At 73.2% G+C, this 57233-nt stretch carries 48 protein-coding genes (1 of these 48 cut by a window edge); 26 read left to right on the plus strand and 22 right to left on the minus strand.

Annotated features, from left to right (window positions below):
- Positions 1–574: 574 nt before the first annotated feature.
- From ACZ4U4_RS05375 to ACZ4U4_RS05390, 4 genes are all read left to right on the plus strand, one after another.
- Positions 575–1636, plus strand: coding sequence for a type III polyketide synthase (locus tag ACZ4U4_RS05375; RefSeq protein WP_467869150.1), 1062 nt, complete (start codon positions 575–577; stop codon positions 1634–1636).
- 383 nt (positions 1637–2019) lie between these two features.
- Complete coding sequence (locus ACZ4U4_RS05380; RefSeq protein WP_467869152.1) at positions 2020–3267, plus strand: MFS transporter; 1248 nt, start codon at positions 2020–2022, stop codon at positions 3265–3267.
- Between the two features lie 70 nt (positions 3268–3337).
- Positions 3338–3985, plus strand: coding sequence for a TetR/AcrR family transcriptional regulator (locus ACZ4U4_RS05385; protein WP_467869154.1), 648 nt, complete (start codon positions 3338–3340; stop codon positions 3983–3985).
- Positions 3986–4237: 252 nt separating this feature from the next.
- Positions 4238–5461, plus strand: a complete 1224-nt coding sequence (locus tag ACZ4U4_RS05390) for a cytochrome P450 (RefSeq protein ID WP_467869156.1) — start codon at positions 4238–4240, stop codon at positions 5459–5461.
- Between the two features lie 186 nt (positions 5462–5647).
- Here ACZ4U4_RS05390 and ACZ4U4_RS05395 read toward each other — a convergent pair whose 3' ends face one another.
- Positions 5648–7309 carry an ABC-F family ATP-binding cassette domain-containing protein gene (locus ACZ4U4_RS05395; protein WP_467869158.1) on the minus strand — a complete coding sequence of 554 codons (1662 nt, stop codon included), beginning with the start codon at positions 7307–7309 and terminating at the stop codon, positions 5648–5650.
- 442 nt (positions 7310–7751) lie between these two features.
- On the opposite strand from ACZ4U4_RS05395, the gene ACZ4U4_RS05400 reads away from it, so the two are divergent.
- Positions 7752–8264, plus strand: a complete 513-nt coding sequence (locus tag ACZ4U4_RS05400) for a DinB family protein (protein ID WP_467869160.1) — start codon at positions 7752–7754, stop codon at positions 8262–8264.
- Positions 8265–8384: 120 nt separating this feature from the next.
- Here ACZ4U4_RS05400 and ACZ4U4_RS05405 read toward each other — a convergent pair whose 3' ends face one another.
- Positions 8385–8603: a ferredoxin gene (locus tag ACZ4U4_RS05405; RefSeq protein ID WP_467869162.1), complete on the minus strand. Its 219-nt coding sequence runs from the start codon at positions 8601–8603 to the stop codon at positions 8385–8387.
- A 4-nt stretch (positions 8604–8607) separates the two neighbouring features.
- The gene (locus tag ACZ4U4_RS05410; RefSeq protein ID WP_467869164.1) at positions 8608–9798 is read right to left on the minus strand and encodes a cytochrome P450; all 1191 of its coding nucleotides are present in this window, start codon (positions 9796–9798) and stop codon (positions 8608–8610) included.
- Between the two features lie 111 nt (positions 9799–9909).
- Between ACZ4U4_RS05410 and ACZ4U4_RS05415 the strand changes: the two genes are divergently transcribed.
- The 3 genes from ACZ4U4_RS05415 to ACZ4U4_RS05425 all read left to right on the plus strand — a co-directional run bounded on the left by ACZ4U4_RS05415 (position 9910) and on the right by ACZ4U4_RS05425 (position 12707).
- On the plus strand, positions 9910–10536 hold the full coding sequence (locus tag ACZ4U4_RS05415; RefSeq protein ID WP_467869166.1) for a TetR/AcrR family transcriptional regulator: 627 nt from the start codon (positions 9910–9912) through the stop codon (positions 10534–10536).
- Between the two features lie 166 nt (positions 10537–10702).
- The gene (locus ACZ4U4_RS05420) at positions 10703–12091 is read left to right on the plus strand and encodes a hypothetical protein (protein ID WP_467869168.1); all 1389 of its coding nucleotides are present in this window, start codon (positions 10703–10705) and stop codon (positions 12089–12091) included.
- 61 nt (positions 12092–12152) lie between these two features.
- Positions 12153–12707, plus strand: coding sequence for a GNAT family N-acetyltransferase (locus tag ACZ4U4_RS05425; RefSeq protein ID WP_467869170.1), 555 nt, complete (start codon positions 12153–12155; stop codon positions 12705–12707).
- 24 nt (positions 12708–12731) lie between these two features.
- Here ACZ4U4_RS05425 and ACZ4U4_RS05430 read toward each other — a convergent pair whose 3' ends face one another.
- Positions 12732–13268: a hypothetical protein gene (locus ACZ4U4_RS05430; RefSeq protein WP_467869172.1), complete on the minus strand. Its 537-nt coding sequence runs from the start codon at positions 13266–13268 to the stop codon at positions 12732–12734.
- A gap of 118 nt (positions 13269–13386) precedes the next feature.
- Between ACZ4U4_RS05430 and ACZ4U4_RS05435 the strand changes: the two genes are divergently transcribed.
- Complete coding sequence (locus ACZ4U4_RS05435) at positions 13387–13620, plus strand: DUF6296 family protein (protein ID WP_467869778.1); 234 nt, start codon at positions 13387–13389, stop codon at positions 13618–13620.
- Positions 13621–13690: 70 nt separating this feature from the next.
- On the opposite strand, the gene ACZ4U4_RS05440 is transcribed toward ACZ4U4_RS05435, so the two are convergent.
- Both ACZ4U4_RS05440 and ACZ4U4_RS05445 read right to left on the minus strand, forming a co-directional pair.
- Complete coding sequence (locus ACZ4U4_RS05440) at positions 13691–14014, minus strand: putative quinol monooxygenase (RefSeq protein WP_467869174.1); 324 nt, start codon at positions 14012–14014, stop codon at positions 13691–13693.
- 69 nt (positions 14015–14083) lie between these two features.
- Complete coding sequence (locus ACZ4U4_RS05445) at positions 14084–14854, minus strand: GNAT family N-acetyltransferase (protein WP_467869176.1); 771 nt, start codon at positions 14852–14854, stop codon at positions 14084–14086.
- Between the two features lie 439 nt (positions 14855–15293).
- On the opposite strand from ACZ4U4_RS05445, the gene ACZ4U4_RS05450 reads away from it, so the two are divergent.
- The 5 genes from ACZ4U4_RS05450 (at position 15294) to ACZ4U4_RS05470 (ending at position 22258) form a co-directional block, all read left to right on the plus strand.
- Entirely contained in the window at positions 15294–16148 is an 855-nt protein-coding gene (locus ACZ4U4_RS05450) for an alpha/beta fold hydrolase (protein ID WP_467869178.1), read from the plus strand.
- Positions 16149–16562: 414 nt separating this feature from the next.
- Positions 16563–17546 (plus strand): ABC transporter permease, encoded by a 984-nt coding sequence (locus ACZ4U4_RS05455; RefSeq protein ID WP_467869180.1) that lies wholly within the window; start codon positions 16563–16565, stop codon positions 17544–17546.
- A gap of 1 nt (position 17547) precedes the next feature.
- Positions 17548–18468, plus strand: coding sequence for an ABC transporter permease (locus ACZ4U4_RS05460; protein WP_467869182.1), 921 nt, complete (start codon positions 17548–17550; stop codon positions 18466–18468).
- Positions 18465–20546 carry a dipeptide ABC transporter ATP-binding protein gene (locus ACZ4U4_RS05465; RefSeq protein WP_467869184.1) on the plus strand — a complete coding sequence of 694 codons (2082 nt, stop codon included), beginning with the start codon at positions 18465–18467 and terminating at the stop codon, positions 20544–20546. The genes ACZ4U4_RS05460 and ACZ4U4_RS05465 overlap by 4 nt, the downstream gene beginning before the upstream one ends.
- A gap of 44 nt (positions 20547–20590) precedes the next feature.
- Positions 20591–22258, plus strand: coding sequence for an ABC transporter family substrate-binding protein (locus ACZ4U4_RS05470; RefSeq protein WP_467869186.1), 1668 nt, complete (start codon positions 20591–20593; stop codon positions 22256–22258).
- Positions 22259–22459: 201 nt separating this feature from the next.
- On the opposite strand, the gene nicT is transcribed toward ACZ4U4_RS05470, so the two are convergent.
- A complete protein-coding gene (nicT, locus tag ACZ4U4_RS05475; RefSeq protein WP_467869780.1) occupies positions 22460–23551 on the minus strand; it encodes a Nickel transporter NicT in 1092 nt (363 codons plus the stop codon).
- Positions 23552–24020: 469 nt separating this feature from the next.
- Here nicT and ACZ4U4_RS05480 point away from each other — a divergent pair, with 469 nt between their 5' ends.
- The 8 genes from ACZ4U4_RS05480 to ACZ4U4_RS05515 all read left to right on the plus strand — a co-directional run bounded on the left by ACZ4U4_RS05480 (position 24021) and on the right by ACZ4U4_RS05515 (position 33684).
- On the plus strand, positions 24021–24410 hold the full coding sequence (locus ACZ4U4_RS05480; protein ID WP_467869188.1) for a cell division protein SepF: 390 nt from the start codon (positions 24021–24023) through the stop codon (positions 24408–24410).
- A gap of 64 nt (positions 24411–24474) precedes the next feature.
- Positions 24475–25824 (plus strand): AAA family ATPase, encoded by a 1350-nt coding sequence (locus ACZ4U4_RS05485; protein WP_467869190.1) that lies wholly within the window; start codon positions 24475–24477, stop codon positions 25822–25824.
- The gene (locus tag ACZ4U4_RS05490; RefSeq protein ID WP_467869192.1) at positions 25821–26216 is read left to right on the plus strand and encodes a nucleotide pyrophosphohydrolase; all 396 of its coding nucleotides are present in this window, start codon (positions 25821–25823) and stop codon (positions 26214–26216) included. Before ACZ4U4_RS05485 ends, ACZ4U4_RS05490 begins: the two co-directional genes overlap by 4 nt.
- Positions 26217–26713: 497 nt before the next feature.
- The gene (locus tag ACZ4U4_RS05495; protein ID WP_467869782.1) at positions 26714–27169 is read left to right on the plus strand and encodes a DUF6099 family protein; all 456 of its coding nucleotides are present in this window, start codon (positions 26714–26716) and stop codon (positions 27167–27169) included.
- A 348-nt stretch (positions 27170–27517) separates the two neighbouring features.
- Entirely contained in the window at positions 27518–28441 is a 924-nt protein-coding gene (locus ACZ4U4_RS05500) for an LLM class F420-dependent oxidoreductase (RefSeq protein ID WP_467869194.1), read from the plus strand.
- A gap of 994 nt (positions 28442–29435) precedes the next feature.
- Entirely contained in the window at positions 29436–30671 is a 1236-nt protein-coding gene (locus ACZ4U4_RS05505; protein ID WP_467869196.1) for an arginine deiminase, read from the plus strand.
- A gap of 281 nt (positions 30672–30952) precedes the next feature.
- Positions 30953–31957 (plus strand): ornithine carbamoyltransferase, encoded by a 1005-nt coding sequence (gene argF / locus ACZ4U4_RS05510; RefSeq protein WP_467869198.1) that lies wholly within the window; start codon positions 30953–30955, stop codon positions 31955–31957.
- A 197-nt stretch (positions 31958–32154) separates the two neighbouring features.
- Positions 32155–33684, plus strand: coding sequence for an amino acid permease (locus ACZ4U4_RS05515; protein WP_467869200.1), 1530 nt, complete (start codon positions 32155–32157; stop codon positions 33682–33684).
- 40 nt (positions 33685–33724) lie between these two features.
- On the opposite strand, the gene ACZ4U4_RS05520 is transcribed toward ACZ4U4_RS05515, so the two are convergent.
- Together ACZ4U4_RS05520 and ACZ4U4_RS05525 are read right to left on the minus strand one after the other, a co-directional pair.
- Positions 33725–34321: a ScbR family autoregulator-binding transcription factor gene (locus ACZ4U4_RS05520; RefSeq protein ID WP_467869202.1), complete on the minus strand. Its 597-nt coding sequence runs from the start codon at positions 34319–34321 to the stop codon at positions 33725–33727.
- A gap of 595 nt (positions 34322–34916) precedes the next feature.
- The gene (locus tag ACZ4U4_RS05525) at positions 34917–35516 is read right to left on the minus strand and encodes a TetR family transcriptional regulator (RefSeq protein WP_467869204.1); all 600 of its coding nucleotides are present in this window, start codon (positions 35514–35516) and stop codon (positions 34917–34919) included.
- A 442-nt stretch (positions 35517–35958) separates the two neighbouring features.
- Here ACZ4U4_RS05525 and ACZ4U4_RS05530 point away from each other — a divergent pair, with 442 nt between their 5' ends.
- Entirely contained in the window at positions 35959–36729 is a 771-nt protein-coding gene (locus ACZ4U4_RS05530; RefSeq protein ID WP_051739206.1) for an HAD family hydrolase, read from the plus strand.
- 798 nt (positions 36730–37527) lie between these two features.
- Positions 37528–38355, plus strand: a complete 828-nt coding sequence (locus ACZ4U4_RS05535; protein WP_467869207.1) for a VOC family protein — start codon at positions 37528–37530, stop codon at positions 38353–38355.
- A 9-nt stretch (positions 38356–38364) separates the two neighbouring features.
- On the opposite strand, the gene ACZ4U4_RS05540 is transcribed toward ACZ4U4_RS05535, so the two are convergent.
- The 13 genes from ACZ4U4_RS05540 to ACZ4U4_RS05600 all read right to left on the minus strand — a co-directional run bounded on the left by ACZ4U4_RS05540 (position 38365) and on the right by ACZ4U4_RS05600 (position 56086).
- Entirely contained in the window at positions 38365–39132 is a 768-nt protein-coding gene (locus tag ACZ4U4_RS05540; protein WP_467869209.1) for an HpcH/HpaI aldolase family protein, read from the minus strand.
- Between the two features lies 1 nt (position 39133).
- On the minus strand, positions 39134–40354 hold the full coding sequence (locus tag ACZ4U4_RS05545) for a type III PLP-dependent enzyme (RefSeq protein WP_467869211.1): 1221 nt from the start codon (positions 40352–40354) through the stop codon (positions 39134–39136).
- Positions 40351–42114, minus strand: coding sequence for an IucA/IucC family protein (locus ACZ4U4_RS05550; protein ID WP_467869213.1), 1764 nt, complete (start codon positions 42112–42114; stop codon positions 40351–40353). The genes ACZ4U4_RS05545 and ACZ4U4_RS05550 overlap by 4 nt, the downstream gene beginning before the upstream one ends.
- Entirely contained in the window at positions 42114–43358 is a 1245-nt protein-coding gene (locus tag ACZ4U4_RS05555; RefSeq protein WP_467869215.1) for an MFS transporter, read from the minus strand. The genes ACZ4U4_RS05550 and ACZ4U4_RS05555 overlap by 1 nt, the downstream gene beginning before the upstream one ends.
- The gene (locus ACZ4U4_RS05560) at positions 43355–45157 is read right to left on the minus strand and encodes an IucA/IucC family protein (protein ID WP_467869217.1); all 1803 of its coding nucleotides are present in this window, start codon (positions 45155–45157) and stop codon (positions 43355–43357) included. The genes ACZ4U4_RS05555 and ACZ4U4_RS05560 overlap by 4 nt, the downstream gene beginning before the upstream one ends.
- Positions 45154–46344 (minus strand): ATP-grasp domain-containing protein, encoded by a 1191-nt coding sequence (locus ACZ4U4_RS05565; RefSeq protein ID WP_467869219.1) that lies wholly within the window; start codon positions 46342–46344, stop codon positions 45154–45156. The genes ACZ4U4_RS05560 and ACZ4U4_RS05565 overlap by 4 nt, the downstream gene beginning before the upstream one ends.
- A gap of 78 nt (positions 46345–46422) precedes the next feature.
- Entirely contained in the window at positions 46423–47430 is a 1008-nt protein-coding gene (locus tag ACZ4U4_RS05570) for an ABC transporter substrate-binding protein (protein WP_467869221.1), read from the minus strand.
- Positions 47431–47468: 38 nt separating this feature from the next.
- A complete protein-coding gene (locus ACZ4U4_RS05575) occupies positions 47469–48281 on the minus strand; it encodes an ABC transporter ATP-binding protein (RefSeq protein ID WP_467869223.1) in 813 nt (270 codons plus the stop codon).
- Positions 48278–49336 (minus strand): FecCD family ABC transporter permease, encoded by a 1059-nt coding sequence (locus ACZ4U4_RS05580; protein WP_467869225.1) that lies wholly within the window; start codon positions 49334–49336, stop codon positions 48278–48280. Before ACZ4U4_RS05580 ends, ACZ4U4_RS05575 begins: the two co-directional genes overlap by 4 nt.
- Positions 49333–50301 carry a FecCD family ABC transporter permease gene (locus tag ACZ4U4_RS05585; protein WP_467869783.1) on the minus strand — a complete coding sequence of 323 codons (969 nt, stop codon included), beginning with the start codon at positions 50299–50301 and terminating at the stop codon, positions 49333–49335. Before ACZ4U4_RS05585 ends, ACZ4U4_RS05580 begins: the two co-directional genes overlap by 4 nt.
- Before the next feature lie 279 nt (positions 50302–50580).
- Positions 50581–52200: an adenosine deaminase family protein gene (locus tag ACZ4U4_RS05590; protein WP_467869227.1), complete on the minus strand. Its 1620-nt coding sequence runs from the start codon at positions 52198–52200 to the stop codon at positions 50581–50583.
- Positions 52201–52328: 128 nt separating this feature from the next.
- On the minus strand, positions 52329–54287 hold the full coding sequence (locus ACZ4U4_RS05595; RefSeq protein ID WP_467869229.1) for a CASTOR/POLLUX-related putative ion channel: 1959 nt from the start codon (positions 54285–54287) through the stop codon (positions 52329–52331).
- Between the two features lie 269 nt (positions 54288–54556).
- The gene (locus ACZ4U4_RS05600; RefSeq protein WP_467869231.1) at positions 54557–56086 is read right to left on the minus strand and encodes a helix-turn-helix domain-containing protein; all 1530 of its coding nucleotides are present in this window, start codon (positions 56084–56086) and stop codon (positions 54557–54559) included.
- Between the two features lie 79 nt (positions 56087–56165).
- Here ACZ4U4_RS05600 and ACZ4U4_RS05605 point away from each other — a divergent pair, with 79 nt between their 5' ends.
- Positions 56166–57152 (plus strand): DUF1648 domain-containing protein, encoded by a 987-nt coding sequence (locus ACZ4U4_RS05605; protein WP_467869233.1) that lies wholly within the window; start codon positions 56166–56168, stop codon positions 57150–57152.
- A protein-coding gene (locus ACZ4U4_RS05610; protein ID WP_467869235.1) for a GntR family transcriptional regulator crosses the window boundary here: on the plus strand, positions 57153–57233 show its 5' end (the start). Its footprint extends 279 nt past the window's final position; 81 of the gene's 360 nt are visible here — the first part of the coding sequence; the start codon lies at positions 57153–57155; its stop codon lies off the right edge, out of view.

Genomic DNA, 57233 nt, shown 5'->3' on the forward strand with positions numbered 1-57233 from the left:
GGCGGGGGGGGGGGGGGGGGGGGGGGTTGTGTGTGGGGGGGGGGGGGCGGCGGGGGGGGGGGGGGGGCGGGCCTGACCCCCCCCCCCCCCCCCCCCCCCCCCCACCGCTGTGTGCACCCCAGGAGCCGCCGAACGGGAACCGGCCCCGGAACGCCGCCCCGCCGCGCCGCACCCGCTCCCGCACCCGGCGGAACAGCCCGCCGCCCCGCCTCCCGGGCGCCCCGGATGCCGCGTCAGGCCCCGCGGCGCGGCCAGGTGAACCGCCGTCCGCCCGTGCGGGACGGGCCCCGTCGGCCGACATGCGGGCATCACCTGGCTGCCGTAACGTAATGCCGAGGGCCAACCACGGTGTGGCGCACCACCAACTGCCCATACGGCGAGAATGCGGTCTTTCGGCGGTCGGCCCGTCCGCGCCCTTTCCGGGGACGCACGACGCGGCGCCGCGCAACGCCAGCGGCCCGCCGAGCGCCCTGCCGCGCATACGCTGCCGCAGCGCCGGCCATCGGCCGGCGAACACCCCGCGTCCCCCCGCTGGGCTCAGCCGTGTGGAGCACCGTCCGCTAGGAGGAGATCCATGGCGGTTCTCTGCAAACCGGCCATCGCAGTACCCGAGCATGTCATCACCAATGAGGAAACACTCGAACTCGCGGAACGGTTGCATGCCGACCATCCGCAACTCGGACTGGTCCTCCGGCTGATCGAGCACACCGGAGTACGCAAGCGGCACCTCATCCAGCCGATCGAGGAGACGCTCCGCCACCCGGGCATGGACGCCCGCAGCATCGTGTACGAGGAGCAGACCAAGGAACGGGTGCCCGCCGTGGTGCGGCGCGCGCTCGACGACGCCGAACTGGAGCCGCAGCAGATCGACTTGATCATCTACGTCTCCTGCACCGGCTTCATGATGCCGCCGGCCACCTCCTGGCTGATCAACGCCATGGGGTTCCGGCCGGAGACGCGGCAGCTGCCGATCGCCCAACTCGGGTGTGCCGCGGGCGGAGCGGCCGTCAACCGGGCCCACGACTTCTGCACGGCCTACCCCGACGCCAACGTCCTCATCGTCGCCTGCGAGTTCTGCTCGCTGTGCTACCAGCCGACCGACCTGGGCGTCGGATCGCTGCTGTCCAACGGGCTGTTCGGCGACGGCATCGCCGCGGCCGTCCTGCGGGGCCAGGGCGGTACCGGCATCCGCCTGGAGCGCAACAGCTCGTACATCATCCCCAACACCGAGGCGTGGATCTCGTACGCGGTCAAGTCCACCGGGTTCCACTTCCAGCTGGACAAGCGGGTGCCGGGCACGATGGAGCCGCTCGCTCCGGCGCTGTGCGCCGCCGCCGAGGAGAACGACTGGAACGCCGGGAAGATGGACTTCTACATCATCCACGCCGGCGGTCCGCGGATCCTCGACGACCTCAGCTACTTCCTCGACGTGCCGCCGGGGGCGTTCCGCTTCAGCCGGGCCACGCTCACCGAGTACGGCAACATCGCCAGCGCCGTGGTGCTGGACGCCATGGCCCGGCTGTTCGACGAGGGGTCCGCCCTCGACGGGGACCGCGGGCTGATGGCCGGGTTCGGGCCCGGCATCACCGCCGAGATCTCCCTCGGCACCTGGGTCTCGGAGTCCGACACGGCGTGAGGAACCGGGCGTTCGCGGACGGGCTCGTCCCGGTGGCCCGCGGGCCGGTGCGCCACTGCCTCGCACCGCCCCGCCCGGCTTCCGGCGGGCCCGCGCCGTGGGCGTACGGGCTCCGGGCACCCATGTTTCCCGCGCATCCGTCATGACGAGCGGTAATTTACGCTCGCCTTTCGCGCTCGGTAGGGTGAGGCGGGAAGCGGGTTCCGGAATTCGGGATGAGAGCGTTTGCGGGGAAGGCGGGTTCGCCCCTTTCCTTTTTCTTTCATGAGGGATTTCCACACGCCGCAATTCCCGTTCTTCCTGTTCTTCTCGTTCTTCCCATGATGTCTCCGGCAGGTGGTCGCCGGGGTCCGTACCCCTCCTCACCAGGCCAGGAGAGTGGCGTGAGCCGGACGACAGCAGTGCCCGCGCAGGACGATGCCGAGGCTTCCCGGCCCACCGGAATGGGGACGGCGGCGGGGGTGGCCCTCATCACCGTGCTCACCTCGATGCCGCTTTTCCTCGTCGGCGCCACCAGTACGTTGATCAATCGTGAACGGGGCTGGGATGCGGGCGATACGGGGCTGTTGCTGGCCGTCTACTGGTTCGCCTCGCTGCTCGGCGCGTTTCTGAGCCGTAAGGTCGAGGCGCCGGTGTCGGCGGAGACCACGGTGGGTGTGGCGAGTTGCGCGACGGCGGTGGGGCTGGCGCTCGGTGCCTGGGCGGGCGGCGCCGGGCTGGTGGCCGGGACGGCGGTCGGCGGCCTCGTCTACGGCTACAGCCAGCCGCACACCAACTCCCTGCTGATGCGGCACTGCGCGCGCCGCGTCCAGGGCTTCGCGTTCGGACTGAAGCAGGCCGCCGTGCCCATGGCGACCCTGCTGGGCAGTGTCGCCGTCCCGGCGCTGGCCGTGCCGTACGGCTGGCGCGCCGTGTTCGTGTCCGCCGCCGTGGTCTGCGTGCTGTACGGCGTCCTCGGGCTGTGCGTGCGGCGCGGTGGGCGGGGCGCGGCCCCGGCGCGTGCCGCCGCGCCGCCGCTGCGGCTGAATTCCCAGCTGCTGGGGCTGGCGGGAGCCGGTCTGTGCGGTGCCATGGTCGGGAACTCTCTGGGAGGGTTCCTGATCGCTTCCGGCACCCACGGAGGGCTGGCGCTCTCCACGGCCGGGTTTCTGGCCGCCGCCGGTTCCGTCGTGAACATCGCCGTCCGGCTCGCGGCGGGCGTCGTGGTGGACCGGGGGCGCTACGCCCCGCGCGCCCTGCTCTGGCAGCTGTACGCCGCCGGTGCGCTCGGGACGTCGCTGCTCGCCCTGGACGGCGGCGTCGCCGTCACCGTCGCCGGGGCGCTGCTCGCCTTCGGTGGCGGCTGGGGCTGGGCCGGGCTGCTGCACTACGTGGCGGGCGTCTCCTTCCCGGCCGCGGCGGCGCGGGCCACCGCCGTCACACAGATGGGTGTCTCACTGGGCGGGGCCTGCGGGCCGATGCTCTTCGGGTGGCTCGTCACCCGCGCGGGGTTCGGCCCGGCGTGGCTGGTGCTCACCGCCGTGGGCGTGGTGGCCGCGCTGCTCGTCCTCACCGTCGGGCGCCGTGCGGCACGCCCCGCCGAGGACGCGGCCTCCGGGACAACGGAGCGCGAATTTAAGTCAGTTGCTTGACTTGGGTGGTGCCGATCGGGTTGCCTGACCGGGCACGGAAGCAGGGCGTGATCGGTCGGGAGGGGACGGGATGCGTGGGGCGGCGCGGGCCGGTCAGGCGGAGGTGACACGGGCGCGGATCCTGTGCGCGGCGGAGCGGCTGTTCGCCGAGCGAGGGGTCTACGCGGTCTCCAACCGGCAGGTCAGCGAGGCCGCCGGCCAGGGCAACAACGCCGCGGTCGGCTACCACTTCGGCACCAAGACCGATCTGGTGCGCGCCCTCGCCCGGGAGCACATGGGCCGCATCGAGGAGGACCGGGCGCGCCGGGTGGACGCACTGGACGACACCGCGGACATCGGCGCCTGGGTCGGCTGTCTGGTGCGGCCCACCACGGCGCATCTGGCGTCCCTGGGCAGCCCGACCTGGTTCGCGCGGTGCTGCGCCCAGGTGATGACCGACCCGGCGCTCCAGGACGTCTTCGCCGAGGAGTCCCTCGGGTCACCGGCGCTGGTGCGCACCCTGGAGGGGCTGAACCGCTGCCTGCCCGACCTGCCGCCCGAGGTCCATGTCGAACGGGGCGCGATGGCTCGGCAGTTGATCGTGCACACCTGCGCCGAACGGGAGCGCGCCCTGGCCGACAACACCGCCACCGTGCGCAGCAGTTGGCACACCACGGCCACCGGACTGATCGACGCCATCGTCGGCCTGTGGACCGCACCGGTGACACCGAGCGGCTGACGTCCCCCGGGGCGTTCAGGAGACGGCGTCCCCCTGGGGCGGCCCGCCTGGCGTCGTCCCTGGGTGACCGGTCCGCCAGGTGCGCCCCAGGGCAGTCGGGCCAACCGACCGCTCTCCGGGGGCGTCCGCTCGCCGGGCCGGGGGCCGGCCCGCCCGCCCTCCGTGCACCCGACGCCCCACCACGCACCGCCGATACGTACCGCACCGGAGCCGACCGTCGGCCCGTCCGGGCGGGCAGACGAGGAGCGACACATGACCGGTACCGCAGCCCCGCACGGCACGACCCCGGGCCAGATCCCCGCGTTCCCGATGGACCGGGCGGCCGGGTGCCCCTTCGACCCGCCGCCCGGGCTGCGGGAGGCGCAGCGGCAAGGGCCGCTCACCCGGGTCCGGCTGTGGGACGGCAGCACGCCCTGGCTGGTGACCCGCCATGCCGACCAGCGCGCCCTGCTGGCCGACCCGCGGGTCAGCGCGGACATCATGCGGCCCGGCTACCCCGCCTCCGCGCCCGTCACCGGGAGCGCGCGGATGAGCTTCATCCTGATGGACGACCCCGAGCACAACCGGCTGCGGCGGATGGTGACGGCACCGTTCACGGTCCGCCGGATGGAGGCGATGCGGCCCACCATCCAGCGGATCGTGGACACCTTCCTCGACGAACTCCTCGCCGGGCCCGCCCCCGCCGACCTCGTCGCCCGCTTCGCGCTGCCGGTGCCCTCGCTCGTCATCTGCGAACTGCTCGGGGTGCCCTACGCCGACCACGATTTCTTTCAGGAAAACAGCCGGATACTTATCAGCCGCACCGTCGAACCGGAGCAGCGGACCGCCGCCCACGCCCACCTGACCGGCTACCTCGACGGGCTGCTCGCCCGGAAGACCGCGGGCCCCGCCGATCTGCTGTCCGGGCTGGTCGGACGGGTCGAGGCGGGGGAGCTGACCCGGGAACAGGCCGCCGAGACGGGCGTACTGCTGCTGCTCGCCGGGCACGAGACCACCGCCAACATGATCGCGCTGGGCACCCTCGCCCTGCTGGAGAACCCCGAGCAGCTCGCCCTGGTACGCGACACCGACGACCCGAAGGTCGTCGCCTCCGCCGTGGAGGAGCTGCTGCGGTACCTCACCATCACCCACAGCGGGCGCCGCCGCGCCGTCCTGGAGGACATCGAGATCGCCGGCCAGACCCTCCGGGCGGGCGAGGGCGTCGTCCTCGCCAACGACCTCGCCAACCGCGACCCGGACGTCTTCCCCGACCCCGACCGGCTCGACCTCGCCCGCGACTCCCGCCGCCACCTCGCCTTCGGCTTCGGCGTCCACCAGTGCCTCGGGCAGACCCTGGCCCGTATCGAGCTGCAGGTCGTCCACAGCACCCTCCACCGGCGCATCCCCACCCTGCGCCTGGCCGCCGACCGCGACGACCTCGCGTTCAAGCACGACGGGTCGGTGTACGGGGTGCACGCCCTGCCGGTCACCTGGTGAGGCGGGCGGCCCCGGCGCGGCGCGGTGCCCCGGGGCCGCCCAGGGGCGGTCGGGCAGCGGCCGCGCGGGAGGGGGCGTGCGGGGGAGAGGCGGGCGCCGAGCGGGCGAACGGCGCCGGAGGGGCGCACGCCCGCCGGGCCGCGCCCCCTCCGCCGAGCCGCCCGCGGCCCCGTGTCACCGGCACCCTCACACCGACTCCGCCGTCTCCAACAGGGCTTTTACCTCCTCCGCCGTGGTCTCCTCCAGGGTCTCGCCGACGAAGAGCCAGCGGGTGATGCCGAGGGACTCCAGGAACGGCAGATCGTGTCCGGCGATCATCAGCGCGCCCCGGTAGGACGCGAGGGCGGCGGTGAGCTGCCGTACCCCGGAAAGATCCAGGTTGTTGGTCGGCTCGTCCAGCATCAGCAGCTGCGGGGCGGGTGTGGCGAGCATCGTCGCGGCGAGCGCGGCCCGGAACCGCTCCCCGCCGGACAACGTGCCCACCAGCGCCTCCGCCCGGGCCCCCTTGAACAGGAACCGCGCCAGCTGCGACCGCAGCGCGTTGTCGGTGACACCGGGCGCCGTACGGGCCGCGTTCCGCGCCACGCTCAGGTCGTCGTCCAGGATGTCCAGGCGCTGCGGCAGGAAGCGCAGCGGGACGAACGTCCGGGCCTCACCGGACAGCGGTTCCACCTGCCCGGCCAGGGTGCGCAGCAGCGTCGTCTTCCCGGCGCCGTTCCGGCCGATCAGCGCGATGCGCTCCGGCCCGCGCACCTCCAGATCACCCTCCCGCAGCAGGCCGTGGCGCGGGCGCAGCGCCGTCAGACGCAGCACCGTACGGCCCGCGGGCACCGCCGTGTGCGGCAGGTCCACCCGGATCTCGGCGTCGTCCCGGATCGCGTCCGCGGCCTCCTCGCGCCGCTCCCGCGCCTCCTGGAGACGGTCCTCGTGGATGCCGCGGACCCGGTCGGCGGACTCCTGGGCGGAGCGCTTGCGCTCCCCGGCGACGATGCGCGGCGCACGCCGCTGGGCGTCCAGCTTGGCACTCTGCCGGCGGCGCCGGGCCGCCTTGACGCGGCTCTCCTCCAGCTCCCGCTGCTGCCTGCGCACATCCGCCTCGGCGGTGCGCAACGTCCGGGCCGCCGCGTCCTGTTGGGCGTCGACCGCCTCCCGGTAGGCGGACCAGCCGCCGCCGTACCAGGTCACGGCGGTGGAGCGAAGTTCGGCGATCTTGTCCATCCGCTCCAGCAGCTCCCGGTCGTGGCTGACCACGATCAGCGCGCCGGAACGCCAGGAGGCGACGGCCTCGTGGAGCCGCCGCCGCGCGAACACGTCGAGATTGTTGGTCGGCTCGTCCAGCAGCAGCACATCGGGGCGGTCGAGGAGCAGCGCGGCCAGCCGCAGCAGGACGGTCTCGCCGCCGGACATCTCGCCGACCGTACGGTCGAGATCGAGCGAGCCGAGGCCCAACGAGCCCAGCATCGCCAGGGCGCGTTCCTCGATGTCCCAGTCGTCGCCGAGCGTGGTGAAGTGCGCCTCGTCGGTGTCGCCGGACTCGATGGCGCGCAGCGCGGCGCGCCGGTCGGCGATACCGAGGGCGGCCTCGACCCGCAGACCGGTGTCGAGGGTGAGGTTCTGCGGGAGGTAGCCGAGGGTGCCGGCGACGCTCACCGTGCCCTCGGCGGGGCGCAGTTGCCCGGCCAGCAGCCGCAGCAGCGTGGACTTGCCGGTGCCGTTGTCGCCGACGAGACCGGTGCGGCCCCGGCCGATGACGAAGGAGAGCCGGTCGAGGACGGTACTGCCGTCGGGCCAGCGGAATGTCACGCCGGAGCAGGTCACCGAGGCTTGGGGAGCGGGGGGTCGGGACATGGTTTTCTCGCAGTCTGCACGCAGGAACGGGGGCGTCGTAGGCGAGCACCACGCGGCGACCGGCCGGGGAGGGAGGGGTGCGGTCCTGGCAAGGAAGGACGGTTCATGCACCGAGGTCGCATCCGCGCGAGGTCACGGGCGGCAGAGTGCCGGCACGGCGTGACAGGCGTACGGCAGGGCCGTACCGCGCGATGGTCGCAGACCTCAGATGCGCAACGTCCACCTCTATCGGAGACAACAGGACCCGTGAACGGTACCTCAGCCCGGAGCGGGCCGCATCGGGATTTACCGGCGGGCGGATGGTGAGGGGCCGAGCGGCGCGGGCGCGGTCGGCGATGGGGCCCAGGCTCCGCCGCGGCCCGTCCCGTCGGCCGCGTCGCCTCCCCGCCGCCGCTGTCCACAGCCCCCGCGCGCTGTCAGACCCCCGTGCCACGATGCGGGCATGAGCACTTCCGAACGCGTCACCCCTCCGATGGACGCCGACGAGCGGACGTCCCTGACCAGCTGGCTCGACTTCTACCGCGCCACCCTCGCCGGCAAGTGCGCGGGGCTCGACGAGGAGCAGCTGCGCACCGCCTCCGCGCCGCCCTCGCCGCTCACCCTCGTCGGCCTCGTCCGGCATCTGGCCGAGGTCGAGCGGCACTGGTTCCGCCGCGTCCTCGCCGGGGAGGACGTCCCCGACCTGTTCCCCGAGGACGCCGGTTCCGACGGCATGAGCGGCGGCTTCGGCGGCGCCGGGAAGGCGTCCTACGCGGTCGCGGTCGCGCTGTGGCAGGCCGAGGTCGAGCACGCCCGGCGCGTCTGCGCCACCCGTTCCCTGGACGACACCGGCTCCCTGGGCGAGGCCCGCGTCACCCTCCGCTGGATACACACCCACCTGATCGCGGAGTACGCCCGCCACTGCGGCCACGCCGACCTCATCCGCGAGCGCATCGACGGCCGGACGGGCATCTGACGGACGCCCGGCGCGGCGTCGCCACGGCATCCGGGAACGCGGCCGCCCGGCGCGCCCCCGAAGGCCGGAGGCGCACCGGGACCGCCGCCCCGGGGGCCGTGGCGCCCCGGGGCGGCCCGGTCAGTCGCGGGGCGCGATCGTGCGACCGTTCTCCCGGACGGTGATGGCCATCGCCGGGCACATGTCCGCGGCGTCCAGGACCAACTCGTCGTCCCCGTCGATCTCGTCGTGCACCGGCCGGGAGCGGGGCCCGTCGAGGACGAAGAGTTCGGGGGCGGTTCCGGCGCAGATGCCGGAGCCGATGCAGCGCAGCGGGTCCACCTCCACCTGTCGGCTCATCGGCTCACCACCCCACCGGCAGCACGCGCGGCCCGCGTACCAGCATCTCGGTCTTCCACTCCACATCGCCCGCGACATGCAGCCCCGGGAAGCGGGTGATCAACGCGCCCAGCGCCTCCTGGAGCTCCAGCCGGGCCAGCGGCGCGCCCAGGCAGTGGTGGACGCCGTGGCCGAAACCGAGGTGTTGGTTGCCGGTCCGGGTGAAGTCCAGGGTGCCGGGGGAGGAGAAGCGGAGCGCATCGCGGTTGGCGGCGCCCACCGCGACCAGCACCGGCGTACCGGCGCGCACCAGCGTGCCGCCGACCTCGATGTCCTCGGTGGCGTACCGCGGCTGGCCCGCGCCGCTGCCCAGCGGCACGAACCGCAGCAGCTCCTCCACCGCACCGGCCATCAGCTCCGGCTGCTCCCGCAGCCGGGCCAGCTCCTCGGGGTGTTCGAGCAGGGTGAGAACGAAATTGGGGATCTGCGTCGCGGTCGTCTCGTGTCCGGCGACGAGGATGCCGACACAGAGGTCGACCAGCTCCAGCTCGGAGAGGCGGTCCCCGGCGTCCCGCGCGTCGATGAGCGCCGTCATCAGGTCGTCCTGCGGATGCCTGCGGTGCTCGTCGATCAACTTCCCCATATAGGCGCGGAGTTCCTCGCGATTGGCCTCGAACTCCTCCGCCGTCAGCGAACTGGTCGACAGGGCCGCATCGCTCCAGGCGCGGAACTTCGGCCGGTCCTCGACGGGCACGCCCAGCATCCGGCAGATGACGGCGACCGGGATCGGCAGCGCATAGCGGTCCACCAGGTCGGCGGGCGGCCCGGCGTCCTCCAGTTCGTCGAGCAACTGGCCGGTCAACTCCTTGACCTGTGGCCGGAGTTTCTCCACCTGGCGGACGGTGAACGCCTTCGCCACCAGCGACCGCAGCCGGGTGTGCTCGGGCGGGTCCATGCTGAGGATGCCGCTGTTGCGGCTGCCCTCGGACTGCCGCGGCTCGTCGCGCTCGATCCCCAGCGCGCGGCTGAACCGCTGGTCACCGAGGACGAAGCGGGCTTCGGCGTACCGCGTCACCAGCCAGGCGGGCTCCCCGTAGGCCATGCGGACCTGCAACAGACCGGGGCGGTTGCGGGCCTCCTCGTACGCCTCGGACAGCGACAGGTTGTCAGCGGTGTTGAAGGGATAGGAGAGGGGTGCTGTGTCAGCTGTGGTCACGGTGACCTCCCTTGTGTAAGCACCTGCTTACAAACGTTAGGACGCCGGTCCGCGGACGGTCAACGACCGGTTACGGCCGTTATCCTGACGGGCCGTCCGGAAAGGAGCACCATGGCGAACTCCGCCGATGTACCGGCCGGTTCACCCCGGAGAAGAGACGCCCAGGCCACCCGCCGCAGACTGCTGGAGGCGGCCGCCGACCTGTTCGCCGAGCGCGGTTACGACGCCGCGACCGTGCGGGACATCGCGGACCGGGCCGGCGCCAACCAGGCGTTGCTGTTCCGGTATTTCGGCTCGAAAAGTGCCTTGCTGACGGAGGTGATGGCACACAACGGCCAGGAGCAGCTGCGGACCACACCCCCGGAGAAGCTGTTCGAGACGATGCTGCGCGGCATGCTCACCCACCACGACAAGGAGCCCCACGACCGTTCCCTCGCGGTCTATCTGCGCTCCCTCGGCAGCGCCGACGACGGCTCGGAGACGGTGAAGGCGCTGGGGGAGCAGTACGTGGACGTGCTGGCCACGCTCTCCGGCGCCGAGGACGCGGCGCTCCGCGCCGACCTCGCCATGGCGTGGCTGCTGGGCATCGGCATCATGCGCGTGGTCGTCGGCCGCGAGCCCCTGGCGAGCGCCGACCCGGACGCGGTCTGCGGGCTGGTCCTGGGCCTGCTCGGACAGCTGCTGGACGGAATGCCGCCGCCGGAGGGAGATCCGCGGCCGGATCCCGGGGGGCGTTGACGGCGGGGCGGGCGCCGCCCGGCGGCCCGCGCCTTGTGCGGCTTGCGCCACGGGGCCCGTCGCCCCGTACGCGCAACATCCGCGGCAGCGCGGGGCGTTCGTACGGTGGACTGTCACCGGTGCGCCCTAACCTGGAGGCGGATCGGCGGAGCATCAGGGGGCGGAGATGGGCGACGGAGGATCTTTCCGGGCCGAGGCGTGTGAGGGCGGGCGCGTCCATCAGGCGGGCCGGGACCTGCACATCACCTACGCCGCTCCGGCACCGGAGCCGGACGGCACGGTGGCGGCCGGGCCCCCGCCGGAGCCCGGGGAGCTGCTGGCCGGGTTCACCGAGGCGCCGCTGCCCGCGCACGCCCTGGACCCGCAGGCGCTGGCCGCCGTGCCGCTGCCGGATCCCGGCCCCGCGCCCGCGGCCGTGGCCGGGGCGGTCGCCGCGCTCGCCGTCGAGGACGTGCCCGCGGCCCCACCGACGGCGCCGCGGGGCACGGCGCACGGCCCGGTCCGCTGTCTGCTGCCGCCCGTCGCCCGGCCCGGCGGCCCGGCGCGGCCCGCGCTCGACGCCTGGGCCGCCGCGCTCCTGGACCGCGCCCTCCTGCGCAGCGCCGACGCCGCCGAACTCCCGCTGTTCGCACCGCACGTCCGCGCCCTCCTGTGGCGCTCCGGGGCCACACGGCCCGCACCGGTCGCGGCGGCCCGGCGCCTGCGGGACGGCTACGAGCGGTGCGGCGCGTACGAGGCGGCGCTGCCGTTCGCCGAGCGGATCGTGGTCTGCCCGGCGGGCGAGGGCCTCGCCGACGCCCTGGCCCTGGGCCGTCTCCGGGTGCGCTGCGGTGAGCACGCCGAGGCCGAGACGGTGCTGCGGCCGGTGCTGGCCCGCGCGGACGCGGCGGTGACCGCCCGCGGTCTGACCCTGGCCGGAAACACCGGTCCGTCCCTGGGCGAGCTGCTGCGGGAGAACGCCGAGGGGCCCTTCACCGGCAAGCTCTCCGTCGCCGACGGCGATGTGCTGGTGCAGGCCGCCGATGTGCTGACCGTGCTCGCCGAGGCGCTGCACGGGCAGCGCCGGTACGCGGAGAGTGAGCGGCTGCTGCACTCCGCCACCGGGCTGTACTGGCGGATTCTGGGCGCCGCCCACCCGGCGCGGATCCTCACCCAACTCCACCGCGCCCGCTCGCGCGCCCGCCAGCGCCTGTGGACCGAGGCGCTGTCCCTGCTCCACGACGCCCTGACCTTCCGCGACGCCGAGGCCCTGGCGCGCGACCACCCCCGCGCGGCAGCCCTCATCCGCCTCACCCACGCCGAACTGGCCGACGAGGCGATACGCGGCCTGGCCGAGGACGGCCCCGGCCGCACCCGCGCCGTGGGCATGTTCCCCGCCCCCGTCGTCCGCTTCCTCGACGCCACCGTCAGCAGACCCCCGAAGCCCACCCCCGCCGACGCCGACCGCCTGGCCACGGAGGCCGCCGCGGCCTGCGAGAACGCGTACGGCCCCTGGCACCCGCGGACCCACACGGCCCGGGAGCTGCTGGCGCGCCGGGAGGGGGCGGCCGGGTAGGGGCGCCCGGTCCGGCCGACGAAGGGCCGGCACCGTGCGCCGCGCCGTGGTCGGATACGGGATGACTTCCTTCTGGACCGGACAGCGGATACGGCTGCGCGCCATCGAGCCCGGCGACTGGCCGGCGTTCCGGCGCTTCGCCGCCGACGAGGAACGGGCGGGCGACGTACTGCGTCCGCCGCGCTCCGCCGAGAGCTTCCGTGCCGGGGCGCGGGAGCAGGCCACCGCGGCCGAGGGCGACTGCTTCCGGCTGGTGATCGAGGCCCTGGACACGGGGGAGACGGTCGGCGCCGTCGGCGCGTCGTACGCCGATCCGCACGCGGGACGGTTCGAGTACGGCGTCACGCTGGAGGCCGGTCACCGGCGCAAGGGGTATGCGCACGAGGCGGCGGTGCTGTTGCTGCGTTTCTTCTTCGCCGAGCGGCGCTACCACAAGTGCGAGGTACGGATCTTCGCGGACAACGCGGCGTCCCTGGCGCTCCACCGCAGGCTCGGCTTCGTCGAGGAAGGCCGCCTCCGGGACCACGTCTTCCTCGCCGGACGCCATCAGGATCTCGTCGTGATGGGCCTGCTGGCCGGTGAATTCGCCCGGCTGCACCCGGTGGACGTGGACTGATGCGCGCCGTCCGGCTGCGCCGGGTCACTCCCGCTGGTGCGCCGTTCGCGCCGCGTCCACGAAGTGTTCCAGGGACTGCCAGAAGGGGCTGTAGGCGGCGTCCAGGTGGTCGCGGCCGGTGGGGTCTCCGGCGAGTTCGGCGGTGACGCCGGTGTAGAAGGGGCCGGTCGCCTTCTGGAGGGCGAGGGCCGCGGCGGCGGCCTCGGGCGGGCCCTCCAGTTCGACGATGCGGGCGCAGCGGCGGATGCGGGCGTACTCCGCGATCTCGCGGTCGTGCAGTTCGCGGAGGGTTTCGAGGCGCTCGGGGGAGTCGGGGTGGCGCAGGAGGGCGGAGGTCTCCCAGTACAGCTCGCCCATGCGGTGGGCCTGCTCGATGAGGTCGAGATAGGCGGTGCGGCGGCTCTCGCGCAGCCGCTCGGCGCGCTGCGTACGGGCGGCGGTCTCCGCCTGGATGGCGGCGGCGCGGGCGCTGCCGCGGCCGGTCACCCAGCTCGCGAGCACCGCGGTGCCGCCCGTCACCACGGCGATGGCCAAGGTCCACAGTGTGCTGTTGTCCCCCATGGGGCGCCACGATACCGAGGCGGGAGCACGCGTCGGAGGCCCTCCCGCCGGGCGCCGCGGTCCGGGGTGCGAGACGATGGAAGACCAAGAAGCACCGCGCATCGCCGAAGAGGCAGCCATGGAGTACCCGGAAGCCTTTGAGCTGGTGTTCCAGTCGTCGGCGGTCGCCGACGACGTGGTGGTCGTCCGGCGCACCGCGGCCGCCGGGGCGGGCGGATTCCCGGTCTACGAGGACGAGACGGGCATCGTCCGCGCCGAGATCAGCGACCGCGGTGAGGTCCGGATGCTGGCCAGCGGCGGGCACCAGGAGATCGGCGTACCGCTCCTGGCCCGCGCCCTGAAGCCGTTCTGACCCGGACGCCGTACGGATTGCGGCCCGCCCAGCGGGGTCCCCCGTACGGCGGCCGCGACATGGACGGGTGTCAGTCGATGACCAGCTCGCCCATGGCGCTCCAGCCGTTGGCGCCCTCGATCGAGGTGCTCACGATCTCGGGGGTGTGCCGCAGCATCGGGCGCATGGTCTCCAGACCGGCGCGGAAGTGGTCGGAGTTGACGTGGGCCTCGGCGGCGTCGTCCTGGAACGCCTCGACGAGGGTGTAGGACAGCGGGTCCTCGACATTGCGGGACCACTCGAACCAGAGGTTGCCGGGCTCGGCGCGGGTCGCCTCGGTGAACGCGGCCACGTGCTGCGGCCACGCCTCGGCGTATTCGGGCTTCACCGGAAACTTCACAACAATAAAGATCATTCGGCGATTCTAGGTCATCTCCGGCGGGCGGGATCAGCGGGTCCGGCCCGCCGGAGATGCGTCGGCGGTTCAGGCAGCCAGTGGCGCCGCAGGCGCGATCCGTGCCGTGACGCAGGGGTCACCGGTGCGGTAGCCGAGACGGTCGTAGAGCCGTTCGGCGGGGGCGTTGCCGCCGAGCTGCCACAGGGTGCAGACGCCGTGGCTGCGGACCGCGTGCCGGGTCAGCCAGGAGGTGAGCGCGGCGCCCAGGCCCTCGCCGCGCCGGGCCGCGTCGGTGGCGACGGAGACCATGAGCGGTGCGCCGCTGTCCCGCAGCCGGCTCAGCGCCCCGCACGCCACCAGCTGCCCGGCGTCGTCGCGGATGCCGGCCCAGAGGCGGACGTCGCGGGAGCCGGGGCCGGTGGAGTGGGCGGGGCTGTGCTCGGCGAGGAAGGCGCGCAGCTCGTCGTGGTGGGTGGCGTCCAGCGCCTGGACCCGGTCCTCCGCGGCGTGCGGGGGCGGCTCCTGTTCCGTCCAGCGGAAGACCCACTCGACGGCGTCGGTCACCGGGAGGTGCCGGCCGACCAGCACGTCGGAGCCGCGCGGCACGGTGAACTCCCGCACCCGGTCGGGCAGCCCGTGCGCGGCGCGCAGGACGAGTCCGGCGGCGGCGTCCGGGTCCCCGACGCTCATCACCTGTGCGCGGTCGAGCCAGGCCGCGGCGCCGGTGCCGCTCCAGCTGATCCGGTCGGCCGGCCGCCGCCGCGCGACGCCGAAGCGCAGCAGAGCGGTACCGGCCTGCGACTCCAGACCCTGACCGAGCGGGTCCGTGGTGCGGGGAGCGGGTGTCGTTGCCTGCATAGCTCTCTCAGGTACGTGGGGAGGGCGCGCCCCCGGGCGCGCGCGGGCGCGACCGGAGCGGGCCGGATCTGGAAGTTGGGGGGTTCGTCGGGGGCAGCGCCTACGCGCGCCCGGCCGACGGGTCGTCCACTCTCGCACACCGACCCGGCCCCGGCGCAACTCCACGAGACCGCATGATCGCCTCGCCTTCGCAGGGCGGGCCGCACCGTGACCACGGAAGTACAGGCGGACAGTCGCGACGGCCATCGGACGGGGGCGCGGGGCCGCCGCCGCGGGGGTCGGCCCGGACCCGGTCCGGCGGCCGTCGGCGGTCCCGGCGGGAGGGCTCGGCAGTCGGGTCCGCACGGGGCCCGCACCCGGCCCGTCGCCCCCGCCACCGTGGCCGATTCGCGCCCCTCCCGCGCTTGTCGCGAAGATCGCATCCGGTGGACGCTGGGGCATGCCTACTCTTCCGACCTTCGTCCTCGTCCACGGGGCGTTCGCCAACTCCTTCTCCTTCGCGCCGCTCCAGGCCGAACTCGGCCTGCTCGGGCACCGGTCCGTCGCGGTCGACCTGCCGGGGCACGGCTTCGAGGCGACCTTCCCCGCCGCCTACCAGGTGCCGCAGGACCCCGACGCGCTCGCCTCGGCGCCGGGCGCCATCAGGGACGTCACCCTCGGCGACGCCGTCGCCCGCGTCATCGCCGTCCTGGAGCGGGCGAAGCGGAACGGCCCGACCGTGCTCGTCGGCCACAGCCGCGGCGGCATCACCCTCACCGCGGTCGCCAACGCCCGGCCCGACCTCGTCGACCGCCTCGTCTACGTCTCCGGGTGGTGCCCGGTGGACCTCGATGTCGCGGGGTACTACGCGGAGCCGGAGATGGCGGACGTCGATCCGCGCGCCATGGCGACCGCGCTGGTCGGCGATCCGGCGGAACTCGGGCTGCTCCGCTGCAATTTCCGTACCGCGGACCCCGAGGCGCTCGGCGCCCTGCGGCAGACTCTCGGCGTCGACCTCACCGACGACGAATTCCGCGCCTTCGTGAACACCTTCCAGCCCGACGACAATCTCGACGCCGGGACCACCGCCGACTGCGCACAGGAAGCGACCTGGGGCCGCATTCCCAAGACCTATGTGCGGCTGGCCGAGGACCTCGCCATTCCGATCGGTATGCAGGACCGGATGATCCGCGAAGGTGACGCCCTCACCCCCGGCAACCCCTTCGACGTCCACACGCTGCCGGGAAGTCATCTGCACTGGCTGGTCCACCCGCAGGCCGCCGCCGAAATCCTCGCGGGTCTTGTCGCGATCTGACGTTCCGCCCTGGTGACCGGCGGTGCGGATTTCTCCCGCGCCGCCGGTCAGCCGTGTCGCGTGAACCCGTCGGGTGCGTCCCGAGCAAATCCCTTCAGCCCCAACGGAGTTACTCCACAAGAGAAGGGGCTATTCGTCGAAGAATGGCGGGGCGGCGTACCTTCCTCGTCCCGCCGGTTTCCGTAAGAGATCCGCCGCGTAAGCATTTCCGGGAATGCGTCGATTGCTACAGCGGAATGTCGGTCTCATGGCGGCCCTATGGCATCTCTGGCGCCGGTGAAGAGGCGCGGACAAGACTGACGTTCGCACATTCGTGCACGTCGCTCATGTCCCGCCTTCCCGGAAAGCTCCACGGCTCATGCAGAAGTCCCGCAGACCCGGCGCCCCCGCGGCCCGCCCCAGGAGGTGGCGCGCGTGCTGCGCCATGTGACGCGCAAGGCCGCGGGCTGGCTGCTGATGATCGTGGTCGCCACCAACGCCACGTATTTCCTGGCGAGTTGGTTCCTCGACCCGCGCGCCAACTTCCGCGATCTGCGGCCGGTCCGCACCGAGGAGCAGATCGACCGGGCCCTCGCGCCCTACAACCTGGACCCGCAGGTGCCGCTGGTGCACCGGTGGTGGGAGTGGCTGACCTCCGTCGTCCTCCACTTCGACTGGGGGAGGTCCCCCACGGGCGTCGCCGTCAACGGCGAGATCGGCTACCGCTCGCTGGTCAGCGCCGAACTCGTCTTCCTCGCCACCGCGTTGTCCGTCCTGCTCGGCGTCGCGCTGGGGGTCCACACCGCATCGCGGCAGTACGGCTGGGCCGACCGGGTCTCCCAGGTGGTCTCCGTCCTGGTGCTGAACATCCCGACGTCCGTCGCCGCGCTCGCCGTGGTCTCCGTCGCCATCTGGCTCAACCAGCACGCCGGGCTGCACTTCCTCTACGTCGCGGGGGAGAACTCCCCGAACGTCGCGGGTCTGCTCCCCACGGTCGGCGACCGCCTGCTCCATCTGATCCTGCCGACCCTGACGCTGACCCTGATGGGATATGTCGGCTACCACCTGACCCAGCGGTCGCTGCTGCTCGACACGGTCCACGCCGACTACGTCCGCACCGCCCGCGCCACCGGGCTCACCCGCGCCCAGGCGATCCGCCGGCACGCGCTGCGCACCGCGCTGATCCCGACGGCGACCTCCGTGGCGTTCAGCATCCCGGCGCTCTTCACCGGCGCCGTCATCACCGAAACGATCTTCGGCTGGAACGGAATGGGCCGCTACTTCCTCCAGACCATCGCCAAGAACGATGTGCACGGCACCGTCGCCACCGCCGCCTTCGCCGCGGCCCTCACCGCGGTCGGCGCGATCCTCGCGGACATCGCCACCGTCTTCCTCGACCCGAGAGTCCGGGTGAGCTGAGATGGCCACCGCCACGGAAACCGCCACCGAAACCGGCGCCCCGGCCCCCGCGCCGCCCGCACACCGTCTCGGCCGCCTCTACCTGCGGCGCTTCCTGCGCAACCGGCTCGCCGTCACCGGCGTCGCGATCTTCGCCCTGCTGGTGCTGTTCAGCGTCTGCGGCGGCCTGCTCACCCCGTACACCTACGCCGACACCGACTTCGCCGCGCTCACCCAACCACCGAGCGCCACCCACTGGTTCGGCACCAACCAGGGCGGCAACGACGTCTACGCCTCCGCCGTGCACGGCCTCCAGCGGTCCCTGGTGATCGCCGTCAGCGTCTCCGTGCTGACGGTCGTCGTCGCCGCGGTCATCGGCTCCGGCGCCGCCTACTTCGGCGGCCGGATAGAGCGGCTGACGCTCGCCGTCATCCACTTCCTGCTGGTCGTCCCGTCCTTCCTCATCCTCGCGCTGGTCTCCCACCGGCTCGCCGGTGACTGGCGGGTGCTCGTCGTCGTGCTGACGGTCTTCGGCTGGATGTCCACCGCCCGCGTCATCTGGTCGGTCTCGACCTCGCTGCGCGAGCGGGACTACGTGACGGCGGCGGAGTTCATGGGTGTCAGCGCCCCGCGCATCATCTGGCGGCATCTGATCCCGAACCTCGGCTCGCTGCTGATCGTCAATCTGACGCTCGGCGTCGTCGCGACCGTGCTGAGCGAAACCGCCCTCTCCTTCCTCGGGTTCGGCGTCCAGACCCCGGACGTCTCCCTCGGCACGATGCTCGCCGACGGCGCGGGCACCGTCACGAGCGCCCCCTGGCTCTTCGCCTTCCCCGCGGGGCTGGTCGTTCTGCTCACCGTCTCGATGACCCTCACCGGCGACGGACTGCGCGACGCCCTCGACCCCACCTCCGTGACCGGCGCCGCTGGAGGCCGACGATGACCCGTACGACGACCCTGACCCGCCCGGCACCGCGGCCGGCCGCCACCACCCCCGTGCTGTCCGTACGGGACCTGCGGATCTCCTTCCCCTCCGAAGCCGGCACCGCCGAGGCGGTCCGCGGGGTCTCCTTCGATCTGCTGCCGGGCCGCACCCTCGGCATCGTCGGCGAATCCGGCTCCGGAAAATCGGCCACCGCGATGGGCGTCATGGGCCTGCTGCCGCCCACCGCCGACGTCACGGGGCAGGTGCTGCTGCACGGCCGTGACCTGGTCGGACTCGACGACAAGGCGCTCTCCGCGGTCCGCGGCGCCGACCTCGGCATGATCTTCCAGGACCCGCTGTCCGCCCTCACCCCGATCTTCTCCGTCGGCCGGCAGCTCTCCGACGCCCTGCGCGTCCACCAGAGCCTGACGAAACGGGCCGCCTGGGACCGCGCCGTCGAACTCCTCGACCTCGTCGGCATCCCCGACCCCCGCGAGCGCGCCCGCTCCTTCCCGCACGAGTTCTCCGGCGGGATGCGCCAGCGCGTCGTCATCGCCCTGGCCATCGCCAACCGGCCTGCCGTCCTCATCGCCGACGAACCCACCACCGCCCTCGACGTCACCGTCCAGGCGCAGATCCTCGACGTCCTGCGGGTGGCCCAGCGGGAGACCGGCGCCGGGCTCGTCCTGATCACCCACGATCTCGGCGTCGTCGCAGGTCACGCCGATGACATCGCCGTGATGTACGCGGGCCGGATCGTGGAGCGGGCGGGCGTGCGGGAACTGTTCGACCGGCCGGTGATGCCGTACACCGCCGGGCTGCTCGCCGCCGTCCCCACCGTGGACAGCGGGGAGCGCCGCCCGCTGATCCCCATCGGCGGCGAACCGCCCGCCCTCGTCGGCCCGCCGCCCGGCTGCGCCTTCGCGAGCCGCTGCCGCATCGCCGTCGACGCCTGCCGCACCACCGACCCCGCACTCCGCGACATCCCCGGCCACGGGCAGGCCGCCTGCCTCCGCGCCGACGAGGTGGCCGACGGGACGGTGGACCCCGCCGGACCCGCGCCGGAGGACGCGCCAGGGCCCGGCGCCGGATCCACCACGCCCGGCGAGGTGGTGCTCCGCGTCGAGGACCTGGTCAAGACCTTCCCCGTCACCAAGGGCACCGTCCTCAAGCGGCGGGTCGGCACGTTGCACGCCGTCCACCGCGTCGGCTTCGAACTGCGCGCCGGGGAGACCCTGGGCCTGGTCGGCGAGTCCGGCAGCGGCAAGACCACCACCCTGCTGGAGATCCTGCGGCTGAAGCGGCCCGAGGGCGGCCGCATCGAGATCGCCGGGAGGGATGTCGCGACCGCCGGGGCGGGCGTCCGGGAGCTGCGGCGGGACGTCCAGATCGTCCTCCAGGACCCGCTGGGCGCCCTCGATCCGCGGCTGCCGGTCCACCATCTGCTCGCCGAACCCCTCCAGGCCATCGGCGCCGACCGCGCGACGATCCGCGCCCGCGTCCCCGAACTGCTGCGCCTGGTCGGCCTGGACCCGGCGGTGAGCGACCGCTTCCCGGCCGCGCTCTCCGGCGGCCAGCGCCAACGCGTCGGCATCGCCCGGGCGCTGGCCACCGAGCCGAAGCTGCTCGTCCTCGACGAACCGCTCTCCGCCCTCGACGTCTCCGTACAGGCCGGGGTGATCAACCTTCTGGCGCGGCTGCGGCGGGAACTCTCCCTCGCCACCCTCGTCGTCGCCCACGACCTGGGCGTCGTCCGCTACCTCTCCGACCGCATCGCCGTGATGTACCTCGGCCACCTCGTCGAGACCGGCCCCACCGAAGCGCTCTTCGCCGACCCCCGGCACCCGTACACCCGGGCGCTGCTCTCCGCGATCCCGGTGCCCGACCCGGAGCGCGAACGCACCCGCGAGCGGCTGGTCCTGGAGGGCGAGCAGCCCAGCGCCACCCGGCTGCCCGAGGGCTGCGTCTTCGTGGACCGCTGCCCGCTCTACCGCCACGCCGGTGAGGAACTGCGCCGCCGCTGCCGCACCGAACCGCCGGCCCCCGCCGAGGCGGACGGCGCCCCCGGCCACCGCTACGCCTGCCACGCCGTCTGACCCGCACCCCACCTCTCCCCGGAACACGAAGGAACCCTGCCGTCATGCGCGCAAGACTGGTCCTGCCCACCGCCCTCGTCGCCGCCGTCTCCGTGGCCGCCACCGCCTGCCAGGCGCCCGCCGCGAAGGACACCGCCGACGGCCCCAGGACCGCGTCGGCCGCCGTCGACTACAACCCGCAGCCCTACGACAAGATCAAGGACGGCGGCACCTACACCACCGCCGGCACCTTCGACGACCAGGGCAACCCGTTCAACGTCAACGCCACCCTCACCGCCGCCCGCGTCTGGGCCTGGTACAACGCGGACGCGATCACCTACTCACCCGCGGGCGAGGTCCGGTACAACCCCGACTACTACAGCGACGTCGAGGTCACCGTCGACGGCGGCAACCAGAAGGTCGTCCTCACCCTCAACCCGAAGGCCGTCTTCAACGACGGCACGCCCATCGACTGGCGGGCGATCGAGGCCACCTGGAAGGCGAACAACGGCTCCGACAAGGAGTACGCCGCCGCCTCCACGGACGGCTACGACCGGATCACCGCCGTCGCACGCGGCAAGGACGCCAAACAGGCCGTCATCCGCTTCAAGGGCGTCAACCCCGCCTGGCCCGCGCTCTTCAGCACCTTCCTGCACCCCAAGGCCGCCACCGTCGGGAACTTCAACAAGGCGTATGTGAAGAAGGCCCACCCGGAGTGGGGCGCCGGTCCGTACACCGTCGGCAGCTGGGACACCCACTCCGGCAACATCACCTTCGTCCGCAACCCCACGTGGTGGGGGAAGAAGGGCAAGCTCGACAAGCGCGTCTACGTCAACCTGGAGTCGACGGCGGCGGTCAACGCCTTCAAGAACGGCCAGCTCGACTACGTCTCGGCCGTCGACGCGGAGAGCCTCAAGCAGCTCAAGGGCCTGGCGGGCACCGAGATCCGCAGCGGTGGCTCCCCGTTCGAGTACTCGCTGAACTTCAACACCAAGTCCCCCGTCCTCGCCGACAAGGCCGTCCGCAAAGCCGTCATCGCATCCGTCGACCGTGCGCAGATCGCCCGCATCCAGTTCCAGGGCCTCGACCACAAGGAACCGCTGCCCGGCTCGGCCGTCCTCTACAGCTTCCAGAAGGGGTACGAGGACAACGTCGCGGCCGTGCTGAAGTACGCGCCGGGCGACGCCCCGAAGACGCTGGCGGCGGCGGGCTGGAAGCCCGGCCCGGACGGCGTCCGCGTCAAGAACGGCAGGAAGCTGGAGATCGGCTACACCCTCCTCGGCGACGACCCGCTGGGCAAGGCCACCGCGGGCGCCCTCGCCGCGATGCTGAAGCCTGCCGGGATCCACCTCGTCGTCAAGAAGGGCGACGACGCGGACTTCGCCAAGATCCTCAACGAGCGCCGCTTCGACCTGATCCTCTCCGGCAACCGCTCCATGGACCCGTTCGGCACCCGCTACCTCTGCGACTTCTACTGCTCAGGCCGCGACTCCAACCTCACCGGCGCCGGCACCCCCGCCCTCGACAAGGAGATCCGCGCCACCGCCGACATCGCCGACCTCGGCAAGCAGGCGGCGGCGGTCAACAAGGTCGAGCGGAAGGCGCTGGCCCAGTACGCCTTCCTGCCGCTGTTCAGCGGCCCGTCGACGTACGGCGTGAAGAAGGGGCTCGCCAACGTCGGCGCGACGATTTTCCACAGCCCGCTGCCGGAGGCGGTCGGCTGGCAGAAGTGACGCCCCCGCCGGGCCGCGCGGACCGGGCCGCCCGCCCCGGCCCGGCCGCCCCGCCCCGCCCCGGCCCGGCCGCGCGCCCACGGCCGCCTGCCAAGGCCCGGTCACCGTACGGCGGCCGGGCGGCCCCGGCGGGCCGGTGGCGGGCCCACCGGAAGTGGAGGTGAGCCCTCCCGCGGTGATGCGGGCCGACGGCGGCGATGGCTAATCCGACGAGCTGAGCGCGCCCTCCTGCGCGGCGCCGGAGCGCAGCCCCGCGGTCCACTTCTCCTCGATCCGGCCGAACTTCCAGACGGCGAGCGCGACCACCCAGGTGGCGAAGAAGAGGCCCACGATGACGAAGCCGACGAGGTTGAGGTCGAGTCCGGCGATCCAGTCCCAGAAGAATCCGTGCAGATCGAGCTTGTCGGCGAGCAGGCCGAGGAGTTCGACGGTGCCGATGAGCAGCGCGACGGCGACGGAGAGTCCGGTGATGGTGAGGTTGTAGAAGACCTTGCGGACCGGCTTGGAGAACGCCCAGCCGTAGGCGAAGTTCATGAACGAACCGTCGATGGTGTCCAGCAGCGACATCCCCGCCGCGAACAGCACCGGCAGGCAGAGGATCGCGTACCAGGGCAGCCCGGAGGCGGCGCCGGACCCGGCCAGCACCAGCAGCGCGACCTCGGTCGCGGTGTCGAAGCCGAGCCCGAAGAGCAGGCCCAGCGGGTACATCTGCCAGGGCTTGGTGATCGACTTCATGACGCGGCCCAGGAGGCGGTTCATGAACCCGCGGTTGTTGAGCTGTTCCTCCAGCGCGTCCTCGTCGAACGACCCGGCCCGCATCCGCCGGAAGACCCGCCAGATGCCGACGAGGATGACGAGGTTGACCGCGGCGATGAGGTAGAGGAAGACGCCGGAGACGGTGGTGCCGATCAGCCCGGTGATGTCGTGCAGCCGGGAATTGTCCTCCTGCACCGGTCCGGCGAGCGTCTTCACGCCGAGGGAGAGCAGGAAGGCCAGCGCGAAGACGACGCTGGAGTGCCCCAGCGAGAACCAGAAGCCGACCGACAGCGGACGCTTCCCCTCACCCATGAGCTTGCGGGTGGTGTTGTCGATGGCGGCGATGTGGTCGGCGTCGAAGGCGTGGCGCATGCCGAGGGTGTACGCGGTGACCCCGATGCCGATCCCGAAGGTCTTGGTGCCCACGCTGTAGTGTTCCGGCGCCACGATGGCGACCAGCGTGAACCACCCGATGACGTGCAGGGCGACGATGAACGAGGCCATGCCCGCCATCCGGCCCCACTCGGCGCGGGTCATCGAGCGGGCGATGCGCTGCCGGCGGGTGAGCGCGGTGCCGGCCGCGGACGGGGACGGGGGCGTGGGCATGGACACTGCTTTCTTCCGAAGGGCGTACCTCCCCACATTCCTGCGGGTCGGTTTTACTTGCAACCAATGTGCAGTAAAGCTTCGGAGTGGCCCCCTCCGGCGAAAGCCCCCGCCGGGCGGCGCTGACCGGTGACGGATTTCCGCGCTCCGCCACCCATTTCGGGGTACGGACCCGCACGGAGCCCCTTCCGGAAAGGCGCGGCGCACGGGGTGAAGAGGCACACACAATCCCGACGCGGGAAACCGCCCGGGCTGTCGGTTCCGGCCGGTGTGGATGGTGCAGGATGGGCCGCGGATGTGGTGCGATGTGTACCGCACCCGGCGGTGTTTGTATGTTTATCCCTGGAATTGATCGATGTGGATATTGCGTCAGGCAGTGCCCCATGAATGAGGTGAAGCGGTGAACGGCCCCGATGCCACCGATGAGCAGTGGGAGGGTCTGGCCGAGGTCGTCCCGCTGCGTAGCGGCAGTGAATGGCCTTCCTGGCCGGATCACCGTGCGCTCCCCGACGACGATCCGGTCGAGGAGAGCCGCCGATTCGTCGTGATCCGGGTGCAGACTTTCGCGGACGCCCGCGAGGTCGCCGAGTACCTGATGGCGCAGATCCCCGTACTGCTGGATCTCAGCAGCGCCGATGCGGATGTCGCCAAGCGCATCCTGGATTTCTCCAGCGGCGTCGTCTTCGGGCTGGCCAGCGGAATGCACCGCGTCGACACCAATGTCTTCCTCCTCGCACCCCCGGGAACGGAGGTCGCGGAAGCGGCCGTCGGCGGCGTCCCTCATTCGTAGGAAGAGCCGATGGTGTAACGGTTCTCCGACGGGTGCCCCATGGGACCCTGCATAGCGTCGGGCTATGCATAGCGACAGCGCGCGTCCCGCGCTCACCGAGTTACGGCTCTCCGCCTTCCGCAACCACCGGGGCGTCAGCCTCCCGCTGAGCCCCGTCACCCTGCTGACCGGCCCGAGCGGCAGCGGCAAGACCGGGGCGCTCCAGGCGTACGGGATCCTCGCCCGGCTCGGCGCCGGGGAACGGCTCGCCGACGCGCTGGCGTCCGTCCCCGGCGGCGCCCCGGCGTGCGTACCGGCCTCCGCGCGCCCCGACGAGCAGGGCCGCCGGGGGTTCCGCATCGGCTGCACCGTCGACGGTCCGGCCGGGCCGGTCCGTCTCGATCTGGCTGTCCAGACCGAGCCCGACCTGCGGATCGCCGGGGAACGGCTGACCGGCGGCGGCGCCACCCTCCTCACCACCGCCCTGACGGACCCGGCCCGCCGCTCCGTCCAGGCCGCCTGGCACACCGCGGGCGCCGCGCCCGTCACCCGCGCGCCGCTGCCCGACGACCGCCTCGGCACCCCGCTGCTACCGCTCCGCGTCGCGGGCAAGACCGCAGGTCAGCGCCTGGTGCTGGCCGCCGCGGAACAGGTCGTGGTGGCGCTCAGGTCGGTGTTCCGGTGCGATCCGCGGCCGGAGGCGATCCGCGGCGAACGGCCCGCCACCGGGTGCGCCGCCGCCGACCGCCCCGGGGGAGCGCCGGAGGGCCGGACGCCACCGGGGCGACGCACCGCCGCCCGCCCGGACACTGCGAAGCGGACGGAGCCCCGCCCGGCCGGGGCCGAGGCGATGGACGAGGCGCGGTTGCGGCCCTCCTGCGACAACCTGGCGGTGGTCCTGGAACGGATGGCCCAGGAGCGCGCGCAGCGCCGTACCGGCCTGCTGACGGCGGTGCAGGCCGCCGGGACGGGACCGGCCGAGGAGCTGCACGCGGTGCCCCGGCAGCCGGACCGGCGGACGGCGGCCGACGGACGGAGCGAGGTGGAGGTGACACCGGGCCCGGTGGCGCTCCGGGAGGAGCCGGCCGGACCGGCAGGCATCCGGGCCGTACTCGACCGGGTGCGCCTGGGGGAGATGCCCCTGGACCGGCTCGGCGACGGCGAATTGCGCTACCTGGGGCTCGCCGTGGTGCTGCTCACCGGGCCCCGGGCGCTGGCGATGGACCCGGTGGCGGAGATCCCGGAGGCCCGCCAGCAGCTGACGGTGGTCGCGGACGGCGCGGACCGCTGCCTGGACGCCCGGCAGGCCGCCGAACTGATGGCACTGGCCGCGCGGCTGGCGGACCGCGGCCGGGTGCGGCTCCTGGGGACGGTGCGGGATCCGGCGGCCGCCGACGGACTGCCCGGGGTGCGGGTGCTACACCTGGGGGCATGAGTGAAGATCTCCACACCCTCCAGCGGCGACTTGCCGCATTCGCCGCCGCCCGGGACTGGCAGCAGTACCACAACCCCAAGAACCTGGCGGCGGCGCTCAGCGTCGAGGCGTCCGAACTGGTCGAGATCTTCCAGTGGCTGACTCCTGAGCAGTCGGCCGCGGTGATGTCCGAACCGTCCTCCGCACGCCGGGTGGAGGACGAGGTCGCGGACGTCCTCGCGTATCTGCTCCAGTTCTGCGAGGCCCTGGGGATCGACGCCCTGACGGCCCTGGCCGCGAAGATCGAACGGAACGAATCCCGCTTCCCCGCGGTGCGCGACGCCCGCCCGGACCGCGACCGCACCGCGGACGGGGCGCCGGACGGGCCCGGCGGGGCGGATTCCGCCTCCTGAGCTTCGTCCGGTGGTTCCCCGCCGTTCCCCGGAGGCGTCCGCCGACCGGGCAGGAACGGGGAGAGGGCCGACGGCGACCCGGTTGCGAGAGGAGTGCTGACGGCCGGCCCCGCCGGGGACCGGCCGTCAGCACTGCCGGGGGTGGCCGGTTCGGGCACATGCGCGGGGCGCTTTCGGGCGTTCCACCGGCGCCGGACCGGCACCTCTCCTGCGCAACACGACGCCTGCCGGGACGGAATGGAACACCGTGCCGCCCGGGACCAGGGTGACGGCCACCCTCTGACGGTGCGCCGGAGTGTGCGGGGGGAGACCGTGACGAAAGGGAGTGGAGAGACTCGGGCGCGCCATAAGTCACTCTCCGGAGTCATCGGTCTCTCCGTACCGCCTTGGTTGTCCACAGATTTGCGAATTCCCCTGGCGTTTTTGGGTGTTCACCCTCACTCTGGGTAGTGGAAGAGTGTGAGGTGAGACGGATGACGACGAAGGGAGGAACGCGCATGGACGCGGTGCGGATCATCGCGGCCAGTCGGCGCGGTCTGGCAGAGGCGAGCACGGTGCGCGAAGTGGTCGTCGAGGCATGGCAGGCGCAAGCCCTGGCCGAGGCGGTCGGGAGCCATCTCGCGATATTCGGTCCGTATGAAGTGCGGTCCCGGGCACGGGGTTTGGGCGATGCGGGCGGGCGGTTCAGCGGGGGACTGCTGTGCCCGGTGGCGGGAGGGGGCGCCCTGCGGGCGGCCCGGTTGACCGAAGTGAAGGACGTCAGAGGCGCGTTGACGGGCCTGAGCGGACTGCTGCGGGAGGTCTGTGAGGTGCTGGTCGGCATCGTGTGCACGGCGGACGAGGAGGGCATGTACTGGACCTGCGTCGAGGTGATGGACTCGGCGGACGAATCACGTGACCGGATAGCCGGAATACTCGAAAAGCTGGAGGTACGCGACCGCGACCTCGCCTGAGACGCGGCATCCCGGACCGGCTGGGCTCTTCCCGGCCCTCCGCAGACCTGATGTCGGCGGCTGTGCGGTGCGGCCTTCCGCAGGCCCGACGCCCTCAGCCGTTCGCCCCGGCCTTCTGCCGGCCTTCCCCTGGCATTCCGCCGGCCTTCCCTCGGCCCGGTCCCGTCGGGCCCCTACCGGCGGCGCCGGACCCGCGCTCCCCGACGCGACCCCTGCCCCGGCGGATCAGCGCCCCGGGGACGCACCCGCGGCCTCGCCGATGGCTCCTTCCGTTCGCCGGACGCTCCGATCCGGGGCGCGCGGTCCGCGGCGACGGTTCCGCGGGGGCTGAGCGTGCAGGATGGAGGCATGGATCTGCGTATTTTCACGGAGCCTCAGCAGGGGGCTTCCTACGACACCCTTCTCACCGTCGCCAAGGCCACCGAAGACCTCGGCTTCGACGCCTTCTTCCGCTCCGACCACTACCTGGCGATGGGCAACTCCGACGGTCTGCCCGGCCCGACGGACGCCTGGATCACGCTGGCCGGTCTCGCCCGTGAGACGCGGCGCATCCGCCTCGGCACCCTGATGACCGCCGGCACCTTCCGGCTGCCCGGTGTGCTGGCGATCCAGGTCGCCCAGGTCGACCAGATGTCCGGCGGACGCGTCGAACTGGGCCTGGGCGCGGGCTGGTTCGAGGAGGAGCACAGGGCGTACGGCATCCCCTTCCCCAAGGAGAAGTTCGCCAGGCTGGAGGAGCAGCTCGCGATCGTCACCGGCCTGTGGGGCACCGCGGCGGGCGAGGAGTTCTCCTACGACGGCACGCACTACCAACTGACCAAGTCGCCCGCGCTGCCCAAGCCCGCCCAGCACAAGGTCCCGGTGCTGATCGGCGGCCACGGGGCGACGCGCACACCGCGGCTCGCCGCGCAGTACGCCGACGAGTTCAACATCCCGTTCGCCTCGCTCCAGGACAGCGAGCGCCAGTTCGGCCGGGTGCGGGCGGCGGCGGAGGCGGCCGGGCGCAAGGGTGACGACCTGGTGTACTCCGCCGCCCTCGTCGCCTGCGTCGGCAAGGACGACGCCGAGGTGGCGCGCCGCGCGGCCGCCATCGGGCGGGAGGTGGACGAGCTGAAGGCCAACGGACTGGCCGGTTCGCCCGCCGAGGTCGTCGACAAGATCGGGCGGTACGCCGAGATCGGCGCCTCCCGCGTCTACCTCCAGATCCTCGACCTGGACGACCTCGACCACCTGGAGCTGATCTCCGCCCAGGTGCAGTCGCAGCTCGGCTGAGCCCCGCGGTCGCCGCACCGGGCCGCGATCCCGGGTGCGGCGACCGCACGAGGCAGCGAGGGCCGTCGGGCCGGTGGGTGACCGCCGGGTCGGCGGCCCTTGTGCTGTTGCCGTTCTTTCCGGGGGCCGGGTGGCCGGGCGTGCCCTCAGCTGTCGGGGGGCGGTCGGCCGCTGAGGTCCGGGCCTGGGGAGCGCGGCCGGGGGCGGCCGTTCACCGGGTGACGGTGAGCAGCGCGGGGCTGCCGGACCACGCGGGCGTTTCGTCGCGGCCGTCCATATGACGCTTTGCCGTAATCGTCGTCAACTTGACGCCTCTCCGAGCGGGTTTTCCCGGCACCCTGAGGCGCCATGTTGACGGCGGCTCGGCGGAGGGCGGCGTCCCGTCGGTGGGCTCGACCGCCGTACCGGAATCCCCTCGGGCGGCGCGGCGGAGCCCGGCGGGGACGTTCCGGACCCCGTGCGGGAGGGGTGCGGGCGGGAAACCTGAGACGAACGGAACCGGCCACGGGGGAGTCCGCGGGCGGCCCGCGAACGGGGTGGGCCGGGCGGTCGTACATGCCCTGGAGGCGCCTCGCGCACCCCGTCTGCGGCCGCCGCGCGAGCCGGATCTGCTGCCTTTTCGGGGCGGCGCCCGGGCGGTGTTCGCGGCGTCGCCACTGAAAAGATCCCGTTCTCCGCCGCACCGCACCGGCGCGCCGGTCGGGCGGACGCAGACGCCGGAGAGAGGGGTTGGCACCGATCGGCGGCGCGGGGCGTACGGGCAGGGCGCTGCCCCGTGCTCACGCGGTGCACGGCGCGAGGCGCGGAGCGAAGCGTGAACACCCGGCGCGCGGAGTCTGCGGTGCGCCCCCTGCGGAACGTCCGGGCACAGGCCCGGCGGTGCCCCTCCCCGGATCAGGGAACACCCCGAAGCACCCCCGAGCCGTACCCCCACTTCTCCCCCGAATTGCGCCCGCGGCGTTCCCCGCGGGGCGGGAGCGGCCAAGATGGAGAGATGGGATTCCAAGTCGACTCCGAGGCCGGGCGGCTGCGCCGCGTCATCCTGCACCGCCCCGATCTGGAGCTGAAGCGGCTGACGCCGAGCAACAAGGACGCGCTCCTCTTCGACGATGTGCTGTGGGTGCGCCGCGCGCGGGCGGAGCACGACGGATTCGCCGATGTGCTGCGTGATCGCGGGGTGGCGGTGCATCTCTTCGGCGATCTGCTGGCCGAGACGCTCGCTTTGCCCACCGCGCGCGAGCTGGTTCTGGACCGTGTCTTCGACGAGAAGGAGTACGGCCCGCTCGCCACCGATCATCTGCGGGCCGCGTTCGACGCGCTGCCGGTCGAGGAGCTGGTCGAGGCGCTGGTCGGCGGCATGACGAAGCGGGAGTTCCTGGAGCGGCACCCGGAGCCCACCTCCGTCCGCTTCCATGTGATGGAGCTGGACGACTTCCTGCTGGGCCCGCTGCCCAACCACCTCTTCACCCGTGACACCTCCGCCTGGGTCTACGACGGGGTGTCGATCAACGCCATGCGCTGGCCGGCCCGGCAGCGCGAGACGGTGCACTACGAGGCGATCTACGCCCACCATCCGCTCTTCCGCGACGAGGACTTCCGCGTCTGGTCGCAGGGCCAGGTGGACTACCCCTCCACCATCGAGGGTGGTGACGTGCTGGTGCTCGGCAACGGCGCGGTGCTCATCGGGATGAGCGAGCGGACCACGCCGCAGGCCGTCGAGATGCTGGCCAGAGGGCTGTTCGCCGCGGGATCGGCCCGCACCATCGTGGCGCTGGACATGCCCAAGAGCCGCGCCTTCATGCACCTCGACACGGTCATGACCATGATCGACGGCGATACCTTCACGCAGTACGCGGGGCTCGGCATGCTCCGCTCGTACACCATCGAGCCGGGCGGCGGCGAGGGTGATCTCAAGGTCACCGACCATCCGCCGGAGCACATGCACCGCGCGATGGCGGCGGCGCTCGGGCTGAGCGACATCCGGGTGCTCACCGCCACCCAGGACGTCCACGCCGCCGAGCGGGAGCAGTGGGACGACGGCTGCAACGTCCTCGCGGTGGAGCCGGGCGTGGTGGTCGCCTACGAGAGAAACGTCACGACCAACACCTTCCTGCGCAAGCGCGGCATCGAGGTCATCACCATCCCGGGCAGCGAACTGGGCCGCGGCCGGGGCGGCCCGCGCTGTATGAGCTGTCCGGTGGAGCGCGACGCCATACCGGGCACGGTCTGAGGCGGTCCGGACGGAGGGCGCCGCCCGGCTACGACGGGGTGGCGCCCGATGAGGGGCCGTGCCTGTCCGAGCGGGCTTCCGCTCCTGTCGCGGTCCGGTTCGGCCCGTGTCCCGGACCGCTCAGGCCCCGTCCGCAGGCATTCGGACCGGCCGTCGTACGGTGCGCCGAGGTGGCTCCGACATCCCGCCCCTGAATAGTGATACGGGTGCTCGTATACAATTCCAGAGTCCGTTGTCCGAAACACCCCCTCGTGCCCCGATGCCGTGAACCAGGAGTCACCATGGCGATAGATCTCACCGGCCGCCACTTCCTCAAGGAGCTGGACTTCACCGCCGAGGAATTCCGCGGGCTGGTCGACCTGGCGGCCGAGCTGAAGGCTGCCAAGCGCGCCGGGACCGAGGTCCAGCGGCTGCGCGGCCGCAACATCGCCCTCATCTTCGAGAAGACCTCGACCCGCACCCGCTGCGCCTTCGAGGTCGCCGCCGCTGATCAGGGCGCCTCGACCACCTACCTCGACCCGTCCGCGTCCCAGATGGGCCACAAGGAGTCCGTCCGCGACACCGCGCGGGTGCTCGGCCGGATGTTCGACGGTATCGAGTTCCGCGGCAGCGCCCAGGCGGACGCCGAGGAGCTGGCCGCGCACGCCGGTGTCCCGGTGTTCAACGGTCTGACCGACGACTGGCACCCCACCCAGATGCTCGCCGACATCCTCACCGTCGTCGAGCACGGCGGCGGCCGCCCGCTGACCGGCACCGCCTTCGCCTACCTCGGCGACGCCCGCTACAACATGGGCAACTCCTACCTCGTCACCGGCGCCCTGCTCGGCATGGACATCCGGATCGTCGCACCGCGCCTGCTCTGGCCGTCCGACGAGATCGTGGCCCAGGCCCACGCCCTCGCCGCGGCCAGCGGTGCCCGCATCACGCTCACCGAGGACGTCGCCGAGGGCGTGCGCGGCGCCGACTTCGTGACCACCGACGTCTGGGTCTCCATGGGTGAGCCCAAGGAGGTCTGGGACGAGCGGATCGAGCTCCTCGCCCCGTACGCCGTGACCATGGACGTGCTGCGGGCCACCGGCAAGCCGGAGGTGAAGTTCCTGCACTGCCTGCCCGCCTTCCACGACCTGGGCACGGCGGTCGGCCGGGAGATCCACGCCCGCCACGGCCTGACCTCGCTGGAGGTCACCGACGAGGTCTTCGAGTCCCCGCACTCCGTCGTCTTCGACGAGGCGGAGAACCGCATGCACACCATCAAGGCCGTCCTCGTCGCCACCCTCGGCCGCTGACGACCGCCGCCCGCGGGGTGCGCCCGGCGCACCCCGCACCGCATACCCATACGTACAAATGGGCGATCATGCAGTCATAGCGGTTACCATCGACCGCTCACGGGATTCCGGCCCACCGGCCGTACCCCGTTCTCCGCCCGCCGGACTCGACCAGCACCGGCAGCGCACCCCGCACCACCAGAGATGAGAACCACCCCATGCGCCCGTCCGCATCCCCCCGCCCGTCCCAGGCGCGGCGCACACCGCTCGCCGCCCGCCCCGGGCTGCGCATCAAGTCCCCCGACGCGCTCCTCGCCGAATCGGGCACGGATCTCGACGGCAACGGCCTCACCCGCAGCATGGGGCTCTTCCAGGTCGTCTGCTTCGGCATCGGCGCCATCGTCGGCACCGGCATCTTCGTCGGCCTCTCCGACACCGTCGCCCACGCCGGCCCCGCCGTCCTCATCTCCTTCGTGCTCGCCGCGCTGACCTGCATCTTCACCGCCTTCTCCTTCGCCGAGCTGGGCGGCGCGATACCGGTGTCCGGCAGCTCGTACTCCTACGCGTACGCCACCCTCGGCGAGCGGACCGCGTTCCTCGTCGGCTGGTGTCTGCTGCTGGAGTACGGCGTCTCGGTGTCGGCGGTCGCGGTCGGCTGGGGCCAGTACCTCAACGAACTGCTCGGCAGCCTCACCGGCTGGCAGCTGCCCGCCGCGCTGGCCAGCCCGCCCGGCGACGGCGGCATCGTCAACATCCCGGCGGTCGTCGTCATGCTGCTCGCCGCGACGCTCCTGGTGCGGGGCATCCGGGAGAGCGCCCGCGCCACCGCCGCCATGGCCGTCCTGAAGATCGTGGTGCTGCTGCTGTTCTGCGGCATCGCCCTCGCCGCCTTCCGCGACGGCAACCTCACCCCGTTCGCGCCCGAGGGCGTCGCCGGGATCACCTCGGGCGCCTCCGTCGCCTTCTTCTCGTACATCGGCTTCGACGCGATCACCACCGCGGGTGAAGAGGTCAAGAACCCGCGGCGGAACATCCCGCTGGCGATCATGATCTGCATCGGCGTGGTCACCGTGCTCTACTGCCTGGTCGCCCTCAGCGCCATCGGCGCGCTCTCCGCCGGGGACGTCGCCGACAAGCCCGCCGCGCTCTCGCTGATCGTCAACCACGTCACCCACTCCGCCGTCGGCGGCGGGGTGATCGCCTTCGGCGCGGTCGTGGCCATCGCCTCCGTGGTCCTGGCGGTCATGTACGGCCAGACCCGCATCCTGATGTCCATGTCGCGCGATGGCTTGATCCCGAGGGTCTTCGCCCGGATCTCGCCCCGTACCGCCACGCCCGTCGCCAACACCTGGATCGTCGCGGTCGTCTTCGCGATCCCCGCGGCCGTCGTCCCGCTGGACGTGGTGATGAACCTGACCACCATCGGCACCCTGTCGATCATGGCCGTGGTGAACGTCAGCGTCATGGTGCTGCGCCGCACCCGCCCCGGTCTCGCCCGCCGCTTCCGGGTCCCGCTCTTCCCGCTCAGCCCGCTCCTGGGCATCGCGTTCAGCCTCTATCTGATCTACGGCACGGGCCGCGCGACCTGGCTGGAGTTCGCGGCGTTCCTCGTCGTCGGCGCGGTCGTCTACGCGTGCTACGGACGCCGCCACTCCCGCCTGCGGGGCGCCGAGGAGACGGTGCCGGACGCGGCGGGCGCACCGTCCGCCGAGGAGGCGCACCGCTCGGAGCCCGCGCCCCTGAGCTGACCCGTAGGGGCCGCGCCGCGGGCGGTTGCCGGTCCCCGGCTCAGACCGCGGCGCGTGCCGCGCTGCCGTGCGGCTCCAGGTGGCTCAGCGCGCCCGCCGTCGCGAGCCCCGGCAGGGTGTGCTTCCACAGCGTGGCGACCCGGTCCGGCAGATCGTTACGGTCGCTCGCCGCCAGCGAGAACAGCTGCACACCGAAGTAGGACGAGACGAAGAACTCCGCCGCCCCCTCGGGCGAGACGCCGGGCAGCAGCTCGCCGTTCTCCTTGGCGTCCGAGAACATCTTCACGATGATGTCGATCCACGCCTGGTACGGCACCAGCGGTTCCTCGCTGAACGTCGTCTCCAGCGCGATCCGGGTACCGGCCTGGAGCAGCGGGTCGTCCCGCAGCGCCACCGCCACCTGATGGGTGAAGTCGATCGCGTCCTGGAGCCGGGAGTCGCTGACCCGCAGGTCGAAGTGCTGGGTCTGCTCCATGATCACCGCACGGGCCAGCGCGTGCTTGGAGGAGAAGTGGAAATACAGCGCGCCCTTGGTGACACCGGCCCGCTGGATGATCTCCGCCATCGTCGCGGCCTCGTACCCGCGGACGCCCATCACCTGCGCCGCCGCCTCAAGGACCGCACGCCGTGTGCGCACTGCGCGTTCCTGCTTGACCACCGATCGCCCTCCGTATGCTCTCGTGGAGTTGTTGTGCCCGAGTGCGCCCGTCGCACGTGGCGGGGGTCTCGCTCCGCATCATAAGGATCCAACCGCTCGGTACGGCCCGGGAATCGATGCCGGTCCGTGCGTCACGGAGCGCAATCGTCGCACCGGGCGGCCCTCACCGTTCACCCTCGCCCGCCTCGCCGTTCACCGTGATGTCCGGTGCTTCGCCCCCTCGCCGGCCCGCTCGTCGAGGAGCGCTTCCGCCCTGCCGAGGCGCCGGTCCGCACCCCTGGGACCTGCGCAATTACTGGTGCGTAGGCGGGAGAAGGGCGTTGTGGCGGCGAGGTGGGCCCGGTCGGCGGGCCCTTGTGTGGCGGCGTCGCCGTGCCACCGGGGCGGAGCGGTGCGGGCCGCGGGCGGGGCCGCGGCGGATGCCGATCCGTATGACCGGTTGACGCACGGTGAAAATGTCCAACACCCCGGGGGTTGGCGGAAATTCATCGCCGCCGGTGTCCGACGGGTCCGACGGCTCGAACGGGACGGGCCGTTCAGGGGCTGCCGCCCGGGGTGTGGGGGGCCGCGCGGCTCAGCCGGCGGCGGGGGCCGGGACGGCGACGGGGGCGTTCGGGAGGAGGGTCCAGACGTCGGCGAGCGCCGCCTCCGCCCACCAGGCGGGGTCCTCGTAGCCGAGGTGCAGCAGGCCCACCACGACCGACGTCAACAGCTGTGCGGTACGGCGCGGTTCGATTTCCGATCGCGAAGCGCCGCCGGCCCCGCCGGTCATCGCCTTGTCGAGGAAGAGCGCGTACCAGCGCCGCTCCAGCGAGGTGATCTCCAGCCCGGGTGCGGTCTCCGGGCGCAGACGGAGCCCCGCGCGCAGCACCGGGTCGCTCTCCACCCGCAGGAACAGTTCCGCGGCGAAGTCCTGTACGGCGGTGCCGATCGGCTGCGGGGAGCGGATCAGCCCCTCCTCGATCCGCTGCAGGGTGCTCAGCGCCGTGTCGCGCACCGCGAGGGTCAGATCGTCCTTGGAGGTGAAGTGGAAATAGAGCGCGCCCTTGCTCAGCCGGGCCCGCCGGCTGATCTCGACCATCCCGGCCGCGGCCACCCCTTTCTCCAGGAAGGTCTCGGCGGCCGAGCGGATGAGCGCCTGGCGGCTCTGGATGGCGCGATGCTGCGTGGGCACGGTGTCCGTCCCGTCTCTAGTGCGGCTGCGAGCTGGCAGGACAGTCTACTGAGAAAACCAACCATGCGGTTCTGTATGGGGTTCCGGAATGGCCGGTATGGGGTGCGTGGCGTCGCATATCGTTCGCCCGTCCGGCCGCGGGAGATGGTTGAAGACCCCACGATTCCCGTGTGGGGCCTGGGATCGCGCGGGTGGAAGCCTTCTGGGACGGGAGTGCATTGACAAACAGCGCAGACGGTTTTTAAATCTGCGAAGGCGGTAAACGGGATCCTCCCCTTCCGTGGTGACCGCCACGGCGGTGGCGCACCACATCAGGACAGCGGTGTGCCACGGAGGACCCTCCCCAGCCGTCGCCCGTCGTCGACCGCGGGCCACCGGGACCAGCCGGACGGCCACGCTCCCCAGCCAGTGCACCCATCGGAATCCGGAAAGGTCTCCAGCCATGCGCGTATCAGCGGTAGTCGGCGAACGTCCTGTGAGAGGCGTACGGGGCGCCGGAAGCGAGACGATCAAGGCTGCCGTCTTCGATCTGGACGGCACCCTCGCCAATACGCGCCCGGCCATCGCCAAACTCCTCGTCAAGGTGGCCGCGGAGCAGGGCCGTACGGTGACCCCGCGGCAGGCGGCGGCCGCCGTCGGCAAGCCTCCGGGCCAGGCGTTCGGACGGCTGCTGGGCAAGCCCGAGGACGACGCCCAGGTGCTCGCCGCGATCAACCGCTACCGCGAGCAGTTCGCCGTCGATGTCATGTGCCTGGGCCCGCAGTTGCTGTTCCCAGGTGTAACGGCCGGGCTCTCGGCGCTGCGCGCCCACGGTGTGGAGCTGGCGGTCGCGACGTCCAAGTCGACCCGGGGCGCCGAGGCGCTGCTGGACGTCATGGGCATCCGCGAGCTGGTCGGTCCCGTCATCGGCCAGGACATGGTCCGTCGCGGCAAGCCGCACCCGGAGATGGTGCTGCGGGCCGCCGGGCGGCTCGGTGTCGCCGCCTGGGAGAGCGCCTACGTCGGCGACACCGTCGGCGACATGCGGATGGCGGTGACCGCGCGGATGGAGGCGGTGGCCGTCACCTACGGCGCCGGGACGTTCGGGGAGCTGGCGGCGGTCGCCGGTACCCGGATGTGCAGCTCGTTCAAGGATGTGGTGTCGGTGATCGCCGCGGCCCGGCCGCGGCGGATGCCGGCTCCGGCGCTGGCGGCGCAGCGACGCCGCCGGTGACACCCACGCGGGCGCCGGGCGCGCCCGCGGCACGAACCTGAAGGGCCGTCGGCCCTGACGGGGCAGCGGCGCCGGGGGGCGCCGCTGTCCGGTGCCGGTACCGGAGGGTGCCGTCATCGAGGGGGAAGGGGCTGCCGCCGGGGGGGCGGTGCCCGTAGGGGGAATGGGCGTCCGTGGGGACGGGCGCCCGCAGTGATGCCCGCCGGGGGGCGGGTGCAGGAGGGGCGTTCCGGGGGGAACCGGATTCCGCGGTCACCGCGGCCTGCCGCAGAGCCATGCGGGCGGGCCGCCTCGCCGTGGTGCCGAACCGGACGCCCCCCCGCCCGGCGCCGCGTTCACCGGCGACGGGCGGAGACCGCCGTGCGGGCCCCCGGTCAGCCCTCCGTAAGGAGGGGAGAGGGCAGACCGGGGTCCGCCAGGCGGCTGCGGGGGCGCCGCGGGCGGAGCGCCGCCATGGCGGACGGCGCCTGACGCGGCTGCCGATCGGGGCGTGGGTACGCCGTCCCGAGGGAACGGGCGCTCACCAGGGACGGATGCCGGTGGTTCGGGCCGCGTTCGGGGTGAGGAATACAGGTCCGCTCAGGGCCGCGTACCTCCGGGGTGGTGGGCGATCCGTAGCGACGGGATCACTCGTACGAGCGAGGGCACACAGCGCGGACCACGCCTTTCGTGCGCCGTTGGCGCGCGGGGCGGTGCCGTCGGGGTAGACGGAGCGCTCCGGGGCGGCGCGGTGCCGGGCGGCGGTTGTCAGTGGTGGGTGTCACGCTGGGTCGGGAGTGCCTCGTGAAAGGGACGGTCATGATCACCACCGAATTCCTGCTCGGTTCGCCCTGCTGGCTCGATCTCGGCACCCCGGACCTCCGGAAGTCGACGGCCTTCTACAGCGAGGTCTTCGACTGGACCACCGAGCCGTTCGGCGGCCAGGAGCCCGGCGGGTACACGGTCTGCCGCCGGGACGGGAAGGTGGCCGCGGCGATCGGCCCGTCGGCGGAGGAGGGCGCCCGCGCGGCCTGGACGGTCTACTTCCACACGCCCGACGCCGAGGAGACGGTACGGGCGGTGCGGGAGGCCGGCGGTGCGGTGCGGGTCCCGCCGTCGCCGGTCGGCGGGGACAACGGATGGCACGCCCAGCTCACCGATCCGCAGGGCGGCCGGTTCGCGGTCTGGCAGCCCGGTGCGCATCCGGGGCTGGAGGTGGCGGACGTCCCCGGCAGCCTGGAGTGGACGGAGCTGTTCACCACCGACACGGCGGCCGCGCAGCAGTTCTACGGCAAGGTCTTCGGCTGGCACACCCAGGAGATCCCGCTGCCCGGTGGCGGCGAGGGCAGCTACACGCTGGTGACGCCGCGCGGCGCCGGGCAGGAGCGGATGCAGGGCGGCATCATGCAGCTCCCGGCCCAGGCGCTCTCCGAGACCGGCGGCGCGGCCTACTGGCACCCGGTGTTCGGCTCCGCCGACTGCGACGCCACGGTCGCCGCCGTCACCGCGCGCGGCGGCGCCGTCCGGATGGGCCCGGAGGACGCCGAGGGCGTCGGCCGCCTCGCGGTCTGCACCGACCCGGAGGGCGCGGAGTTCGTGGTGCTGACACCGGAGGGGAGCCAGGTGACGGCGGCCGGGGCGGAGTGACACGGGGCGCTACCCCGCGGCCGTCCCCCGGTGGGCCCGCAGCGCCCGGGAGAAGAGGTCGCGGTCCTCGCCCAGGACGAAGGCGGTGACGCCGTCGGCGCGCCACTCCCGGCGGCGTTCCTCGGTGGTGGCCATCGCGCAGAACGGCACGCCGTGCCGGGCGCAGGCCGCGTGCAGGGTGCGGACCGCCTCCCGGACCCGGGGGTGGCGCACCTGCCAGGGCACGCCGTACGACTGCGACAGGTCGCCCGGTCCGGGCAGCACGAGATCGACGCCGCCGCCGGTGAGGACGGCATCGATGGCGTCGACCCCCTCGGCGTCCTCGACCAGCGCGATCACCATCACCGCGGCGTTGGCCGCCGCGAGGTACTCGGGCAGCGGGAGGGTGCCGTAGCCGGGGCCGCGGCCGCCGTTGAGGGAGCGCATGCCCTCGGGGGCGTAGCGGGCCGCGCGCAGCGCCGCGTCGATGTCCGCGCGGGTGCGCACATGCGGCACGACGATGCCCAGGGCGCCCGCGTCGAGCGCCCGCAGCACCGCGCCCGGATCGCCCTCGGGCACCCGGACGAACGGGGTGAGACCGCAGGTCTCGGCCGCCCGGATCAGATGTTCCAGCCGCTCGGCGCCGACGAGGGTGTGCTCGGTGTCCAGGATGACGAAGTCGTATCCGGCGTGCCCGATCATCTCCGTCACCGCGGGGTCGGGGATCACCCCGAAGAGGCCGTGCACCTCCTCGCCCGCCGCGAGCTTCCGCCTGACCTCGTTGGGACGCAGCACCACCTCACGCCTCCCCGTCGGCGCCGACGAAGTGGAAGCCGGGGCGCGGATGCATCAGGAAGTCGTGGTGCGAGATGTTCCAGGCGTACGCCCCGGCCAGGCCGAACGCCACCCGGTCACCGGCGCGCAGCCCCGGCGCCGTCACCCCGCGGGCCAGCAGATCCTTCGGGGTGCACAACTGGCCGGTGAGGGTGACCCGTTCGCCCCGGGCGGCCGGGCGCGGCCACGGGTGCGGCCACGGAGTGTCGGACGGCAGCACGGTGCAGGGCTGGTCGTGGCCCTTCGTCGCGGGGGTGCGCAGATGGTGGGTGCCGCCGCGCACCACCGCGAACTCCTCGCCGTGGCTGGCCTTCACGTCCAGGACCTCCGTCGCGTACCAGCCGCAGTACGCGGTCAGCGCGCGGCCCGGTTCGATACGCAGCGTCAGCTCCGGGTGGCCGTCCGCGAGCCGGGCCAGGCCCTCGCCGTACGCCTCCCAGTCGAAGCGTTCCGCGGGCGCGCCGTAGTCGACGGCCATACCGCCGCCGACGACCACCTCGGCGAGCGGGACGCCGTGCCGGGCGGCGAGCGCCGTCGACCACGTCACGATCGCGGTGGCCACCGTCAGTTGCTCGGGCGCCCGCAGACCGCTCGCCAGATGGGCGTGGACGCCGCGCAGCTCCAGCTGCGGCAGCGAGCCGTCGGTCAGCGCCGTGACGAGGGCGTCGGCCTCGGCGGGGTCGGCGCCGAAGGGGGTGGGGCGGCCGCCCATCGCCAGCGGCACCCCGTCCAGGGCGTCGCCGTCCACCGGCAGGTTGAACCGCAGCAGCACCGCGATCCGCCGGTCCGGGGCGTGCCGGGCGGCGAGCGCACCGAGCATCCGCAGCTCGTGGCCGCTCTCCACATGGAACCGCGCCACACCCAGCTCCAGCGCCCGGACCAGCTCCGCGGGCGTCTTGCCGGGGCCGCCGAACGCCAGCGGCGCGTCCGGCACCGCCCCGTGCACATGGGCGAGTTCACCGCCGGAGGACACCTCGTAGCCGTCGACGTACGGGCGCAGTGCCGTGAGGAGCCGCGGTTCCGGGTTGGCCTTCGCCGCGTAGTACAGCTCGACGCGGGGCGGCAGGGCGGCCCGGACCCGGGCGGCGTGGGCGGACAGTGCCGTCAGGTCGTAGACGTAGGCGGGTAGCGCGTCCGGCGTCAGCGTGGCGATGCGGGTGCGGACGGCGGGGGTGGGGTCGGTCACGGGGTGCTCCGGGGGGTGGTGCGGGCGCCGGTGAGGACGGACTCGGCGAGCGGGGAGGGCAGCCGGACGTATCCGGCGTCCCGGTCGGCCTTCCGCTCCCAGCGGGTGAGCAGATTGGCCTTGGCGGGCAGCGGGACGCCGGCCAGCAGCGCGGCCAGCCGCGGCGGGCAGCCGTAGCGTTCGGCGTGCGCGGCCAGCGTGGCGCGGACCTGCGCCCACAGCGCGGCCTCGGTGCCGGGGTGCAGATCGGCGAGGGCGGCGAGGAGTTCGGCGACGTGGTTGACGAGCAGGCAGTACACGACGCGGTCCCAGCCGCGCTGCGCGTCGTACGTCAGGGGCCTCGCCACCTCGGGCGGGAGCGCGGCGAGGGTGGCGGCGTGGTGTTCGGGGACGAGCTTGGTGCCCTCCAGGTCGCGGAAGAGGACCTGTGCAGGCATCCCGTCGCCGTCCACGCAGATCAGCACGTTCTGCAGATGCGGTTCGAGGACGAGACCGTGGTCGAAGTAGGCGGCGAGGACCGGCGGGATCAGCAGGTCGAGGTAGGCGGCCCACCAGGCCAGCGCCTCGTCGGGGCCGCGTCCGGCGGGCAGCCGGGAGATATGGGCCGGGCTGGTCGGATACTCGTCGGCGACGGCGCCGGCCAGCAGCGGGGTGGTGCCGGGCAGCAGCCGCCGCGACAGCCCCTCGCGGACGATCACGCCGAACCCCTCGAAGAGCGCGGTGTCCGGAGTGCCGTCCGGGCCGGGCAGCGCCACGCTGCGGTAGGCGGGTTCGCGGAGCACGGCGCTGCCGGGGAAGCGGGCCGCCAGTTCGTCGAGGGCGGGGGCGAGCAGCCGGGTGAGGGCGACCGCGCCGGTCAGTTCGTAGGCGGCGTTCTTCCGCAGGCAGTTGGTGATCCGCACGTTCAGGCTGAACTTCAGGAACGTGTCGGGGGCGTGCAGGGTGCGCACCGAGGCGGTCGCGGTGAACGGGGTGCGGCCGGTGCCCAGGACGCGCAGGTCGCCGCGGTCGACGGCGGCGCGGAGTACCGGGTGGTCGCGGAGCAGGGCGTACTGCCAGGGGTGGGCGGGGAGCAGGCGGTAGCCGTCGGGGACGTCGCCGAGCGCGTCCAGCGGGGCGGCGGCGCCCTCGTCGGCGGTCTCCTGGGCGAGCAGGTCCTCGCGGACGGCGAGGTGCAGCAGCCCGAAGCGGCCGCCGGTCTCCGGTGCGTACGTCCGCCAGGCCGCCGGGTCGCCGGTGCGGGCCTTGGGGGTGGGGTGGAAGCGGTGGCCGAAGAGGAGGGCCTGTTCGGAGGCGAGGTAGGCGCCGGTCCACTCCGGGGCCCCGTCGGGCACCGGCGGCTGCGGCAGCGGCCGGGCCGCGAGGGCGGCGGCCAGCGCCCGGTGGCCGGAGGCGAACTGGTCGAGGAACTCGTCGTTGTCGACGCCGGTGCGCAGCGCCAGCTCGGTGTGGACGTACTCGGCCAGCCGCCGGGGGCCGATCTCACGCCAGCCGTCGCCGTCCTCGACGGTGACCGGGCCGGTGAAGCGGTGCGCGCCCAGCAGCGAGGTGCGGCGCAGCGCGACCCGCAGCAGCACCCCGCGGCGCGGCAGGCGGAGCAGCAGCTGGCCGCGGTCGACGGCGGTCTGGTGCTCGGGCCCGGAGACCTCGCGCAGCAGGCAGTTGAGGAGGGTGTGGGCGGCGGCGTGGTCCGCGGTGGGCAGGGCGCCGGGGGCGGCGGGCGCGGCCGGGGGACCGGCGGGGTTGGTGAGCGGGGGCATCACAGGCTCCTGCGGAGGAGAGGACGGCGGATGAGCGGGAGGGCGCAGGCGAACACCGTGGCCAGGGCGAGGGCGGTGCCGATCAGCAGCGGCGCGGACGGCCCGAACCAGGCGTTGCCGGCCGCGGCGGCCAGACCGGCGGCGACCGCGCCGGCCTTGGAGAAGAATTCGATGGAGCCGAAGAGTCCGCCGGGCGCCCGGCCCGCGGCGCAGTCGGCGGCCAGCACCGACAGGCCGACCAGGCCCAGCGTCAGCCCGGCGCCCAGCACCAGCCGTACGGCGGTGAACTCCGCGAGCGAGGTGGCGGCGGCGTGCCCGGCGGACCCGGCGGCTATGCAGGCGAAGCCGAGCACCAGGCCGAGGCGGGGGCGGCGTCGGCAGAAGCGGTGCGCGGCCACCGCGCCGACCAGGTAACACATGTGCGGCAGCGCGAACAGCACACCGGAGGTCACCGGCCCGGTGCCCGGCAGCCGCTCCTCGACGAGCGAGATCAGATACGGGAAGGAGATCACCGTCGAGAGGACGAAGACGAACTCCAGGGCGTAGAGGGAGCGCAGGGCGTGGGGGGAGGCGACCGCGGGGGTGGCGCTCCCGGCGGCACCGGACCCGCCGTCCTCGTCGGGCGGACCGGCCGGGTTGGTGCGGCGCGGTGGTTCCGGCAGCGCCGCCAGCATCCCGGCGGCGGCCAGCGGCAACACGGCGAGCAGCGCGTACTGCCGGTGCGGGGAGAGCCACGGCGTCAGCGCGCCGACGACGATGGGCGCGCAGACCAGCGCGGCGCGGGCGCTGCCCTGCATCAGCGTCAGCGCCCGGGACAGCTCCGCGCCCTCAAGCGTCGCGCCGAGATAGCCGTTGGACGCGGCGAAGGTGCCGCCCAGCACGCCCTGGAGCACCAGCGCCGCGGCGAACAGCCCCAGCGAGTCGGCGAACCCGGCCAGCAGGAACGCCGCGGCCAGCCCCAACTGCGCCCGCAGCAGCAGCCGTTTGCGGCCGTACCGGTCGGCGAGACGGCCCCAGAACGGGGCGCCCAGCGCGCCGAAGACGGTGGGCACGACGTAGAGCAGCCCGGCCCAGCGGGCGGCGCCCTCGCCCAGCTCCGGCAGGATCGCGGTGAGGTACGGCGGCAGGCCCAGCGCGGCGAACGACGCCACGAAGTAGCACCCGGCCACCGCGTGGACCTGGCGGCGGCCCGGCCGGGCGGGTGCGGGCGCCGGGGCGGTGGGGGCCGGTGCGGAGAGCGTCACCGGGAACCACCGCCGGGCAGCAGGTAGTTGGGTCCGTCGGTGTAGTGCTTGTTGATGTCGGCGGCGCCGGAGCGCTCCTTGGAGAGCAGCGTCCCGGCGCTGACCATCGCCTTCACCGGCAGCGTCGGCGCGTCCAGCACGTGGGCCCGCAGCACCGCGCCGGGCGTGCCGGGTGCGGTGCCCTGCCGGTCGGCGGCCTCGGCCAGCCGGTCGCGTATCAGATCCAGCAGACGCGGCAGCGGGGCGCGCCCGGCGCGGGCCAGCCCGAACGCGTAGGAGGCGGCGCAGAGATGGATGGTGATGGTGGTGAAGACGGCGGCGAGGGCGGTGTCGTCGTCGGTGAAGATCCGCGGATCGTCGAAGTCGGCGAGGCCGGGGGCGTCGTCGCCCAGCCGCTCCCGCATCCGGTCCGGGTGCAGCCGCGGCGCGTCGTTGTCCTTGAAGAGCAGCCGGAGCCGGGTGGGCCCGCCGCCGGGCCGGTCCAGCACCACCGAGATGTTCTGCTGGTGCGACTCCAGCGCGATGCCGTAGCCGAAGAGGGTGGCCTGCCAGTCCAGGAGCAGCGCGAGGACCGCGTCGAGCAGGGCGAGCGGGTCGCCGCCGTGGAAGCGGTCGGCGAGGTGGTCGAGGACGAGCCCGCCGCCGGGCGCCGGGGCGAGCAGCGCGGCCAGCGGCACCATGCAGCTGTCGTCCAGCCCGGCCGGGTAGCGGCGGCAGAGCACGGCCAGCATCTCGTGTCCGGCGTGCGCGTACACCGTCTCGTCGGCCTGGAGGATCCGTCCGTCGAAGCGCGGTTCGCGGGCGATGACCCGGTCGAGGAGGTGCTGCCCGGCGGCGCCGTCGACGAGGGTGCGGGGCTTGATGGTGCGCCGGTTGCGCAGGCCCAGGGTGGCGGTGGCCAGCGGGAGCTTGAGGTGGAGCAGCGGGTCGCCGGCCACCGCCACCGTCCGCATCGACAGCGTCGGGACGACGTCGAGGAACGGCCGCTCCGCGAGGACGGCCCGCTCCGCCAGACCCCGGTCGTGCAACGCCTCCACCAGCGAGACACCGGTGCTCAGCGGGTGGACGGGCAGCACGGCATGGGTGGCGTCCAGCTCCGCCAGGCCCACCGCGGCGGCCGTCGGCAGACACCCGGACAGCGCGCCCGGGGCGCCCGCGACGTCCACCGCCTCCCGGGGCAGCGCCAGCCAGCGCAGTGCGAAACGAGGATGGAACTCCGGTGCGTACGACCGGAGCTGGCCCTCGGTCAGGCCGGAGCGGCCGCGGGAGGTCGGGTAGACGGGGTGGTCCAGACGGGCGGCGAGGGTGTCGTACGCCAGGCTCGCGGCGGGGCCCGTCCAGTGCGCCGGACCGGCGCCGTGGCGCGCGGTGAGCGCCGACTCCACCGCACGCCGGGTGCGGGTGTGCAGCCGCAGGGTGGCGAGGCTCTGGCGGCACTCCTCGGCGAAGGCGTCGTGGCCGCCGTGGTCGACCGGGTCGGCGTGGGCGCGCAGCGCGCCGAGCACCGCGCCGAGGGTGTCGAGGCGGGCGCCGTCGGCCTCCCGGATCAGCAGCGGCAGCCGGGCGGCGTCCGTGCTCTGGTAGCCGTCGCCGGTCACCGGCAGCAGCAGCGCCGCGGCCGGGCCGTCGGCGGGCAGCCGCAGCCACCGGCCGTCGGGCCGTTCCAGCGGGGTGGTGCGGGTGCGCAGCCCGGCGACGTCCTCGCGCAGCAGTGCGCTCAGCACCCGCAGCAGCAGCGCGCCCTCGTCGTCGGCGGAATCCCCGGCGGCGTCCGTCGTGGTGGCGGTGGCGGTGGTCATGCGGTGATCTCCCAGCGGCTGTCGGCGAGGAAGGCGTCCGCGGCCCGGACGACGGCGCCCTGGTCGTCGCCGGTGGCCCGGACCACGCCGAGGTAGTCGCGGTTGGTGCGGTGGTGCGGCCGGGTGGTGCCGACGGCGCGCAGCGGGCGGTAGGCGAGGCGGACGCCGCCGTCGGCGCGGTCGGTGGCGGCGGGCGCGGCGGTCAGCGTCCCGGCACGGTCGGCGAGGGCGTAGGCGACGCGGGCGGCGCCGTCGGTGCGGGCGCCGAGGTCGGCGGGGAGCGGCTCGCCGAGGTGGGTGCGGAGGATGTGGGCGAAGAGAGGGATGCCCAGGACGTCGGCGAGCGCCTGGTCGCACTGGTCGCCGATGGCGCGGTAGTTCACCTCGATGAGCCGGGCCCGGCCCTCGTGCACCACGAACTCGGTGTGGCAGGCGCCGAACCCGACGCCCAGCGCGTCGAGTTGGGCCAGCACCTGCGCGGTGATCGCCTCCGGGTGGGCGGCCACGAAGTCGTGGCGCTCCTCGATGAAGGCCGGCGGCGCGGAGACGGTGGTACGGAAGCCGCCCAGGACGTGGCGGCGGTGGCCGTCGCCCAGCGTCTCCAGCGTGGACAGCTGCCCGGGCAGGAACTCCTCGGCGAGCAGCGCGGCGTCCGGGCGGCGGCCGCGGATCGCGGTGGCGTGCGCCACCAGCTCGGCCGTGTCCCGGGCAAGCAGCACGTCCTCGCTGGCCACGCCCTCGCGCGGTTTGACGACGCACGGGTAGGGGAGCGCGGCGCCGGCGAGGGTGGAGGGGTCCGCTCCGGCGGGGAGTTCGGTGGCGCGGACGGTGTCGGCGCCGCAGGCGGCGAGATGGCGGCGCAGCTCGGCCTTGTTCTTGGCGCGCAGCGTGGCGCGCCAGTCCTTGCCGGGCAGCCCGAAGTAGGCGGCGGCCAGCGCGGTCTGCGTCTGGAGGTGGTCGCTGTTGGTGAAGACGGCGTCGGCCGGGTGGTGGGTGGCGATCCGGCCGATGACGGCGGCGACATCGGTGACCTCGCAGGCCAGGACCTCGACGCCGGGGCAGGCGGCCCGGTGGTCGTCCGGGTGGTCGGTCAGGACGGTGAGGTCCAGGCCGAGCGCGGCGGCGGCGGGGAGGAAGCCGTCGGTGACCGAGTCGGTGGGGTTGCGGGCGAGCAGGTACATCCGCATGAGCGGGAACCCCTTCGGGGTCGGGGGCGGTGCGGGGGAGCGGGGCGGGCGGCCGGGAGAACCGCCCGCCCCGGTGGATCACTTCGGGGGCAGCGGCACGCCCGCGGCCTTCGCCACGTCGGCGAGCATGTGCTCGGCCGCCTGGATGCCGATGCCGGACATCCAGGTCTCGTCCGGCACCTCGAAGACCTGGTGGTGCTTGACGGCGGGCAGGCTCTTCCAGACCGGGTTGGAGGTGACGTCCTTGCGCTGGGTCTTCTCCGGCACGTCCGCGACGGTGACGAACACCAGGTCCGCGTCGGCCCGGTCGATCTCCTCCGGACCGACGTCGGCCATCGTCTTCGCCGGGTCGGTGGAGGACTGCGAGGCGGGCCGCTTCAGCCCGATGTCGTCGAGGACCACACCGCTGAACGACGACCGCTGGTAGAGGCGGGTCGGCCCGGCGATGAAGCGGACCACCGAGGCGGTCGGCATGGTGCCGTGGTTCTTCTTGCGGATGGCCTCGCCCAGGTGGTGGGCGCGCTCCTGGTAGCTCGCCATCGCCGCGTCGGCCTTCTTCTCCAGGCCCAGCGCGCGGGCGTGGGTCTTGAGGTTGGCCTTCCAGGGGCCGCCGGTCGTCTCGGTGAAGACGGTCGGCGCAAGGGCCTTGAGCTTGTCGTAGACCTTCTCGTGGCGGACCTTCGACGACAGGATCAGATCGGGCCGCAGGCTCGCGATCTTCTCCAGGTTGGGCTCCAGGAGCGGCCCGACGTCGGTGACCCCGCCGATCTTCGACTTCAGGTAGGTGGGGAAGCCGCCCTCGGTCTTCATGTGCGGCGAGACCGCGCCGACCGGGTCGACGCCGAGCATCGTGACGTCGTCCAGCTCCCCGGTGTCCAGCACCACGACCCGCTTCGGCTTCGACGGGATCGTCACGTCCCCCCTAGCGGTCTTGACCGTACGGGGGAAGGCGCCCCCGGCGGTGTCCTTCGCCCCCGCGTCGCCGGAGCCGCCGCCGCATGCGGCGAGCGAGACGGTGCCCAGGGCGGTGGCGAGCAGTGCGGCGGTGAACCGGCGACGGCCGCGCGGCAGGGATCTGTTGACCATGAGTGGTGTCCTTCTCGGTCGGCGGTGTGGGGGCAGGTTCAGGCGGTGACGGTGCCGCGCCGGGCGGCCCGGCCCAGCGGGACGACCAGCGGGGTGCCGGTCTCCGGGTCGGGGATCACCCGGCACTCCACGCCGAACACCGACCGGACCAGTTCCGCGTCCAGGACGTCGGCGGGGGCGCCGGACGCGGCGAGGCGGCCGTCCTTGAGGACGACGAGGTGGTCGGCGTAGCGGGCGGCCTGGCCGAGGTCGTGCAGGACCATCACCACGGTCCGGCCGGCCTCGGCGTGCAGTTCGGCGACGAGGTCGAGGACGTCGAGCTGGTGGCGGAGGTCCAGGAAGGTGGTCGGCTCGTCGAGCAGCAGCAGATCGGTGTCCTGGGCGAGCGCCAGCGCGATCCAGGCGCGCTGGCGCTGCCCGCCGGAGAGCTGGTCGACGCTCTGGTCGCGCAGCACATCGGTGCCGGTGCGGGCCAGCGCCGCGTCCACCGCCGCCTGATCCGCCGCCGACCAGGGGCTGAGCAGCTTCTGGTGCGGATAGCGGCCGAGCCGGACCAGCGCCTCGACGGTGATCGCCTCGGGCGTGACGGGCTGCTGCGGCAGCAGCCCCATGCGCAGCGCCAGCGCCTTCGCGGACATCCGGTGGATGTCGGAGCCGTCGAGGGTGACGGTCCCGGCGGCCGGGGCGAGCAGCCGCGTCAGCCCGCGCAACAGCGTGGACTTCCCACAGGCGTTGGGCCCGACGACGGCGGTGACGGCGCCGCCCGGCAGCTCCAGGTCGAGGCCGCCGACGACCAGCCGGTCGCCGTAGCGCAGATCGAGGCCGTGGGTGGCGAGCCGGTCGGCGGTCATCGGGCACTCCTGTGGACGGAACTGCTCTGACGGATCATCAACACCAGTAGCCAGGGCGCCCCCAGGGTGGCGGTGACCACCCCGACCGGCAGCCCGCTGACCGGCAGCAGGTACTGCGCCACCAGATCGGAGGCGAGCAGCAGAACGGCACCGGCCAGACCGGTGAGGGCGAGCGTCGCGGCGGTCGGCGGCCCGGCCAGGTACCGCACCAGATGCGGTACGGCCAGCGCGACGAACGCGACCGGGCCGGTCAGCGCCGCGGCCAGCGACGCCAGCGCGATGGCGGTGACCAGGATCTGCAGCCGGGCGGCGGAGGTGCGCAGGCCCAGCGCCCCGGCCGAGTCGTCGCCGAGGTCCAGCACCGCCAGTCGCCGGTGCTGTGCGAACGCCACGGCCAGCGCGAGGGCGACCGCGCCGCCGGCGGCGCCGACCTCGGCCCAGGTCCGGCCGTAGACCGAACCGGTGGTCCACTGGAGCGCGGACCCGGCCAGCTCGGTGGGGAAGCGGACCACCATGAAGTTCACCGCGGCCGACAGCCCGGCCTGGACGGCGAGGCCCACCAGCACCAGCCGGGTCACCCCGGCGCCCGACCCCCAGGCGAAGGCGCCCAGCAGCACGGCGGCCAGCAGTCCGCCGCCGAGCGCGGCGGGCGGGATCAGGGCCTGCGGCGCCCCGGCGGCCAGCATCGCGACCGCCCCGAAGGACGCCCCACCCGTCACGCCCATCACGTCCGGCGAGGCCAGCGGGTTGCGGAACAGCCGCTGGAGCAGCGCCCCGGCGACCGCCAGACCGAGCCCGGCGACGACCGCCGCGGCCATCCGCGGCGCCCGGAACTGCTGCACCACGACCACATCGGCCGGCTCACCGAGGCCGAACAGCCCCTTGAGCGCCACCACCGGATCCAGCGGGATCTCCCCGACCGCCACGGAGGTGACCGCCAGCGCGAGCAGCACCGCCGCGGCGACGGCGAGCAGCAGCAGGGTGCGCCGCGGCCCGTGCGCCCGCCGGACCGCCGGGCGCTCCGGAGCCTTCGCAGAAGTGCGTACGTCGCTCACCGCGCCGCCTTCCGGGCCAGCAGGGCGAGCAGCGGCGCGCCGAGGAAGGCGCTGACGATGCCGACCTGGAGTTCGGAGGGGCGGATCACCACACGCCCGAGGATGTCCGCGGTGAGCAGCAGCAGCGGCCCGGCGACCAGACAGCCGGGCACCAGCATCCGGTGGTCGGAGCCGAACAGCTGCCGTACGAGATGCGGGGCGGCCAGCCCGATGAAGGCGATCGGCCCGACGACGGCGACGGCGGAGCCCGCCAGCAGCACCACCGCGAGCCCGCCGGCCAGCCGGATCTTCGCCACCGGCACGCCCAGCGCCTGCGCCGAATCGTCGCCCAGCGCCAGCGCGTTGAGCGCCGGAGTGATCGCCAACGCGACGACCAGACCGATCACCAGCGTGGGCAGCACCGGCAGGAGGACGGACAGCGGCCGCTCCGCGAGCGAACCGGCGAGCCAGAACCGCGCCTCGTCGAGGGTGCGGCGGCTCGCCAGCATCACCGTCGACGTCCAGGAGAGCAGCACCAGTTGGAGCACCGTGCCGCCGAGCGCGAGCCGGACGGGATCGAGGTCCCCGGCGCGCCGGGCCAGTGCCTGGGCGAAGAGCGCGGCGGCCGCGGCGCCCGCGAAGGCGAACCAGACGTACTGGCCGGGCCGGGTGAGATGGAGCGCGTAGATGGCGGTGACGACGGCGAAGCCCGCACCGGCGTTGATGCCGAGGGTGGTGGGGGAGGCCAGCGGGTTGCGGGTGATGCCCTGGACGACGGCCCCGGCGACGCCGAGCGCCGCACCGACCGCGAGTCCCACCAGGGTGCGCGGCAGCCGCAGTCCCGTGATCACCAGCGCGTCGCGGCCGTGGGCGGCACCGGTCAGGGCGTCCCACACGGTGGACAGCGGCACGGAGCGGGTGCCCCAGGCGAGGCTGAGGGCGGCGCAGAGCGCCAGCGCGGCGAGCCCGGCGGCCGCCAACGGCAGGCGGCGCAGCAGCGTCGGCAGGGCCCGCGCGGACCCCGAACGGGTCCCCGTCGCAGGGGGTTTGATCGTCAACACGCGTCGTGACATTAGGTTAGGCAAACCTAAAGACGCAAGTAGGGGGTCGGGGATCCGGGGATACGTCCGCTTCTGCCCCACCGGCGCATCCGGCATCGCCCCGACCCCGGCTCCCCGCGTGCGAAACGCCACCCACCGACGCGGGACCGGCAACGCGAAGACGGCCGCCGGTCCGGAACCGACGGCCGCCTGCGGGGGAGGGGATCAGTGGCCGAAAGACCGCTCGAACCGCTGGAAGGCGCCCTCCTGACGCCACTCCGCGGCCGCCTTCGGGCTGCTGTCGAGCAGACGGCGGCACTCGGGCCCCGGCGCGGGGCTGCCGGGCCGCACCCCGCGGCAGGCGTCGACGGTGCGGTAGCCGTCCCGGGTGGGGTTGCCCCGCCACAGCTCGGCCCCCGGCAGGAAGCCGTACTTCAGGGACGCGCGGGCGAGGTCCTTCAGCTCCGGGTACGACAGGCCGTAGGTGCGGGCGGCGTACGCGTACTCGTGACTGATGTCGGTGCGGCTGATGCCCGGATCGTCGGTGGACAGCACGACGGGCACGCCGAAGGCGCGGTACGTCTGGAAGGGATGGTCCGCGCCGCGGACGCCGAGGATCTGGGCGTTGCTGGTCAACGGGACCTCCACGGCGGTCTCCCGGGCGGCCATGGTGCGCGCCGTGCGCTGCCAGCCGTCCTCGTGGACGAGGTCCACGCCGTGGCCGATGCGGTCGGCGTGCGCGACGTCGACCGCCTCCTGGATGTGGAACTTCAGCGCCTCCGGCTTGACCAGACCGGGCCACAACTCACCGGCGTGCAGCGTGACATGGGCCTTGGGGTAGACCCCGCGCAGATACTTCAGCATCCGCATCTGCAGACGGTAGTCGCGCACCGCCCGCTCCCCGTCCTCCGGCTGGACGAGGTTGACCGCGACGAAGCGCCGGTCGCGCTCGGCCAGCCGCAGCCCGAGGGCCATCTGGGTGAAGACCCGCTCCGGTGCGCTGCCCCGGGAGACCTGGGCGATCTGGCGGACGGGCAGTCGGCACCCGGGCTCGGCGCGGGCGGTGCCGCAGTGCGCGGTGGCGCGGAACTCGTCATCCGTGGCGTCCGCCTCCCGCCGCGCCTCCGCGACGACGCGGTCGAGCCTGCCGCCGGCCACCAGCTTGTGGTGGAGCGCCGCGAAGTCGTCGTCCCAGCCGACCGCGTCGGCCAGCTTCTTCGCCCCGTCGGACGCGGGCGTGACCATCGTCTCCAGGGAGAACTGATGCTGTGCGGCGGCGGTGTTGGCCACCTGGGCCAGCTGCTTGCCCCGGTGGCGCCACGTCACCTCGCCGAACTTGCCGAAGGTGTCGAAGAAGTGGTCGTGGCCGTTGCCGTCGGCGGGGAAGTCCTGCATGGACCAGGCGCGGACGATCGCGTCGTGGAACGCCCGGTCGCGGCGGGCGTCGGCGGCAGGCCGCGTGCCGGGTCCGCACGGCGGGGTGACGGCGGTCATCGTGGCGGTCTCGATGCACAGGCCGTCCTCGGCCGCCTGCTCGATGAGGTACTCGGTCGTGACCGCGCCGGAGAGGTGATTGTGCAGGTCACCGCCCTTGGGGAGCCGGTGGAAGAAGGACTGCAGCGCACGCGGGTCGTGGCGGATGGACGCGAGATGGGCGTTGGTTCCCCACTCCGCCGCGGTCATCGGACGGACGGCGGGAGCCGCGCCGCGGCCGCCGCCCGCGGGGGACGGGGCGGCGTGGGCGACGGGCCCGGCGGTCAGCGTGGACACCAGGGCGAGGGCGCCGAGTCCGGCGACGGCAGGGGTACGGGGCCGGTACCGGCCGGGAGTATTCACAGGAGTCACTCCCGCATGATTGTGGCCGGGCGGCTCCCGTGTCCCCGAGCCGCCCCTTCATCACCCGTGTGGGTGATAGCGAGTGGCCCCGCCCCCGGATGCACCGGGGGCGGGGCCACTGCGGAACGGCGCCGGGATCAGCCGCGGGACGCCTTCGCCCCGGCCCCCTTCCGGTCCGGCTCCGTACGGGCCGCGGGCACCGGTGCGGAGATCCGCCCGGTCTCGGCGAGCACCACGATCGCATCGTCCGCCCGCAGCGAAAGCGGCGTGCCCTTGGGCGGGTTGAGGACGACGCCGTACCCGGGCGGGGTGTCGCTCTCGCTCGCGCGGCGGTAGCCGATGGCGGTCTCGCCGCGCTGCCGGGCCGCCTCGATGACCGTCGCGAAGTTGGCCGGGGTGTCCGGCGCGAGGTAGCTGCCGGCGGGCTTCAGGTAGATCTCCGACCCCTCGGGGTCGAAGAGGTCGCTGAAGACGGCGTACAGCTTCCGGTCCTCGACGAGTTGGGTCAGCAGCAGGCTGATGATCTTGGTGCTGACGATGAAGTCGTCCGCCTTGGTGACCTGCGCGATCTCCCGGTTGGCGTCGCTGTTCATCTCCGTGACGATCGAGTACGGGGTGCCGGTGCGGGTCGCGATGTCCCGCAGGTGCAGCAGCGTCACCAGCGTGCGGTCGTCGGCGCGGTCGGAGCCGATGTCGTCGTCGGTCAGCACGATGATGTGGCGGTAGCGGTCGAGCCCCAGCGCCTCCAGCGACGGCCGGTGCGTCGGCTCGCAGCGGCGGAAGCCGACGGCGAGGTTCTCCAGGCCCTCCCGGGGCAGCGCCGCGGGCTCACGGGTCGCCGCGACATCGATCACCGAACCGGGTTCCACCAGCCGGTCGAGCAGCTTGATGATCTTCGCCGCACGGGAGTTCCAGCCGATGACGAGCGTGCGGTCGGGCGTGGACTCCCCGCCGCTGCCCGTGGTGATCGCCTCCTCGACGACCTCCGGCCGGGTCCCTGCCCGCCGGATCAGCAGATCGTCCTCCGCGATCACCAGGATCCTGTCCTCGGCCGAAATCACCGTCTCCATCGGCGGGTTGACCTGCACCTCCCCGTTCTCCCGACGCAGTCCGACGGGGACGCCCAGCTCGAACCCGTTGAGTGCCTCGCCGTACGTGCCACCCGCCAGGGGGCCCGGCGCATACGGGTAGATCTCGTTGCCCTCGAAGCTGAGCAGCTCGTTGAAGACGGTCGACAGACCGGACTGCCGGTGCGACTGCACGATCAGCCGTACGGCGATGTCGTCAGCATCGATGACGAGCGCGGCATCCCCGGCCGCCAGCCGCGCCGCGGCCAGGTTCGGCGAACTCTGCACCGCCGCCACGATGTTGGGCCGCTCCCGCTTCCAGGCCCGGCTGTTGAGCAGCAGCAGCACCTTGATGACCTCGGTGTCGCCGTCGTCCCCGACCGGCGGCAGCACCATCACGGACTTGGCCGCGTCCAGGCTCACCAGCTCCAGGTCCTGCCGCTGCAACGGGCTCCCGGAGCGGCAGATCACCCGCGTACGGCCGGTCTCCGGGATCCGGCGGCGGATCTCCTCCTCCATCTTGACCTTGTCCCGGTCGGCGAGGATCACCACGCACGAGCGCCGCTCGCTCTGATTGGCCTCCACCAGCTCCGCGAGCACCGTGAACACCTGCTCCGACCAGCCCAGCACCACGGTGTGCCCGCGCTCGACCAGCCGCGACTTCCCGCGCCGCAGCTCCTCGATGCGGGCCTCAAGTCCCGTCGTCAGCACACCGATCAGGGCGCTGACGATGAAGATGCCGCCGATCGTCACGACCAGCATCAGCCCGAGGAAGACCGGCCCGCCGGTGTCCCCGCCCATCGTGCCGGGGTCGAGCGTGCGCAGCACACTCATCCAGACGACACCGAGCCAGCCGCCGTTCTTCTCCGTGTCCTCGTCGGTGAAGAGCACGACCAGCACGGTCACCGCCGCGATCAGCACCACCGAGGCGAGCCCCAGCCAGCCGATCAGAGCCGGCGTCCCCCGGTCCATCGTCCCGTCGAACCAGTACCGCAACCGGCCCCGCAGGCCCCGTAGCTTTCTACCCACCTGAAAAACTCCCTCACCGAACCGGCTTCCCCCGCGCTCCGGCACGTCGCCATATTTGAAGATCAGTTAACCCTGAACCCTTACGCGATAAGGAACTTGAGCCTCCGATTGACCCGTTCGGGGGCTTTCGACGGGATCAAGCCAGGTACGGGCGAACATGTTTCGGGGGCTGCCGAGCCGCACGGAAAACAGTCACGCCCCCGCATCCGCCGGAACGGCGGGACGCGAGGGCGTGGTGGGGGAGCGCCGGGAGTCCGGCGCGAGGCGGATCAGATATCCCGGAACGTCTCGATCTGGGCCCCGACCGAGTTCAGGCGTTCGGCCAGGTCCTCGTAGCCGCGGTTGATGACGTAGACGTTGCGCAGGACCGAGGTGCCCTCGGCGGCCATCATGGCGAGGAGGACGACGACGGCGGGGCGCAGGGCAGGGGGGCACATCATCTCGGACGAGCGCCAGCGGGTGGAGCCGTCGATCAGGACGCGGTGCGGGTCGAGCAACTTGACCTGGGCGCCGAGGCGGTTGAGGTCGGTGAGGTAGATGGCGCGGTTGTCGTAGACCCAGTCGTGGATCAGGGTCTGGCCCTGGGCGGCGGCGGCGATGGCCGCGAAGAACGGGACGTTGTCGATGTTGAGGCCGGGGAACGGCATCGGGTGGATCTTGTCCAGCGGCGCCTGGAGCTTGGACGGGCGGACCGTCAGGTCGATCAGCCGGGTGCGGCCGTTGTCGGCGGGGTACTCCGCGCTGCGCTCGTGGTCGAGGCCCATCTCCTCCAGGACCGCCAGCTCGATCTCCAGGAACTCCACCGGGACGCGCCGGATGGTGAGTTCGGACTCGGTGACGACGGCGGCGGCCAGCAGGCTCATCGCCTCGACCGGGTCCTCGGAGGGGGCGTAGTCGACGTTCCGGTCGATGTGGGCGACGCCGTGGACGGTGAGCGTGGTGGTGCCGACGCCCTCGACCCGTACGCCCAGCTGTTCCAGGAAGAAGCAGAGGTCCTGGACCATGTAGTTGGAGGAGGCGTTGCGGATGACGGTGGTGCCGTCGTGGCGGGCGGCGGCCAGCAGCGCGTTCTCGGTGACGGTGTCGCCGCGTTCGGTCAGGACGATCGCGCGGCGCGGGGTGACGGTGCGGTCGACCTCGGCGAGGTAGACGCCGTCGGTCGCGGTGATCTCCAGCCCGAAGTGGCGCAGCGCCGTCATGTGCGGGGTGACCGTACGGGTGCCGAGATCGCAACCGCCCGCGTACGGCAGCCGGAAGTGGTCCATGCGGTGCAGCAGCGGGCCGAGGAACATGATGACGCTGCGGGTGCGGCGGGCCGCCTCGTTGTCCATCGAGGCGAGGTCCAGCTCGGCGGGCGGCACGATCTCCAGGTCGTTGCCGTCGTTGATCCAGCGGGTGCGCACGCCGATGCTGTTGAGCACTTCGAGGATGCGGTAGACCTCCTCGATCCGGGCGACCCGGCGCAGGGTGGTGCGGCCCGCGTTGAGGAGTGAGGCGCAGAGCAGCGCGACGCAGGCGTTCTTGCTGGTCTTCACCGCGATGGAGCCGGAGAGCCGGCGGCCGCCGACCACGCGCAGATGCATCGGCCCGGGGAAGCCGAGCGACACGATTTCACTGTCCAGGGCCTCGCCGATGCGGGCAATCATCTCAAGGCTGATGTTCTGATTGCCGCGTTCGATGCGGTTGACCGCGCTCTGGCTGGTGCCGAGAGCGTCGGCGAGCTGCGTCTGTGTCCAACCACGGTGCTGCCGGGCGTCACGGATCAGTCGGCCGATGCGTTCGAGGTAGTCGTCTGCCATGGCATGACCGTATCTCAGATATGAGATGTGGTCATTTTCGCCAGTTGTTCTACTACTATGCGAATAACTGGAGGTCGACATGAACCCTGCCACTCCCTTCACCCGTCCCCCGACCGACACCCTGCGGGTCGCGATCGCCGCGTTCCCCTTCTTGGTCGCGGTCGCCGTCGTCGTCGGCGTCCATCACCAGACTGCCGACCGGTTGCCGGATCCGCTCGCCACCCATTTCGGTGCCGGCGGCGCCGCGGACGGCTTCACCTCGGTCCGCGGATTCGCCCTCGGCGCCGTTCTCGCGCTGCTGGCCCTGGGGGCCGGCGCCGCCGTCCTCGCCCGTGCGCGGCGTATGGCGCCTGCCGCCCCTTGGGTGCTCGCCACCGGCTGGTCCCTCGCCGCCTGCCTCGCCGCCGCGGCCTGTATGACGCTGCTGGCCAACGCCGGTGCGGTACGGGCGGACGAGGTCCGGGTGCCGCTGTGGGAGGTGCTGGTGGTGGTCGCCGCCGGGTTGCTCGCGGGCGCCGTCGGGCTGTGGCTCGGGGGCCCGCGGCCCCGCCCGGAGCCGTCCGGTCCGCAGGGCGCGCCGCGGCTGCCGCTGGCGGCGGGGGAGCGCGCCGGATGGAGCCGTACGGCCGGCTCCCCGCTGCTCGCCGTCGTCGGCCTGGTCACCTGCTGCGCCGGGCTGTATCTCGGCTTCGTGGCCGGGCCGTTCGCCGGTGTCGCGCTGGGGCTGGCGGGCGCGCTGGCCGGGGTGCTCGCCTCGGTCCGGGTGACCGTCGACCGGCGTGGGCTGGCCCTCGCGCCCGCCCTGCTGCCGTACGCTTTCCGCCGCATCCCCCTCGACCGGGTCACCGAGGCCACCTGCAGAAATATCGACCCGTTCGCCGACTTCGGCGGCTGGGGCTACCGCGTCCGCGCACACCGCAGCGGGCTGGTGCTCCGATCGGGTGAGGGGATCGTCCTGCAGCTGCGCAGCGGCCGGGAATTCGTGGTGACGGTCGACGATGCGGCGACCGCCGCCGCGCTGCTGAACACCCTGCTCGACCGCGCCCGTCCGCACCGAGGAGACTGAGTGCTGTTCCGGGTCGACCCCCGCTCCGCCGTGCCGCTCGGTGATCAGATCGCCGCCGCGGTCCGCGGCGCCATCGCCGAC

The organism is Streptomyces sp. NPDC029159 (genome assembly GCF_055564055.1).

Bases quoted from the DNA above. Each gene is read 5' to 3' on its own strand.
- ACZ4U4_RS05605 (WP_467869233.1), top strand. From the start codon at position 56,166: ATGAACCCTGCCACTCCCTTCACCCGTCCCCCGACCGACACCCTGCGG.
- ACZ4U4_RS05395 (WP_467869158.1), bottom strand. From the start codon at position 7,309: ATGTCCCGACCCCCCGCTCCCCAAGCCTCGGTGACCTGCTCCGGCGTG.
- ACZ4U4_RS05470 (WP_467869186.1), top strand. From the start codon at position 20,591: ATGCGCGCAAGACTGGTCCTGCCCACCGCCCTCGTCGCCGCCGTCTCC.
- ACZ4U4_RS05465 (WP_467869184.1), top strand. From the start codon at position 18,465: ATGACCCGTACGACGACCCTGACCCGCCCGGCACCGCGGCCGGCCGCC.
- ACZ4U4_RS05415 (WP_467869166.1), top strand. From the start codon at position 9,910: ATGGCGAACTCCGCCGATGTACCGGCCGGTTCACCCCGGAGAAGAGAC.
- ACZ4U4_RS05505 (WP_467869196.1), top strand. From the start codon at position 29,436: ATGGGATTCCAAGTCGACTCCGAGGCCGGGCGGCTGCGCCGCGTCATC.
- ACZ4U4_RS05425 (WP_467869170.1), top strand. From the start codon at position 12,153: ATGACTTCCTTCTGGACCGGACAGCGGATACGGCTGCGCGCCATCGAG.
- ACZ4U4_RS05385 (WP_467869154.1), top strand. From the start codon at position 3,338: ATGCGTGGGGCGGCGCGGGCCGGTCAGGCGGAGGTGACACGGGCGCGG.
- ACZ4U4_RS05375 (WP_467869150.1), top strand. From the start codon at position 575: ATGGCGGTTCTCTGCAAACCGGCCATCGCAGTACCCGAGCATGTCATC.
- ACZ4U4_RS05450 (WP_467869178.1), top strand. From the start codon at position 15,294: ATGCCTACTCTTCCGACCTTCGTCCTCGTCCACGGGGCGTTCGCCAAC.
- ACZ4U4_RS05400 (WP_467869160.1), top strand. From the start codon at position 7,752: ATGAGCACTTCCGAACGCGTCACCCCTCCGATGGACGCCGACGAGCGG.
- ACZ4U4_RS05500 (WP_467869194.1), top strand. From the start codon at position 27,518: ATGGATCTGCGTATTTTCACGGAGCCTCAGCAGGGGGCTTCCTACGAC.
- ACZ4U4_RS05600 (WP_467869231.1), bottom strand. From the start codon at position 56,086: ATGGCAGACGACTACCTCGAACGCATCGGCCGACTGATCCGTGACGCC.
- ACZ4U4_RS05440 (WP_467869174.1), bottom strand. From the start codon at position 14,014: ATGATCTTTATTGTTGTGAAGTTTCCGGTGAAGCCCGAATACGCCGAG.
- ACZ4U4_RS05435 (WP_467869778.1), top strand. From the start codon at position 13,387: ATGGAGTACCCGGAAGCCTTTGAGCTGGTGTTCCAGTCGTCGGCGGTC.
- ACZ4U4_RS05575 (WP_467869223.1), bottom strand. From the start codon at position 48,281: ATGACCGCCGACCGGCTCGCCACCCACGGCCTCGATCTGCGCTACGGC.
- ACZ4U4_RS05565 (WP_467869219.1), bottom strand. From the start codon at position 46,344: ATGCGGATGTACCTGCTCGCCCGCAACCCCACCGACTCGGTCACCGAC.
- ACZ4U4_RS05430 (WP_467869172.1), bottom strand. From the start codon at position 13,268: ATGGGGGACAACAGCACACTGTGGACCTTGGCCATCGCCGTGGTGACG.
- argF (WP_467869198.1), top strand. From the start codon at position 30,953: ATGGCGATAGATCTCACCGGCCGCCACTTCCTCAAGGAGCTGGACTTC.
- ACZ4U4_RS05570 (WP_467869221.1), bottom strand. From the start codon at position 47,430: ATGGTCAACAGATCCCTGCCGCGCGGCCGTCGCCGGTTCACCGCCGCA.
- ACZ4U4_RS05490 (WP_467869192.1), top strand. From the start codon at position 25,821: ATGAGTGAAGATCTCCACACCCTCCAGCGGCGACTTGCCGCATTCGCC.
- ACZ4U4_RS05560 (WP_467869217.1), bottom strand. From the start codon at position 45,157: ATGACCACCGCCACCGCCACCACGACGGACGCCGCCGGGGATTCCGCC.
- ACZ4U4_RS05535 (WP_467869207.1), top strand. From the start codon at position 37,528: ATGATCACCACCGAATTCCTGCTCGGTTCGCCCTGCTGGCTCGATCTC.
- nicT (WP_467869780.1), bottom strand. From the start codon at position 23,551: ATGACCCGCGCCGAGTGGGGCCGGATGGCGGGCATGGCCTCGTTCATC.
- ACZ4U4_RS05445 (WP_467869176.1), bottom strand. From the start codon at position 14,854: ATGCAGGCAACGACACCCGCTCCCCGCACCACGGACCCGCTCGGTCAG.
- ACZ4U4_RS05390 (WP_467869156.1), top strand. From the start codon at position 4,238: ATGACCGGTACCGCAGCCCCGCACGGCACGACCCCGGGCCAGATCCCC.
- ACZ4U4_RS05495 (WP_467869782.1), top strand. From the start codon at position 26,714: ATGGACGCGGTGCGGATCATCGCGGCCAGTCGGCGCGGTCTGGCAGAG.
- ACZ4U4_RS05420 (WP_467869168.1), top strand. From the start codon at position 10,703: ATGGGCGACGGAGGATCTTTCCGGGCCGAGGCGTGTGAGGGCGGGCGC.
- ACZ4U4_RS05530 (WP_051739206.1), top strand. From the start codon at position 35,959: ATGCGCGTATCAGCGGTAGTCGGCGAACGTCCTGTGAGAGGCGTACGG.
- ACZ4U4_RS05550 (WP_467869213.1), bottom strand. From the start codon at position 42,114: ATGCCCCCGCTCACCAACCCCGCCGGTCCCCCGGCCGCGCCCGCCGCC.
- ACZ4U4_RS05485 (WP_467869190.1), top strand. From the start codon at position 24,475: ATGCATAGCGACAGCGCGCGTCCCGCGCTCACCGAGTTACGGCTCTCC.
- ACZ4U4_RS05515 (WP_467869200.1), top strand. From the start codon at position 32,155: ATGCGCCCGTCCGCATCCCCCCGCCCGTCCCAGGCGCGGCGCACACCG.
- ACZ4U4_RS05460 (WP_467869182.1), top strand. From the start codon at position 17,548: ATGGCCACCGCCACGGAAACCGCCACCGAAACCGGCGCCCCGGCCCCC.
- ACZ4U4_RS05405 (WP_467869162.1), bottom strand. From the start codon at position 8,603: ATGAGCCGACAGGTGGAGGTGGACCCGCTGCGCTGCATCGGCTCCGGC.